Origin of the sequence: Streptomyces sp. NPDC127097, from assembly GCF_042724075.1 — a bacterium.
GTDB lineage: Bacteria > Actinomycetota > Actinomycetes > Streptomycetales > Streptomycetaceae > Streptomyces.
Map to the genome: position 1 here is coordinate 1 of NZ_JBHXFI010000062.1, position 43,651 is coordinate 43,651.

The window sequence follows — 43,651 nt, forward strand, 5'->3', positions numbered from 1 at the left end:
TCCCACGCACCCGCGTCGCCCGCGCCGAGGACGGGCCCCGGTGCGTCCCCTCCGACCCCCGCGGCAACCACAGACCCCGCAACGGCGCCAGCCACAACGGCGCCGCACCAAACAACGCACGGCGACCAAACAGGCGCGCCAGCCACCACGGCCCCGCACCAGACAACGGCACGGCCACCCAAACAGGGGCGCGGGGAACTGCGCGCCCAGCCACAACGGCACCCGCAGACAAAAACGCACGTCAACGGCCACTGTCAGTGGCCCCCCGCATCATGGCCCCATGCGCGCGGCCCGACTGATCAAGATGGTGTTGCTACTCCAGGCTCGGCCGTCGATGACGGCGGCCGAGCTCGCACGAGAGCTGGAGGTCTCGGAGCGCACGGTCGCCCGAGACGTCCTCTCGCTGTCCGAGGCGGGCGTGCCCGTCTACGCGGACCGCGGCCGGGCGGGCGGCTACCGCCTCATCGGCGGCTACCGCACCCGCCTCACCGGCCTCGGCCGCAGCGAGGCGGAGGCGCTCTTCCTGTCCGGAGTGCCGTCCGCCCTGCGCGAGATGGGGCTGGCGGACGCCGCGTCCGCGGCCCGGCTGAAGGTCTCCGCCGCCCTGCTGCCCGAGCTGCGGGACGCCGCGACGGGCGTCGCCCAGCGCTTCCATCTCGACGCCCCCGCCTGGTATCAGGAGCCCGAGACGCCCGCCCTGCTGCCCGAGATCGCCGACGCGGTCTGGGACGACCGCAGGATCACCGCCCGCTACCTCCGCAAGGACACCGAGGTGGAGCGGGAGTTGGAGCCGTACGGCCTCGTGCTGAAGGCGGGGGTCTGGTATCTGGCGGCGCGTACGGAGGGGGACTACCGCGTCTACCGGGTCGACAGGTTCACCGCCGTGGTGGCAGCCGCGGAACGCGACAGCGGCACCGGGGCCCGGGACGCCGGGACCGAGGCCGCCCGCGAACGGTTCACCCGCGACGCCGCCTTCGACCTCCCGGCGTTCTGGGCGGAGCGGGCGGCCCAGTTCGCCCGGTCGATCCTGCGGGAGGAGGTCGTGCTGCGGCTGTCCGCAAGCGGCATCCGCCAGCTCCCCTACGTCACCGAACGCACCGCGGCCCGCGAGGCGATCGCCCGGGCGCAGTCCGAGGGCGGCCCCGACGAACAGGGCCGGCTGACGGTCACCCTCGCCGTGGAGTCCGCCGACGTCGCCTACGCCCAGCTGCTGGCGCTGGGCCCGGAGGGCGAAATACTCGCGCCCCCCGAGCTCCGTGCCCGCTTCGCCACGGCCGCCCACCGGACCGCCGCACTGTACCCATGACCGCGCGCGGCCCAAAGGTGCGTGGGGAACTGCGCGCCCGGCCACGACGCGGCCGCGGCCGCAGCCGCATGACGGCACAAACGAAGCGGCGCGCCCCGTCGGGGGAACGGCCTAGCGATAGTCCGCCGCACTCCCGTCCTTGCCCCCGAAGACCACCTCCTCGAAGTACCCGAACGCGTCGGGCCGGGACCCGTCGGTGTCGGTGAAGTCGTACTCCTTCGCCAACTGGCCGCTGGAGAGCGACTGCCCGCTCCAGCGCGCCTTGTCCGGGTCGGCGGCCAGCGCCCGCAGCCCGCGGGCGATCAGGGCCGGCGACTCGGCGATGGCGAAGTGCGGTTCCTGGGCCACCGCGTCGCGCCAGGTCTCCTCCGTCACCCCGAAGTGGTCCAGCATCTCCTCGGACCGCAGAAAGCCGGGGGTGAGCGAGACCGCCGTGCCGCCGTGTTCCTTGAGTTCGGCGGCGAGGCCGAAGGCGATGCGGTGCGGGACGTTCTTGGTGAGGTCGAAGCAGAGGTTTTCGCGGTACCGGCGGTTGAAGGTCGCGGTGCCGTCGGTGACTTCGACGACCAGGCCGCCGGGCCGCCGGATCAGCAGCGGCAGCGCGTAATGGCTGGTGATGATGTGGGTGTCGATGCCGAGCCGGAACATCCGCAGCCCGTTCTCCAGATCGAGGTCCCACAGCCTGGTGTCGAACTCGATCAGCCGGTCGCCGCCCCAGAGGCTGTTGACCAGCACGTCCAGCCGGCCCTGTTCCCGGTCGATGCGCTCGGTCAGCGCCTTGACCTGGACAGGATCCAGGTGGTCGGTCGGTACGGCGATACCGGTGCCGCCCGCCGCGGTCACCAGCTCCGCGGTCTGCTCGATCGTCTCCGTGGGCCGGCCGACCTCGCTCGTCCGCTCCCGGGTGGTCCGCCCCGTCACATAGACCAGGGCGCCGGCCCGGCCCAGCTCCACCGCCATGGCCCGGCCCGCGCCCCGGGTCGCCCCGGCGACCAGCGCCACCCGTCCCGCCAGTTCCTTCTGTCCGGTCACGTACGCCACTCCTCGCTGTCAGGTGCCCTGTCGTTCCGCATGGCGACCCTGACAGCGATACCCGACACCTTCTGTCCGGATTCCGCGCGCACTGCCCGGCCATCCGTCCACCGGTTACGGATGCGGCGCCCGTACGCTCCCTCCGGCCCGCAGCCGCCCGGTGACCTCCGCCGGTGTGGCCGGCCCGGCCGGTGTGGCGAGGGTGTTCTCCTCGGCCGTGGCGCGGACCCCGCCGGTGGTGTCGAGTCCGCCGACCCCCGGGCTGCCGGCCGCGAGCAGGTACCACTTCCCGGACTTCGCCTGCCAGTGGAGGTCCGCCACCACCTGGGGCCCGAAGCGGCTACAGGCGGCGGTGTTCCCGGCCCGTCCGGCGATCCGCCCGGGGTCGGCCGGGCGCGCGGCGGGCGGCAGGAACCGCAGGGTCACGCTGCCGGGCCCGCGCCAGGTGTCGGCGCGGGTGCACACCCAGGCCGCGCTGCCGCCGTCCTCCGGAAGCTGCTGCCGGGCGAACTCCCAGGTGTTGACGGACCGTACGCCGGCGCCCCGCAGCGACCCGAGCGAGCAGGCCGTACGGGCCCAGTTCCGCAGCGCGGGCGCAGCGGTCGCCCCGGTCGGCACCCCGGCCGGGGCGCCGGCGGACGGCGGGGGCCCGGAGGAGAGGTGGGCGGGGACGAGATCGTCGAGGTCGGCGACGAGGAAGGCGGTGTCCGGGCCGGCCGCCACGATCCGTGTCGAGGGCCGCAGCTGGGCCACCGGCCAGCGCCCGCAGCCGGTGCCCGTCGCGGGCGGGAGCGGGATCCGGTCGGTGACGCCGTCGGGGGCGACATGCAGCCCGTGCGGCGGGGCGGCCGGGGCCAGCAGATCCCGGGTGGTGATCTCGGAGATCCACGGTGCGAGCAGATAGCGCATCCAGCCTTTGCCGCGCCCGATCACCAGCGCGGCAGCGGTCGTCAGATCCGCGGCGTCGACCCGGGCGAAGTGCAGGGTGGGCGTGGCGCCTTCGGGCTCGGCGTAGCGGACCAGGCGCTCCCCGTCGTACAGGACCACCACCATGACGTTGTCGATCAGGCCCGCGTACAGCAGCTGCGGCGGATGGCCGGGCGGCCGGGTGGAGGTGCCCGCGGCCGCCCTGATCCGGGTGTCGGGGGGCGGCGCCGCCCAGACCCGCAGCGCGCGTGCCAGCAGCTTGCGGTCGCCGGCCTGCCGGCCGCGGACGGGCCAGGCGGTGAAGTCGACCCGGGAGGTGTCCGCCCACTGCTCGTTGGGGGTGCGCAGCAGCCGGCCCGGGTCCAGCGCCTGCTGCGCGGGGGTCGGGGCCGGTCGGTCCGCCGTGTCGGGCCAGGCCCCGGCCACCGCCGCACCGATCGCGAGGACGGCCGCCACCGCGGCCACCACCCGCACCCGCTGCCGGCGGCGCAGCAGATCCGTCGGCCGGGTCTGCACCATGCACGGGTCGAACTCCCCCGAGCCCAGCAGGGCCGCCGCACCGGCCCCGGTCTCCAGGTCCAGCTGCGCGGCCGCCCGCTGCGCCGCGTCCGGTTCCCCGGCCCCGGCCCGCGCCAGCACCGCGCGTGCGGCGTCCTCGTCCAGCCCTTCCAGATGCCCCAGCCCGAGGGCGGCCCGGACCGCTGCCGGGACGGCGGACAGCGCCTGGTCCAGGGCGAGTTCATCGGCGCCGCCGGCCCGCGGGAACAGCCGCAGCCCCCAGACCAGGGGCAGCGCCGGCAGGACCCGGCCCGGCTGTCCCTCGTACGCCAGCGCCAGCCGCAGGGCCCGTTGGCGGACCAGGTCGTAACCGGACTCGGGGGCCGGGCCGCGCTGCGCCGGCAGCCCGCCGTCCGGGCGGCGCAGCCGGGTCCGGGGCAGCGCGCGCTGGACCAGACCGTGTGCGGTCAGGACCCGGCGGTGGCGGCCCATCGACGGGGGCAGTACGAGGTAGGTGAGGCGGACGAGCCGTGGATAGTGCTCGACGATGGCCGCCTCGGCCCGTTCGACATCGGCCCGGGTGCGTTCGTCCATGGGCATGGCCTGGAACAGCCCTTCGCGAAATGAGGGATATGCGGTCGTTGTCCGTTGCACGCCTTCCAACGAGTGATTCTTGGGACGGTCACAAGACGGATCACCGACCGGGGTGCGCGAGCCGCGGTCCGAACACCCCGTCACCCTTCCGGGCAGCGCGTCATCATTCCGGATAACGACCCCGTCGCATCCGGGGGACTCCGCATGCGACGGGCGCCGGCAGGGCAGATGCTGGAGCGGTGATGGACGAGACGGAGTTCTGGGAGCTGATCGACGCATCCCGCGAGGCCGCTGAGGGCGATCCCGAGGAGCAGGCCGACGCACTGGTCGAGCGGCTGCTCGCGCTCGACCCGGACGCCGTCGTGGACTTCGCCCGCCACTTCGAGGCCCGCTACAACCGGGCGTACTCCTGGGACCTGTGGGCCGCCGCCTCCGTGATGCTGGGCGGCGCCAGCGACGATGCCTTCGACTACTTCCGCTGCTGGCTGATCGGCCAGGGCCGGGAGGTCTTCGAGGGCGGGCTGCACGACCCGGACCAGCTCGCCGAGCTGGTGGACGACTTCGACGAGTCGGTGGACGGCGACGCCGAGGAGCTGGGCTACGCGGCCGACGAGGCGTACGAGCAGCTGACCGGCGGGGTGATGCCGGACCTGGAGCTGCCCCCGCCGCCCCGCGAACCGCTCGGCTCCTACCTCGACTTCGACGACGAGCGGACCATGGCGGAGCGCTTCCCCACCCTCTGGGACCGCTTCCGGCCCTAGGCACAGCGCGGGCAGAGGGGCGCGATCCGGCCCCGGGTGCCGCCACCGGCCCGCCACTGCGGGCAGTATGGCCCCATGCGGATCGCGATCACCGGCTCGACCGGACTCATCGGTACGGCGCTCGTACGGTCCCTGCGCACGGACGGCCATGACGTCGTCCGGCTCGTACGGCGGGCGCCCGCGGCCGCCGACGAGGTGCGCTGGGACCCCGGGCGCCAGGAGGTCGACACGGCCGGGCTGGCCGGCTGCGAGGCGGTGGTCCATCTGGCCGGCGCCGGGGTCGGCGACCACCGCTGGACGGCCGCCTACAAGCAGGAGATCCGGGACAGCCGGGTGCTGGGCACCCGCACGCTCGCCACGGCCCTCGCCGCCATGGACACCCCACCGCGGGTCCTCGTGTGCGGCAGCGCGATCGGCTACTACGGCGACACTGGTGACCGGCGCACGGACGAGAGCGCGCCGGCCGGCCACGGCTTCCTGCCGGAGGTCTGCGTGGCCTGGGAGGACGCCGCGAAACCGGCCCAGGACGCGGGTATCCGTACCGTCTTCGCGCGCACCGGTCTGGTCGTGGCGCACTCCGGCGGCGCCTGGGGCCGGCTGTTCCCGGTCTTCCGGCTGGGTCTGGGCGGGCGGCTCGGCGACGGCAGCCAGTACTGGAGCTTCATCTCCCTGGACGACCACATCGCGGCGCTCCGCCATCTCCTCGACACCGCGGACCTGGCCGGGCCGGTCAACCTCACGGCCCCGGAGCCGGTCACCAACCGCGAGGTCACCGCCGTGATGGGCAAGGTGCTGAACCGGCCCACGCTGTTCTCCGTCCCGGCGCCGGTGCTGCGGATCGCCCTCGGTGAGTTCGCCGACGATGTGCTGGGCAGCCAGCGGGTCGTCCCGCGGCGGCTGCTGGACTCCGGGTTCACGTTCCGCCATCCCCGCATCATGGAAGCGGTCCGGGCCGCCGCGTAGGGCCCGTGTTTCGGCCGGCCAGGTCCGCCCGGCGGGCCCGGCCGAGGGCGTTCCGGCGCGCCCCCGGCTGCCCCTGACACCCAGACAACAGCCTCCCTGATGCCACCTCACACCCACGACTCGGCATCTCTCGCAGCTGTACCGGGCATGACACTCGGTGCCGCCATTTGGGACCGACCTCGGGAGGGGCAAGTGCTGCGCACCGCATCGGCCGTGGACGTCGTCATCGTGGGAGCCGGCCCGGCCGGTCTCGCCGCCGCCCGCCATCTGACCGGCGTAGGAGTGTCGGTCACCGTCCTGGAGGCCGCGCCACGGATCGGCGGCCGGTCCGTCACCGACCATCTCGACGGCTTCCGGCTGGACCGCTGCGGCCGGCCGCTGGCCGTCTCCGCCGCCGAGCTGCGCCGTACGCCGGGGCTCGGCGAGCTGACCCTGCGCCCGTTCGCCCCCGGCCTGAGCCTCCACAACGGCCAGCGGACGCAGCGCATCAGCGCCCCCCGGACCGCGCGGGGCGCCCTTGCCGCGGCACGCGCCCTCTCCCGCGCCGACCGTCGTACGGAGCGCCGGACGGACCGCCAGGCGGGCCGCCAGACAGGCCGCCAGGTGGGCCGTCTCACCGACCGGCGGGCCGTCCAGGACACGGACCGCCGTACGGACCGGAGCACCGACCGCACCGCCGACACCTCCGTCACTCCCCCCGCCTCCGCCACCCACTCCCGGCCCGCCGACCGGCCGGTCCGCGACGTCCTGGCGGGCCGCCCCGCCTTCCCGCCGCGCACCCATGACGCGCTGCTGCGGCCCCTGCTGGGCGCGCTGCTGTGCGATCCGCAGCTGCGCGGCTCCAGCCGGGGTGCCGCGGCGGCGCTGCGCGCCTACGCGGAGGGCCGGTTGTGGCTGCCGGCCGGCGGCGCCGCGGCCGTCCCCGAACTGCTCGCCGCCGCGCTGCCACCCGGCACGGTCCGTACGTCCGTGCAGGTCACCGCCGTCTCCACCACCGGCGTCAGCACCGCGGAGCACGGTCATATCCCGTGCCGGGCGGTGCTGGTGGCGACCGGCGCGCGGGAGGCGGCCGAACTGCTGCCGGGACTGCGGGTGCCCGCCTTCCACCCGGTGACCGTCCTGCACCACTCCGCGGCGGTGGCCCCCGGGAGCCGGGGCGCGGCGGCCCGCGACACGACGCTGATCCTGCCGACCGACGGCCCGGTCGCGTACACCTACGCCGCCGGCGCGATCGACCCGTCCCGTACGCCGCCGGGCCGGTCCCTGATCACCACGGCCGTGCTCGGCGCCGCGGCGGCGCTGCCGCTGTCCCTTCTGGAGCGGACGATCCGCCCTCAGCTCGACCGGATCTACGGTGCGCACACCGAGGACCGGCAGCTGCTGACCGCCCATCACACCCCGTACGCGGTCCCCGCGATGCCCGCCCCGTACGACCCGGAGCGCACGGTGCGGGTGCTCGCCGGGCTCTATGTGTGCGGCGACCACCGCGACACCAGCACGCTCCAGGGCGCCCTGAACTCGGGACGGCGCGCGGCCCGCGCCGTCCTCCAGGACTTCGGCCTGCCCGGCCTCACGACGGAACCGGACACCTTGCCCACGGCGGCCTGACCCCGGGGGGCCGGGCCCGGGTCACCCCAGCGCCGCCACCCGCTCCTGGTACCCCCGGACCGCCGCCGCGTCCCGGTACGGCTCCAGGCGGCGCTCGAATTCCCGGACGTACTCATGGGCCCGTACGGACCGCATCTCGGAAGCCTGGAGCGCCGCCTCGGCACCCAGCGTGCACGCCTGCTCCAGCTCGCCCAGGCCCAGCCGGGCGGTCGCCAGCACCACCCGGCAGAAGAGCCGGCTGCGGGCGAAGCCGGCCGCCCGCAGCTGGAGGGAGCGTTCGGCGTGCTGGGAGGCCGCGCGGTACTGCTGGAGATCGCGGTGGCAGTGCGCCAGTTCGTCGGCGAGCTGTGCCTCGTCGAAGAAGCGCGCCCAGTACGGGGTGTCGTCGCCGGGGCGGACGGTCTCCAGCGCCCGCTCGGCACGGGCCAGCGCCGCGGTGCAGGCCCGGACCTCGCCCAGCACACCGTGGCCGCGGGCCTCCGCGGAGTGCAGCAGCGCCTGCACCGTGGGCGGTGCGCTGCTGCCGATGCCCTGCTGGGCGACGCGCGCCAGCTGGACGGCCTCCCTGCCGTGCCCCAGATAGACGGCCTGCCGGCTCATCGTCACCAGGACGTAGGACCCGTACGCCCGGTCGCCGGCGGCCTGGGCCAGCCGCAGGGCCTGGACGAAGTACCGCTGCGCCAGCCCGTGGGCCGCGATGTCGTACGAGGTCCAGCCCGCCAGCCGGGTCAGATCGGCGGCGGCGGCGAACAGCCGGCGGCCGGTGGCCTCGCTGTAGGTGCCGCGCAGCATCGGCTCGGCCTCGTGCTCCAGATAGCGCACCAGGGCCTGCCGGGCGTGGCCGCCGCCGTAGGCGTGGTCCAGCGCCCGGAACAGTTCGCCCACCGAGCGCAGCGCCGCGATGTCGCCGGAGGTGACCCGGGAGCCCTGGGTGCGGTCGACCCGGTCGTTGCGGCGCTGGCGCGGCACCACGGCGGGCCGGCCGCCCTGGGCGGGCACCCGGCCCGCGCCCTCGGGGGCACTCTCGCCGCGGGCGACCCGCTCGTCGGCCCGGCCGATCAGCCAGTCCCGGCTGGGCACCACGAGCCCGGCCGGGGTGAACGCGATCTTGCGGAGCTCGGCGTGGCTGCCGGAGTCCTTGCGCCACAGGCCGCTGACGATGTCCACCGCCTCGCTGGGGGTCGCGGCGAACTCCAGCCCGGCGTAGACCGGCGCACAGGCGTCCAGGCCGAGGTCCTGGGCGGACAGCCGGCGCCCCAGCCGGCGGGTGAACACCTCAGCGATCAGCGCCGGGGTGGTGCCTCTGGGCTGCTGGCCGCGCAGCCAGCGGGTCACCGACGTCTTGTCGTAACGGAGGTCGAGGCCGTGCTCGATGCCCAGCTGATCGACGCGTCTGGCCAGCCCGGCATTGGAGAATCCGGCCTCGGCGATGAGCGCGGCCAGCTGGCGGTTGGGCGTGTGGTGCGGGGGTCGTTCCGTCATCAGCTTTACCGGTCTCCTGCCTTCCGGGCCGCACTGCCGGGTTCGGCGGACCCTGTCCGGCATGCTCAGCGCCCTTGTGGAACGGCGTGAATGTAACGGCCTTCGGCGGCCCGATCCCGGCCTGTGACCCGCGTTCATCCGATCGTGTGAGCAGGGACGTACCGGCCGGGACCCCCGGCCGCCTGCGGAGACCGGAGCCGGCGGCCGTACAGTGGCATGGGCGCGAAGTGGCATCAACGTTGCAGCAAAGTGCAACGAAGGTTCGAAGAGGAGCTGCCGTGACTGCGATCTCTCGGGGGGAGACCCCCGCACCCGAGGGGCTGCGCTTTGTGCATCTGGGCTTCGGCGCCGACGCCGTGGAGTACGAATCCGCCTGGCAGGAGCAGCGCCGGGTGCACGCCGCCCGGTTCGCCGACGAGGTCCCCGACACCTGTCTGCTGCTGGAACACCAGGCCGTCTACACCGCGGGGCGCCGGACGTCCGACGACGAGCGGCCGCTGGACGGGACCCCGGTCGTCGACGTGGACCGCGGCGGGAAGATCACCTGGCACGGGCCCGGCCAGCTGGTGGGCTACCCCATCCAGAAGCTGCCGCGTCCGGTTGACGTCGTGGCCCATGTCCGCCGCCTCGAAGACGCGCTGATCCGGATCTGCGCCGAGTTCGGCGTCGAGGGCACCCGGGTCGAGGGCCGCAGCGGGGTGTGGGTGCTGGGCGACCCCGTCGAGGAGCGGGCGGCCCTGGGCGGGCTGAACCTCGACTTCGACCCGCGGGTCACGGACGAGCTGTTCGACCCGCGGCTGAACGGCCCGGAGTACGCGCCGTCCAACGCCGGCCAGCGCCGTGAGGACCGCAAGCTCGCCGCGATCGGCATCCGCGTGGCCAAGGGCGTCACGATGCACGGCTTCGCGCTGAACGTGAACCCGGACAACACCTCGTTCGACAAGATCGTTCCGTGCGGCATCCGGGACGCCGGCGTCGCCTCGCTGGCCAACGAGCTCGGCCGCGAGATCAGCATCGCCGAGGTGCTGCCCGTGGCCGAGAAGCATCTGCGGGACGTCCTCGAGGGCGCCGAACTGCTCCCCCGCGCGGTCTGAACGGCGGGACGCCGGTCATGCGCCCCGGAGACCGCAGGGAATGCACCCCCGCCATACGGGGTTGCACCGCGCGTAAAGACGTGCGAATCAACGGGCGTACCCTGGTGTACGCCGAAGAAACGAAGTCGTAGGGAGCCGGTCGTGTCCGCAGTCGCACCCGACGGACGCAAGATGTTGCGCCTGGAGGTCCGGAACAGCCAGACCCCCATCGAGCGCAAGCCCGAGTGGATCAAGACCCGGGCGAAGATGGGTCCCGAGTACAACCACCTCCAGGGCCTGGTCAAGAGCGAGGGGCTGCACACGGTCTGCCAGGAGGCGGGCTGTCCCAACATCTTCGAATGCTGGGAGGACCGCGAGGCGACCTTCCTCATCGGTGGTGACCAGTGCACCCGCCGCTGTGACTTCTGCCAGATCGACACCGGCAAGCCGCAGGAGCTGGACCGCGACGAGCCCCGCCGGGTCGCCGAGTCCGTGCAGACCATGGGCCTGAAGTACGCCACGATCACCGGCGTCGCGCGCGACGACCTGGAGGACGGCGGCGCCTGGCTCTACGCCGAGACGGTCCGGCAGATCCACGCCGCGATGCCCGACACCGGCGTCGAGCTGCTGATCCCCGACTTCAACGCGGTCCCCGAGCAGCTCGCCGAGGTCTTCTCCTCCCGCCCGGAGGTGCTGGCCCACAACGTCGAGACGGTCCCGCGGATCTTCAAGCGGATCCGCCCCGGCTTCCGCTACGAGCGCTCGCTGGAGGTCATCTCCAAGTCCCGCGAGGCCGGTCTGGTCACCAAGTCGAACCTCATCCTGGGCATGGGCGAGGAGCGCGAGGAGATCAGCCAGGCGCTTCAGGACCTGTACGACGCGGGCTGCGAGCTGATCACGATCACCCAGTACCTGCGGCCCTCGGTGCGCCACCACCCGATCGAGCGCTGGGTCAAGCCCGCCGAGTTCGTGGAGCTCCAGGAGGAGGCCGAGGAGATCGGCTACGCGGGTGTCATGTCCGGCCCGCTGGTCCGCTCCTCCTACCGCGCCGGCCGCCTCTACCAGCAGGCCATGGAGCGGCGCGAGGCCGAGGCGTCCAGTCGGGCGGTTTGACGCTCTCGGCGCGCCTTCTTGTGAAACGTGGCACATGCTGAGGACGCGGCCCGCACTCCCCCAGAACGGGGGGCGTGGGGGCCGCGTCAACGTTTCATTGGTGTTTGACCGGCAGGTCATCCGTTGGTAACACCTTTCGGTGACGATGGATGCACGCACCGCTCCCGCACCTACCCCTGCTTCTCCGAACAGATCAGAGGGAGTCACCCACCATGCAGGCCGCGCCGCTCCGCGCCACCACCGCCCCCGCCCCCGCCCTCCCGCTCCCCTCGGTCACCGGCGCCCTGCGTGCCGTCGAGGCCGTGCTGATGCGTGGCGGCCAGCGCACCGCCCGTCGTAACGCCTGGACGTCGGTCCTGGAGGACCGCCGCCGCGCCAAGGACCGCCACGAGGCCGAGTACGTACTGGAGGCCGCGGCGACCAGCCGTCCGCACGCCACGTAGACTGCGCTGTATGGCGAGGAAGGTAAACGCTGAGGGCGCTGTCGGCGCTGCCGGCGCTGAGAACACCGGGCGGCTGAAGCAGATCGCCCTGACCTACAAGATGACCCGTCGGGTCGACTCCAAGGTCGGTCTTGTCGTCGCTGGTGTAGGCATCGTCGTATTCGGCGTTCTCCTTGCCATCGGCTTCGCGATCGGCCACCCCATCTACGCGGGGATCCTGGGCTTCGTCCTGGCCTTCCTCGCGATGGCGATCGTCTTCGGCCGGCGCGCCGAGCGAGCTGCCTTCGGGCAGATGGAGGGCCAGCCGGGCGCGGCGGCCGCCGTGCTGGACAACGTCGGCCGCGGCTGGACGGTCACCCCCGCGGTGGCCATGAACCGCAGCCAGGACGTGGTCCACCGCGCCGTCGGCAAGGCCGGCATCGTGCTGGTCGGCGAGGGCAACCCGAACCGGCTCCGTGGCCTGCTGGCCGCCGAGAAGAAGCGGATGGCGCGCACCGTCGCCGACGCCCCCGTCCACGACATCATCGTGGGCGACGGCGAGGGCCAGGTGCCGCTGAAGAAGCTCCGTACGACGCTGCTGAAGCTGCCGCGCGTGCTCCCCGGCGCCCAGGTGACGGCCGTCAACGACCGGCTCAAGGCGCTGGGCGACCTGATGAGCAACATGCCGGTCCCGAAGGGCCCCATGCCGAAGGGCATGCGGATGCCCAAGGGCGGCGGCAAGATGCGCTGACCACCGTCAGCGACCGGCCGGGCGCACGGGCGACCTGTTGCGCCACCTGCCGGTCCCCACGGGGCCGCTGCCGGAGGGCGTGCGGATGCCCGAGGGCGACGGACCGACATCTGAACACGCGACGACGCCCCGGAGCCCTGAGCTCCGGGGCGTTTCGAATGTCGACTGGGGTGGGGGTGCCTGGGCCGCGGGCGGTCCGTCGTCAGTCGACCCGCGACTCGTCAGTCGACCCGCGACTCCCGGACCGTCACAGACGGGCTTGTTACGGCCGGACCCTCACAGACGGACCTGTACGGCACGTGTGAGGCGATCGTGCAGCCCCCGCCCGTCCCGGTCCCACACCACCGCCGGAATGACCACCACCAGCAGCACGGTGCGCAGCACGACCCGCGGCAGCGAGATCCGGCCACCGTCCTCGGAGATCACCCGCAGGCCCAGCAGCCGCTTGCCCGGCGTGAAGCCGACGGTGCCGACCGTCAGCACGCTGAGCACCGCGAAGACCACCAGCGCCCAGTTGCTCGCCGCCTGCGCCTTACCGCCGCTGAGCAGGCCGTACGCGATGAGCAGGCACAGCGCCCAGTCGATGAAGAGCGCGGCGAAGCGCCGCCCGGGGCGGGCGATCGAGCCCGGCCCCTCCTCCGGCAGCCCCAGCTGCTGCCCGCGGTATCCGAACTCGACACCCATGTCCTCGGCTGCCGCGCGGGGCCCGGAGATCCACGATCCGATTGCTCGCCTGTTGTCCACCCGACCACGGTACTGCGACCGCATACGTTCCCTTCGCGGAGGTCCGGCCAGGGCGCGGGGACCGCGGTCCGCACGGACCGGGCGCGACGGGCGGCCCGGAAGGGGGCAGGACGGCTCGGCGGGCCCCCGGCCGGGGTGGCGGCAGCGGCCGCCCGGAACATCCCTCTTTGGCGCACACTGGGAGGTAAGGGCGGCCGCCGCCGGTTAACCTCGGCGAAACAAATGGGTCATGCTTGGGAAATCCCGCCTGCCTATGGTCGGGCATCGCGCCACCGCACAGGGTCGCGTTCCGAGTAGCAATCCCGCGTCCGCCGACCGGTGACCGGGCTAGGAGGAGTTGGATGTTCCAGAACGGCGACGAGGCCAAGAAGTTCATCGCGGACGAAGACGTGAAGTTCGTCGACGTCAGGTTCTGCGACCTGCCCGGTGTGATGCAGCACTTCACGATCCCGGCGAAGGCGTTCGACCCGGCCGAGGAACTCGCCTTCGACGGCTCCTCGATCCGCGGCTTCCAGGCCATCCACGAGTCCGACATGGCGCTGCGCGCGGACCTGTCGACGGCCCGTGTGGACCCGTTCCGCCGCGACAAGACCGTCAACATCAACTTCTTCATCCACGACCCGATCACGGGCGAGCAGTACAGCCGTGACCCGCGCAACATCGCCAAGAAGGCCGAGGCGTACCTCGCCTCCACCGGCATCGCGGACACCGCGTTCTTCGGCCCCGAGGCCGAGTTCTACGTCTTCGACAACGTCCGTTTCGAGACGAAGTCGAACGAGTCCTTCTACCACATCGACTCCGAGGCCGGCGCCTGGAACACCGGCTCGGAGGAGAACAACCGCGGCTACAAGGTCCGGTACAAGGGCGGCTACTTCCCGGCCCCGCCGGTCGACCACTTCGCCGACCTGCGTGCCGAGATCTCCCTGGAGCTGGAGGCGGCCGGCCTGGAGGTCGAGCGTCAGCACCACGAGGTCGGCACGGCCGGCCAGGCGGAGATCAACTACAAGTTCAACACGCTGCTCGCCGCCGCCGACGACCTGATGCTCTTCAAGTACATCGTGAAGAACGTCGCCTGGCGCAACGGCAAGACCGCGACCTTCATGCCCAAGCCGATCTTCGGTGACAACGGCTCCGGCATGCACGTCCACCAGTCCCTGTGGCAGGGCGGCGCGCCCCTCTTCTACGACGAGCAGGGCTACGCGGGCCTCTCGGACACCGCCCGCTACTACATCGGCGGCATCCTCAAGCACGCCCCGTCGCTGCTGGCCTTCACCAACCCGACGGTGAACTCCTACCACCGCCTGGTCCCCGGCTTCGAGGCCCCGGTCAACCTGGTCTACTCCCAGCGCAACCGCTCCGCGGCCATGCGTATCCCGATCACGGGCTCGAACCCCAAGGCCAAGCGCGTCGAGTTCCGCGCCCCGGACCCGTCCTCGAACCCGTACCTCGCCTTCTCCGCCCTCCTCCTCGCGGGCCTGGACGGCGTCAAGAACAAGATCGAGCCGGCCGAGCCGATCGACAAGGACCTCTACGAGCTCGCTCCCGAGGAGCACGCGGGCGTCCCCCAGGTCCCGACCTCCCTCCCGGCCGTCCTCGACGCCCTCGAGGCCGACAACGAGTACCTCCAGCAGGGCGGCGTCTTCACCTCCGACCTGATCGAAACCTGGATCGACTACAAGCGCACCAACGAAATCGCCCCGATCCAGCTGCGTCCGCACCCGCATGAGTTTGAGCTTTACTACGACATCTAAGCCGCGGATTCCGTGCGAAGGCCGCCACCCCGCTCCCGGGGTGGCGGCCTTCGCCGTGCTTACTTCCCCTCGGCCCCAATAGCCGTGAGCCCCTTCTCCGTTGGGCCGTAGACCTGGTTGTTGTCGGCCCAGAAGGCTACGGGGGTGGTCCAGGAGGCGGTGCTGCCGGCGAATTCGTAGGTCCAGCGGGCTTTTCCGGTTTCGGGGTCGAGGGCCCAGAGTTGGGACTGGGCCCAGAGGTAGGTGGTGTGGGGGGTGGGCTGGAGGGCCAGGACTCCGGTGCGGAGCATGGGGAGGGAGCCTGCCCAGTGGATGGCGCCGGTTTTGGCGTCGAAGGCGTGGAGGATGACGTGGCCCTGGTAGTCGGGGCCGGCGGCGTAGACGGTGGAGCCGTCCGGGGAGGCCGCCATGGCGTGGATGGTCACGCGGTCGGGAGACTGCCATGCCTTCTGGCCGTTCGTCGCGTCGATGGCGTAGAGGCGGTCGGACAGGTAGAGGAAGAGGCCGCCGGCGGAGCAGTGGGGGCCGTCGTGCCAGGAGACGGTGAAGACGTCGCTCTCGTGGCCGGAGGTCTGGCCGCCTCCGGGGGCGGGCTGTTGCCACTGGATCCTGCCGCGGGCGCGGACGTCCAGTCCGGCGAGTTTCGGGGCGCTCCGGTCGGGGTTGCTGGTCATCCACAGCAGGCGGGTACCGGACGACGGGACCTTGAGCGTGGCCTGGCCCATGGTGGTGTTCTTGAAGGTGGTCTCCCAGCGGAGTTTTCCGGTCGCCGGGTCCACGGCCCAGATGAAGCCCTGCTGGGCGAAGAGCGCCGACCCCCTCGACGGGTCGGAGCCCAGCTTCGAGAGTTCGGAGCGCAGCTTCGCCATGTCGTCGGACAGGCGGCTCTTCGACATCGTGCCGGTGACGTAGACCGTGTCGTCGAGCATTCCCGGCACCCACGCGGTGGCCACGCCGGTCTGCGGGCTGCCGAGGGTCCAGGCGACCTTGCCGGTGTCGAGGTCCACGGCCCGCAGCACCGTGGCCGGTTCCGGCAGCCAGCGCGTGCGGCCCGGCATCTTCGTCTGTCCGATCGCGAACGCCATGCCGTGGCCGACGACGACGGGGCTGCCGCCCATGCCGGCGACGGCCGGCTGGGACGAGAGGTTGGACCGTGGTCCCCACCGGGGGCGGCCCGCGCGGTCGAAGGCCCAGAGGTGCTTGCCGCTGACCGCGACGACCGTCCCGTCCGCGCCCGTGACGTGGGTCAGGGGTTCGGTGAGGGGAGCCGTCCACCGCGGGGTGGCGACGCGGCGGGTGGCGAGCGGGCGGGCGGGGTTCTTGAGGGAGGGGGAGGTCGAGGTCTTGCCGCCGGTGCGGTCCCAGAGGGAAAGGGCGAGGGTGGTGCCGCCGCCGGCCAGTGCGACGGTTCCGCCCGCCAGGCCGAGGAGGAGCTTGCGGCGGCCGAGGAGGGGGGTGGGGGGCGGGGACCCGGGGGCGGAGGCCGGGGACCCAGGGGTGTAGGCCGGGGGTGCGTCCGGGAAGTCCGGCACCGGCCCGTACGGGGGTTCCGGGGTTCCCGGCGCGGGAGGCTGCCCGGCGAGTGGGGAGGCGGGGCTGGGCAGGAGTTGGGTGGCCGCTGTCGGCCCGGCGTCAGCTGCGCCAGCGGCATCGGGCGGGACGGGCGCAGGGGGCAGGAGTTGGGTGGCCGCTGCCGGCCCGGCGTCAGTGGCGTCAGGCGGGACGGGCGCCGGGGGCAGGAACTGGGTGGCCGCTGTCGGTCCGGCGTCCGCAGCCTCGGGGAGGGCGGGCATGCGTTGGGTGGGGCCCAGGGTGGGTGGCCGGGGTGGGGTCATGACCGCGGATGCCTCTTCGATCGCGGCGATCAGGGGCGGGGGGAGCCAGGCGCCCGGTGTTGCCAACTCCGCGTCGCGTTCGATGAGTTCGATGAGCTGACGTGGCGTCGGCCGGTCGGCGGCGTCCTTCGCGAGGCAGGCCGCGACCATCAGCCGGAGGCTGTCGGGGACCGTGGACAGGTCGGGCTCGTCGAACACCACCCGTTTCAGGACGTCCGGGACCCGGCCCTCGCCGAACGGGCTCGCCCCGGACGCGGCGAAGACGAGGGTGGCGCCGAGCGAGAACATATCGCTCGCCGAGGAGAGCGGTTCCCCGTTTCCCTGCTCGGGAGACATGTACGCGGGCGTGCCGAGGACCACGCCGGTGGTCGTCAGCGCCGTTCCCTCGGCGGCCCGCGCGATGCCGAAGTCGATGACGTACGGCCCGTCGAGGGCCAGCAGGACGTTCGCGGGTTTCAGGTCGCGGTGCGTGAGCCGGGCGGCGTGGATGTTCACCAGGGCCTCGGCCACGCCGGCCGTCAGGGCCCGCAGCGCGGCCTCCGGGAGCGGGCCGCCGATCTCCACCGCGCGGTGCAGGGAGATCCCGGGGACGAACGCCGTCGCCATCCACGGCACGGTGGCGTCCGGGTCCGCGTCGACCACCGCGGCGGTGAAGGCTCCGGACGCGGCTCGCGCCGCTGATACCTCGGCACGGAACCGGGCGCGGAAGCCGGTGTCGCCGGCGAGTTCGGGGCGGATCAGTTTCACCGCGACCGTGCGGCCGCCGGCCGACCGCCCGAGGTAGACCGAGCCCATGCCGCCCGATCCCAGGCGGCCCAGCAGCGTGTAGGGGCCGACCCGGGGCGGGTCCGAGGGGTCCAACGGCTCCATTTTCAGGCTCCGTTCGCGTGGAGAGCGGCGACCGTCGTGGCCGTCGGGTCCGAGAGGCAGAGTCGCCCGTCACCGGCTGTCCACGCCAGTTTCGTGGGATCGGTTCCCTTCATGCCGGTGTACTTCCAGCGGGGCTTGCCGTTCGCCGGGTCACACGCCCAGACGACGGCGTCGGCACCCATCCGGTACAGGTTTCCGTCGGCGCACAGGATGCGGGCGCCGAAGGCTCGGGAGTCCTTGGAGTCGGCGGGGAGCGGCGCCTTCCATCGCGTCCGGCCGGTGGCGCTGTCGAGGGCGCCCAGGGAGTAGCCGTGGTCCTTGTCCTGGTAGAGGGCGTAGAGGATCTTCCCGTCCTTGTCGGTGGCGATGCCGTCGCCCCGGAGGGACGCGGGGACGACGTCCGGCACCGTCCACAGGGCCTTCCCGGTCGCCGGGTCCAGTGCCGACATCCGGCTGCCGCCGTCGACGAGGACGAAGTGCCGCCCGGCGGCGGCGAGGGTGTGCGGCTCCACCTTCTTCGACCAGGCGGCCTCGCCCTTGGCGTCGAGCGCCCGTACCCGGGTGGTGCCGGCGAACAGGGCGTGGTCACCGCGCTGCGGCAGGGCCGAGAAGATGAGGTCCGCGTTCTCGCCGTATAACCAGGAGGTTTTGCGGGAGGCGAGGTCCAGCGCCCAGACGTGGTAGCCGGCGGGGTTCGGGCCGTGGTCCTTGCCGTCCCCCCAGCCGATCAGATACGCCGTGCCGTTCAGGATGCCGCAGAAGCGGAGCACGCCCCGGGTGTGCGGCCGGTCCAGCGTGGCGGTCCAGGCGGCCTTCCCGTTGGCCAGGTCGATCGCGAGTACGGCGCTCCGCATGGCCGTCGATTTCATCGACATCCCGGCCACGTACAGGTGGCCGTCGTCCACGGCGGCGATGACGTTCGGCAGCGATCCCTGGACCGAGAAGGCGATGCCGTGGTCGGCGCCGTTCACGGTCCACTTCGTATTGCCCTCGTCGTCGAGCCCCAGGACCCGCTCAAGAGACGGGCAGGCCACCACGCCGTGGGAGGAGAGCACCTGTGGGCAGGTCGCGGACTGTTTGTCCTTCCAGGCCAGGGTCGCTTCGGGGACGTCGTCGCCGGAGGGGCGGGGGCGGCCGCCCGGCTCGTCGTCGGCCTTGCCGGTACCGCTCAGGGCCAGCCCGAGCCAGGTGCCCGCCCCGGCCACCGCGAGGGTTCCGCCGGTCAGGCCGAGGAGCAGCTTGCGGCGGCTCGTCCAGGGGCGGTCCGCATCGGGAGTGTCGGGGCGGTCGGGGTGATCAGGGGTGTTGGCGGTGTCGGGGCGGTCCGCGCCGTAGTGGTCCGCGGCCGGGCCGAGCGGCTCCGGGCGGCCCGACGCCGGACCGCCGGCTTCCGGACCACCGGGCTCCGGACCGCCCGCCGGGCTGCCGACGGCGGGTGTGGCAGGGGTGAACGGCCGGGTCGGCGGGGGTTCGGGCAGCGTCGTCATGACGGCGCGGACGGCGATGATGTCGGCGGCGACCGCCTCCGGGAGCCAGCCGCCGGACGGGATGGGGTGGCCCTCCCGCTCGACGAACTCGGACAGCTGGCGCGGGGTCGGCCGGTCGTCGGGGTTCTTGGCCAGACAGGACGCGATGAGGTCCCGCAGCCCGGCCGGGACCGCGCCGAGACCGGGTTCGGTGTGCACGATGCGGAAGAGGACGCCGGCGGCCGCGCCCGCGCCGAACAGGCTGTCCCCGGCCGCGGCGAAGGCGATCGCCGAGCCCAGCGAGAACATGTCGCTGGCCGCGGTGAGCGCCTCCCCCACCGCCTGCTCCGGCGACATGTACGGGGCCGAGCCGATGATCGCGCCGGTGGAGGTCAGCGCGGTGCCGTCGACGGCCCGCGCGATGCCGAAGTCGATGACGCGCGGCCCGTCCAGCGCCAGCAGGACGTTCGCCGGTTTCAGGTCCCGGTGGATCAGCCCGGCGTCGTGCACGCTGGCCAGCGCCTCCGCCACCCCGGCGGTCAGCGCCCACAGCGCGCCCTCGGGCAACGGGCCCCGGGTGCTGACCGCCTGGTCCAGCGAGACGCCGACGACGAAGGCCGTCGCCATCCAGGGGATCCGGTCCCGCGTATCGGCGTCCACGACCGGCGCCGTGAAGGCCCCGGACACCAGGCGGGCCGCCTCGACCTCGCGCTGGAAGCGGTCCCGGAACGCGTCGTCCCGTGCCAGATCCGGCCTTACCACCTTCACCGCGACCGTGCGGCCCCGGGCCCGGCCGAGGTACACCGCCCCCATCCCGCCGGCACCCAGCCGGCCCAGGAGTGTGTAGGGCCCGATCTGCCGTGGGTCCGCGGCCTCGAGCTGCTTCATCGCATCCCCCTTCAATGAGCCCCCACAGGCTACTGCCGGAGCGGTGGCCGGCCACCCCGGTTCGGATCAACGGATCGGCCCAACCTGCCGTGGTGTGACGGCTGTTGGCGTCGGCGGCGGGTCGGAGCGGCGGCGCCTGGCCCCCGCCGACCGGGATTGACGGGCCGGCTCCGGGCGGCCCGGCCGCCCCGCCGCCACGCGCCGGGCGCGCCCTCCGGGCAGACTGGCGTTATGCCTGAATTGCCGGAAGTCGAGTCACTCGCCCAGTTCCTCGCCGGCCGTCTGGCCGGCCGGGCCGTCGGCCGGGTGTATCCCGTGGCCGTGCATGCGCTGAAGACCTATGACCCGCCGGTCACCGCGCTCGAAGGGGGTGCGTGCGAGGGGGTGACGCGGCGCGGGAAGTTCCTCGATCTCCGGGTCGGGGCGCTGCATCTGGTGCTGCACCTGGCCAGGGCGGGGTGGGTGCGGTGGAACGACACCCTGCCGGCGGTGCCGCCGCGGCCCGGGAAAGGACCGCTGGCGCTGCGGGTGCGGCTCGCCGACCCGGATGACGGGGCGGGGTTCGATGTGACGGAGGCGGGGAGCCAGAAGCACCTCGCGGTGTATGTCGTACGGGATCCGCAGGAGGTGCCCGGGGTGGCGCGGCTCGGGCCCGATCCGCTCGGCGAGGGCTTCACCCTGGCCGCCTTCCGTGCGCTGCTGGAGGGCGAGCGCCGGCAGATCAAGGGCGTGCTCCGGGATCAGAGCGTGCTGGCGGGGATCGGGAACGCCTACTCGGACGAAATTCTGCATACGGCCCGGATGTCGCCGTTCAAACTGGCCGCGACGCTCTCCGGTGAGGAGGTGGAGCGGCTGTACGCGGCGGTCGGGAGCACGCTCACGGAGGCGGTCGAGCGGTCCCGCGGGCTGGCCCTGAAGGACCTCAAGGCGGAGAAGAAGAGCGGGCTGCGGGTGCACGGGCGGAAGGGGGAGCCGTGCCCGGTCTGCGGGGACACGGTGCGTGAGGTGTCGTTCAGCGATTCGGCGCTCCAGTACTGCCCGACCTGCCAGACGGGCGGCAAGCCCCTGGCGGACCGGCGGCTGTCCCGGCTGCTGAAGTAGCGGGGACGGCCGCCGGCCCGCCCGGGACGGTCAGTCCGCGGACCGGCCGGACGCCAGCAGCTCCCGGAGCTCGGCCACCGCCTCGCGGAGCCGGTCGGCGAAGACCTGCATCGGGCCGGCCACCGCCAGAGGGGTGCTGAGGTAGAGGTGGAAGCGGTCCGGCAGCAGGACGTAGGCGACGCCGATACAGCGGCTGCTGGTGGAGCCGAAGCCGAAGTACTGGATGTTCTCGGACGGGGCGGAGCTGGTGCTCAGGTAGTCGTCCCGCATCGTCAGCCAGCCCGGCGTCCGGTAGAGGGCGGGCTGCCCGGTCACCCCGAGCTCCGCCCCGCGCCGCCGCTGGATCAGCTCCAGCTCCCACAGGTGCTGCTCGGGGGCCTGGCCGGCCTGGCACTCCTTGGCGCGCGCCACATGCTTCCCGGCGGCGGCATGGAACGCGGCCCGGCGGGTGTCCGGGGAGGCCGCCGGGTCCTCCATCGCGGCGACGAACGCCTGGATCTCCGGGGTGACGACGCGCATCGCCTCGGTCCGGCCGTGCCGCCACTGGCGGGTGGCGATCGACTCGTAGGTGGCGCCGAGGTGTCCCTTGGCCCGCTGGTGGGCCAGCTGGTAGGCGAGCTGCACGAAGGCGTCCGGCGAGGCGCCCAGCGCCTTGGCGGTGGTGCTGCCGAAGTCGTCGAAGGAGACGGTGCGGGTGGCGGTGTTCGCGCCGTACTCCGCGAAGGCGCCGGCGGCGGAGCGCACCTGCGCCCGGAGGGCGTCGTCCAGCTCGAAGAGGACCGGCCGCACGGACGGGAGTCCCTGGGAGCGGGCGCCGGACCGGCGGGAGTGTTCCTCGGCGGGGGCGCTGAGCAGGGCGTCGGTGAAGCTGAGGATGGTGGTCCCGTCCAGCTCGCAGTGCTCCACGTTGATGCCCGCCCGGCCGTCGGCGAAGACGATCAGGGACACGGCCTTGTCGAACCAGCGGTTGCCGCCGTCGCCGTAGAGCAGCTGGTCGCAGGCTTCCTGGACGTCCGCGGGGGCGTCGTCCTCCAGGCAGACACAGAACAGCGCGGTCTCGATGTCGCCCAGGGCGTCCGCGTTGCGGGGGTGGTGGGCGCGCAGGGACTCCCGGGCGGCGGCCCACTCGGCGCGCGCCATGGTGGTGAGGTGGCCGACGGAGGTGCCGGGCGCGGCCGGTTCGGCGCCGGCCTTCTGCACGGCGCGCAGGCCCGCTTCGAGGTCGTCCAGGCTGTGCGGGACGCCGTCCGCGCCGAGCACCTCCATCCGGAACAGGTTGCCGCGGTGGAAGACCACGATGTGCCGGGCCTGGGACGGGCCCGGCCAGGCGTCGGTGTAGGGGCTGCGGACGGTGTCCTGTTCCGCGCCGGGGATCCGGGTGGCGGAGAACAGGAACCGGTTCTGCACCATCGACTGGGGCACGCCCCGCTGCACCACCGGAGGGATGGCCTCCTGGTCGAGCCGGCGCTTGTAGTCGACGGCGCCGGCGATGAGCCCGGCCGCCCGCTCCACCTGGGACTGCGGCTGCCCGGGGCCGGGGGCGCGGAACAGGAAGAAGAAGTTGGCGTTGAGCGCGATCCGGTCCCGGCGGCCCAGATAGCGGTACGGCCAGAAGGTGTCGAGCCAGCTGTGCACGCCCTCCGTGGCGTCGTACTCCTCCAGTGCCGCCTGAAGCACCCGGCCGGGGCCGCCGGGACGGAGGAAGGCGGCCACCTCCGTCTCGGTCGCCGCCAGCTGGTCGGCGGTCAGCAGCGGCGCGCACCAGGCGAGGAACCTCTCGCAGCTCGCTTCCAGCGTGGGCAGCGGCACCCGCGGGAGGCTTTCCTCCTGGGCGAAGGTCGTCATGGCGGCCCTTTCCTGACGGTTATTCAATTCTGCTCTCTCGATTCGGGTCGTGGGGACCTGTGCTGTCACTCATCCATGGTCGCGCCGTCACCCGCCGTGCCCGTCACCCCATGGCGTGGGGTGCGGGGGAAGTACGCGTACGGCGCGGCGTCCGGGCCGTCCGCTAGTCCAGCAGCCGGTCGCCCCGGACGGCCCGGCCCTCGGCCTCGGTGTGGGCGGGCAGGACCCGGCCGAAGAGCTGCCGGGTGCGGGCCACGCTCCCGATGACGCCGGGCCGCTCGCTGTAGGCGAAGATCGCGGAGTGGCGCGCGGTCTCGCCGCGCACCGGACTCACCCGGTGGAGCGAGTAGCGGCCCCGGAACAGCTGGAGGTCGCCGGGGTGCAGCGCCAGGCGCCGGACCAGCCGCTCGCCCCGGCCGTCCAGGACGTCCCGGACGTCGTCGAAGCGCTCGTCGTGCGCGGACCGGATGTTCGGGCAGTACTCGAAGACGCCGCCGTCCTGCGGCTGCCGGGTGAGCATGCTGACGGTGAACTCGTTGGTGTCGAAGTGCCAGGGGTGCTCCATGCCCGGGGCGACGACATTGAGCACCAGCCCGGAGAGCGGGTCGGCCAGCTCGTGCAGCCGCGGCAGTCCGAAGCAGCGGGCCAGGAAGTCCTGGAAGACCGGGTCGGCGTAGAGCCGGCTGATCAGGGACTCCGCCGGCACCCGGTCCCGCGGGACGAAGGCGTTGCCCCGCTGGAAGGTCCGCCGGCCGGGGTGGCCGGCCGGCAGCTCGGCGTCCACGGCGATGTTGTAGACGTTGACCGTCTCGACGTCGTAGTGCGCCTGGGGGGCGATGGCGGCGCACTCCTGCTCCAGCGCCGTACGGAGCGCCGGGCGGACGAAGTCCGGCAGCACGGTGCAGCCGAGCGTCCGGAGTTCGTGCCGGGCCCGGGAGATCACGGCCCGTCCCCCGGCGCTGTCGGGTTCCGGCAGGGGGTACCGGGCGGTGTCGACCACCTGGTCGAGCGTGAGGGCTTGCGCAGTGCTCATTCGATCCTCTCCACATGTGGGCAGACCGTCGTGAGCCGGAGTCCGCCCACGGCCGCGCGGCCCCGCCGTGAACGCCCCCTCCGGGCCGTCCCCGCGGTCCGCGTGCCGTCGGGTCCGCGCCCCGGCTCTCCGGCAACTCCTCTTGCAGCAACTCCACCGAGGAGCAGCACAGTTGAAGCTCCCACAGCGCCGCCGGGTTGTCTGTGACACGTCGCACTGCGCGACCCGGCAACTGCGCGCCGTGCGGTGCGGGCCGGGCGCCCCGGCGTGCGGCGGAGTCGTCTGCGTCACGTTTTTTGCAACTTGTTGCATAACTCTTCGGGCTGGTCTACAACTACTGCCACGACCACCGCGCCTGGAGGCCCCCATGAGCCAGTACCCCCACCTGATGAGCCCCCTCGACCTCGGGTTCACCACCCTGCCCAACCGGGTGCTGATGGGGTCGATGCACATCGGGCTGGAGGAGGCCGAGAACGGCTTCGCGCGGATGGCCGCCTTCTACGCCGCCCGTGCGCGCGGTGGCGTCGGCCTGATGGTGACCGGCGGTATCGCCCCGAACGACGCGGGCCGGCCGTACGGGGGCGGGGCCAAGCTCACCACCGAGGAGGAGGCCGCGCAGCACCGGACCGTGACCGAGGCGGTGCACGCCGCGGGCGGGCGGATCGCGATGCAGATCCTGCACTTCGGGCGGTACGCGTACCACCCCGATCTGGTCGCGCCGAGCGCGCTCCAGGCACCCATCAGCCCCTTCGTGCCGAACGCGCTCACCGACGACGAGGTCGAGCAGACCATCGAGGACTATGTGCGGGCGGCGGAGCTCGCCAAGTCCGCCGGGTACGACGGCGTCGAGATCATGGGCTCCGAGGGCTATCTGATCAATGAGTTCATCGTCGGCGCGACCAACCAGCGCACGGACCGGTGGGGCGGCTCGTACGAGAACCGGATGCGCTTCCCGCTGGAGATCGTCCGCCGCACCCGGGAGCGGGTCGGCACCGACTTCATCCTGATCTACCGGCTCTCCATGCTGGACCTCGTCCCGGGCGGTTCCACGCTGGAGGAGGTGGTCACCCTCGCCAAGGAGATCGAGGCGGCGGGGGCCACGATCATCAACACCGGTATCGGCTGGCACGAGGCCCGGATCCCCACCATCGTGACCTCGGTGCCGCGCGGCGCCTACACCTGGGTGACGAAGCGGCTGATGGGCTCGGTGAGCATCCCGCTGGTGACCAGCAACCGCATCAACACCCCCGAGGTCGCCGAGGAGTTGCTCGCCGACGGACGCGCCGACATGGTGTCGCTGGCCCGGCCCTTCCTCGCCGACCCGGACTTCGTCGCCAAGGCGCGGGACGGCCGGGCCGAGGCGATCAACACCTGCATCGGGTGCAACCAGGCGTGCCTCGACCACACCTTCAGCGGGAAGATCACGTCCTGTCTGGTGAACCCGCGGGCCTGCCACGAGACCGAGCTGGTGCTCTCCCCCACCCGGCGGCGCAAGCGGCTCGCCGTGGTCGGCGCCGGACCGGCCGGACTCGCCTGCGCCGTCTCCGCGGCCGAGCGCGGCCATGCGGTCACCCTCTTCGACGCCGCGGCCGAGATCGGCGGGCAGCTGAACATCGCCAAGCGGATACCGGGCAAGGAGGAGTTCGACGAGACCCTGCGCTACTTCCGCCACCAGCTCGACGCCCACGGCGTGGACGTACGGCTGAACTCCCCGGTCACGGCCGCGGACCTCGGCGCGTACGACGAGGTCGTGGTCGCCACCGGCGTCACCCCGCGCACCCCGGAGATCGAGGGCATCGACCACCCGAGCGTCGTCAGCTACCTCGATGTGCTGCGGGACGGGGCGCCGGTCGGCGAACGCGTGGCGATCATCGGGGCGGGCGGCATCGGCTTCGATGTCGCGGAGTTCCTCACCGATGCCGGCGACGCGACGAGCCAGGACCCGGAGGTCTACTTCCGCGCCTGGGGCGTCGACACCGGCTACGGCGACCGGGGCGGGCTGCGCGCACCCGAGCGCCCCAAGGCCCCGCGGCAGGTGCATCTGCTCCAGCGCAAGACGTCGAAGGTCGGCGCCGGACTCGGCAAGACCACCGGCTGGATCCACCGTGCGGAGCTGCGGCACCGGGGCGTGACCAGCGTCGCCGGGGCGGCGTACGAGCGGATCGACGACGAGGGCCTGCACCTCACGGTCGACGGCACGGCCACCACGCTCCCGGTGGACACCATCGTGCTGTGCACCGGGCAGGAGCCGCGCCGGGACCTGTACGAGGAGCTGCGGGCCGAGGGGCGCTCGGTGCATCTCATCGGCGGTGCGGACGTCGCCGCGGAGCTGGACGCCAAGCGCGCCATCAAGCAGGGCACGGAGCTCGCGGCGGCCCTGTGAGCCGTGGCGGCGGCCGGGGCGCGGCGGGCTGCGCGGGCCCGCCGTCCCTGGCCGCCGCGACCTAGGATTCCCCCATGTCACTCCCGCACGCGATCCTCACCGCCCTGCTAGAGAAGCCGTCGTCGGGGCTGGCGCTGACCCGTAGGTTCGACCGGTCGATCGGCTACTTCTGGTCGGCCACCCATCAGCAGATCTATCGCGAGCTGGGCAAGCTGGAGCAGGCCGGGTTCATCCGGGCGCTGCCGAGCGAGCAGCCGTCGCGGGGGCAGAAGAAGGAGTTCGAGGTGCTGCCCGCGGGCCGGGCCGAGCTGACCCGCTGGGCCTCCGGCGAGCAGGAGTCCAAGCCCATCCGGGACGCGCTGCTGCTGCGGCTGCGGGCCTCGGCGGTGGTGGGCCGGGCCGGGCTGGACGAGGAGCTGCGGCGCCATCTGACGCTGCACCGGCGGCAGTTGGCGGAGTACCAGGAGATCGAGGACCGCGACTTCGGGGCGGCGGCGGACCCGGAGGACCGGTTGCGGCGGCTGGTGCTGCGGGCCGGGATCGGGCTGGAGACCTTCTGGGTGGAGTGGCTGGCGGAGGCGCTGGCCGAGGTGACGGACATGGACGCGGCGGCCGCTCCGGGGGACGGCGCGGGCGGGTGAGCCGCGCGCCGCGGACACGGCATGGGGCGGCCGCCCCGGGGGAAGTCCCGGGGCCGGCCGCCCTGTTGATGCGCCGGGGCCGTCAGCAGTTGTCGTAGAGGAGGGCGCGCACCAGACGGCAGGTCGTGTCGGACGGGGCGTGCACTCCTATTTCGGCCGCGGTGCTGCGGATCTTGCGGTTGTGGGCCTGCTCGGGGCGGTAGACGCCGGTGTCGAGCAGGGCGATGGCCAGCCGCATGGCCTTCAGGCGGCGGTTGTGCGATTCGTACCGCTCGCGCGGCCATCCGGCGGGCAGCGGCTTCTTGGGCAGTGGGTGGGCCGGGAGAGGCTTCGTCATGAGTGTGGCAGCGGCCATCGGCGACCTCCTGGAGCGTGGATGAACCCTCACTGACTGGTTCCCATTCTACTGGCCACCACTGACAAAAGCCCCTGGCCAGAGGGGATTTGACGGCACGGGAAGGGCTCCGCGGACGGCCCTGCGGGCGGCCCCGGGTCAGGCCGCGGCGGCCCGTGCGCGCAGCCGCGATTTGTCCGGCTTGCCGACGGGCGTGAGGGGGATGGCGTCGACGAGATGGACCGCGGCCGGGGCGTACAGGGCCCCCTGGTGCTCGGTGACGAAGGCCCGCAGGGCGGCGGGGTCCACACGGTGGCCCGGAGCCGGGACGACCGCGGCGTGCACCTCCTCGGTCTCGTCCGGCCCGCGCACCCCGTAGACCGCGCAGTGGGCGACCGCCGGGTGGGTGTGCAGCAGATCCTCGACCTCCGCCGGGTGGACATGGCCGCCGACGACGATGATCAGGTCCTTGACCCGGTCGACGAGGTAGAGCCGGCCGTCGTCGTCCAGGATGCCGACGTCGCCGGTGCGCAGCCAGCCGTCCCCGGGCAGCACCTGCGCGGTCAGCTCCGGCTGCTTCCAGTAGCCGGTCATCACTCCGGCGGAGCGTACGTGGACCTCGCCCCGCTCTCCCGCCGGCAGCTCCCGCCCGTCCGCGTCGCGGATGGCGAGTGACACGCCGGGCAGTGCGCGGCCGGCGGTGATCCGGCCGCCGGGCCCGGTGGCGCGGTGGTCCTCCGGCCGGGCCTCGGTGATCGTCATCGCCTCGGACATGCCGTACACCCCGTAGAGCACCGGCCCGAAGACCTCGGCGGCCCGCGCCAGCCGGGAGGGCGAGGCCGCGCAGCCGCCGTAGGTGATGCGGGTGAGGGAGCTGAGGTCGGTGGCGGGCAGCGCGGGGTCGTCGAGCAGGCGGTAGAGGAGCGGGGGCAGCAGCCAGAGGTGGGTGATGCGGTCGCGGGCGACGGCGGCGAGGACGGCCGCGGGGTCGAAGGCGCGGTGCAGGACGACGGTGCCGCCGGCCGCGAGGGTGGCATCGGTGAGGACGCCCGCGAGATGGGCGAGCGGGGTACAGGCGAGGAAGCGGGGCGGGTCGCCGGCGCCTTCCATGCGGTGGTGCCGGAGCATCCCGGCATACGGGGCGTGCGGCATCCGCACGCCCTTGGGGACGCCGGTCGTGCCGCCGGTGTGCCGGATGCACCAGTCGTCGTCGGGCCGGACGGCGCCGGCGGGCACCTCGGGCGTGGCGGGGAGGGCGGCGCAGGCGGCCAGCAGGTCGGGGCCCGGAGCCGCGGCCGCGGGCACCGGCCCCAGGGTCAGCACGTCGGGCGCGGGGCCGCGGGTGTACTGGAGCAGCGCGCGTGCGGTGTCGTGCAGGGCCGGGTCGACGAGGAGCAGGACGGTCTCCGCGCTCTCGGCGATCCGGGCCAGGGTCTCGGCGGCCATCCCGTCGTAGAGGAAGACCACGCGGGCGCCGAGGAGGTTGGCGGCGTAGCGGGCGGCGAGCACCTCGGGGCGGTTGCCGCTGAGGAGGCTGACGGTCCGTCCGTGGCCGATGCCCCGGCCGGCCAGCACCGCCGCCATGCGGTGCACGGTGTCGTACAGGGCACCGGCGGTGACCTCGTCGCCGTCGTCCGTGGTCAGGACGGGCCGGGGCCGGTCGCGGGCGAGGGCGGCGAGCAGCACCTCGGTATAGCTGGTGAAGCCGGTGGCGGGCGTCATGGCGTGGGGGCTCCCTGGGCCGGGCGGACAGCTGACGGCTCTGACGCTACGGACCGCCGCTGATGCCCTCCACGACCAATTCCGCCATGTGGTCATGCCTCCAGAGGCATCAGCGGGCTCAGCGTCTCCTCGGCCGCCGCCAGGATTTCGGTGACCCGGAGGCCGAAGTGGACATCGCAGGCGTTCGGCAGACCGGTCGCGGCGGCGGCGAGCAGGGCGTCGACGGCGCGGTGGTAGGCCGGTTCCGGGCCGTCCAGGCGACGCGGCAGGGTGGTGATCCCGGCGGTGCCGCGGAGGGTGATCTCGACGCCGGCGGCCGCCGCGGGGGCGGCCAGGCCGACCGTCGCCGTACTGGCCGCCCCGCTGCTGTGACGCATCGTCAGCAGCACCGTGTCGGCCGGCCCCCGGGTGGCGGTGACCGCCTCCGCGTCCCCGAGGACCGGCAGCAGCACCGACAGCGCGTGCGGTCCGACGTCCCACAGCCCGCCCTTCGCACGGCGCCAGGGCGAGGCGGCGTACGGGCTGGAGCTGTCCTCGGCGAAGACCGAGCCGAGCCAGTCGGCGTGCGCGGTGAACCAGCCGCCGGCCGCGGCCTGGGCGGCGATCCACTCCCCCTCCTGCTCCCCGAAGCGCGCGGTGAAGAAGACCACCGAGGCGACGCCCGCGCGGTCGGCGGCCGCGGCCAGTGCGCGGGCCTCGGGCACGGAGGTGGCGACCGGCTTGTCCAGGAGGAGGTGGCGGCCGGCCTCGGCGGCGCGGACCGCCAGCGGGGCCTGGACGGACGGCGGCAGCGCGATCGCGACGGCGTCGCAGGCCGCGAACAGCTCGTCGGGCTCGTCGTACGGGCGGGTGTGGTGGACCTGGGCCAGCGCCGCGGCGGCCTCCGGCCGGCGCCCCCAGATGCCGGTGAGCTCGACGCCGGGGTGCGCGGCCAGGGCGGGGGCGTGGACCCTCCGCGCCCAGGGGCCGGTGCCGAGGAGTCCGATACGCAGGGTCGTCATAGGGCCAGTCTCTCGCGGGGTGCGGGGCGGGACGCCGATTTCGCGGCCCGCGCCGTGGGGCCCGGGGCGGATCCGGTGCCCCGGGTCGGCCCGGGGCCCGAGGGGCTGCCGAGGTGACGTCCGCCCGAGGTCTCCGTCACATCGGAATAGCGAGAAGACAGGCACAGCAAGGCAGCAATCCCAGGCTTCCAGCGAAGAAAACCTTGGAAAAGCCTGGATGTCCGGCTAGGTAACCTGCGGTTCACAAACGAGCAACGGACGAGAAATGGCGCGTTGCGAGAGTGCTCCGGTACGCCCGCACCGTACCCGCACCGACCGTGAAGAGGACCCCGTGACCATCAAGGCCGAGTACATCTGGATCGACGGCACCCAGCCGACCGCCCAGCTCCGCTCCAAGACCAAGATCCTGACCGACGGGAGCAAGCTGCCGCGGTGGGGCTTCGACGGGTCCAGCACCAACCAGGCCGAGGGCCACGCGTCGGACCTCGTCCTGGAGCCGGTCTTCAGCTGCCCGGACCCGATCCGCGGCGGCGACCACCTGCTGGTGCTGTGCGAGGTGCTGCACACCGACCTCACCCCGCACCCCTCCAACACCCGTGCGCTGCTGCGCCCGGTCGCGGAGAAGTTCGCCGACCAGGAAGCCATCTTCGGCATCGAGCAGGAGTACACCTTCCTCAAGGGCGACCGTCCGCTCGGCTTCCCCGAGGGCGGCGGCTACCCGGCCCCCCAGGGCGACTATTACTGCGGGGTGGGCGCGGACGCGATCTTCGGCCGGGAGATCGTCGAGAAGCACCTCGACCTGTGCCTGGCGGCGGGGCTGGGCCTGTCCGGCATCAACGCCGAGGTCATGCCCGGCCAGTGGGAGTTCCAGGTGGGCGCGCTGCCCGCGCTGGAGGTCTCGGACCACATGTGGGTGGCGCGCTGGCTGCTGCACCGGGTCGCGGAGGAGTACGGCGTGACCGCCTCGCTGGAGGCCAAGCCGGCCAAGGGCGACTGGAACGGCGCGGGCGCCCACACCAACTTCTCCACCCGGGCGATGCGCGAGGGCTACGACGCGATCATCACCGCCTGTGAGGCGCTGGGCCAGGACGACAAGCCGCTGGAGCACGTCCGCCAGTACGGCACCGGCATCGAGGACCGTCTGACGGGTGCGCACGAGACCGCCCCGTGGGACGCGTACTCCTACGGCGCCTCGGACCGTGGTGCCTCGGTGCGCATCCCCTGGCAGGTCGAGGTCGAGAAGAAGGGCTACATCGAGGACCGGCGGCCGAACGCCAACGTCGACCCGTATGTGGTCACCCGGCTGATGGTGGACACCTGCTGCACCGAGCTGGCCCGGCGCGAGCAGGTCTGACGCCGCCGAGGGGCGGGTGAGCGGGGCCGGACCGGACGGGGTCCGGCCCCTGCGCATGTCCGGGGCGGCGGGGACCCGTTGCCGCCGGGCGCGACGGGTCCGGGCCGTTCGCCGGTGGCTGCTGGCACGCTGAGGGCATGCTGACGATCAACGCCGGGACCTGGCCGGGCCGGACCGGCCACCGCCGGCCCGAGATGCTGACCCGCCTCCGGCACACCGCCCTGCCCTGGGCCACACCGCTGTACGTCGGCGGCGTACAGCTCGGCGCCCACGCCATCGCGCGGCTGCCCGCCCGGCGGCGCACGGAGCTGCTGCGCGCGCACTCCACCAATGTCGCCAACCTGCGGGCCGGGCGGTGGCGGACGCTGGTCACCAGCGCGGCGTTCGTCGAACATCCGCTGCCGCTGCCGTACGGCGCCGCGCTGCTCGCCGCCCTCGGTACGGCCGAGGCGCGCTGGGGCACCGGGCGCGCGGCGGGGGTCTTCATGGCCGGACACATCGGGGCCAGCCTGCTGGTCTACGCGGGCCTGCGGGCGCGCGAGCACGTCCGTCCCGCCCACGGGCCCACGGGGGACACCCCGCCGGACGCCACCGCACAGGCCGTCGACGTCGGGGCCAGCTACGGCTTCAACGCCACGGTGGGCGCACTCGCCGCCACCGTCCCGCACCGCGGCATCCGGGCGGCGGCCACCGGCGGGCTGCTGGCGCTGGCGACCGCTCCGGTGCTGCGCCGGGGGCGCACGTTCACCGACGCCGGGCATCTGGCGGCCATGGCGCTCGGGGTGGCGATGGGGGCGGGGCTGCGACGCGCGACGGGCGGGCGCGGCGGCGGAGCGGGGACGAAGCAGGCGTAGGGGGCAGGGGCGTCGCGCGGCGGATTCCGGCCAGGGCTCTCCCCCGTCGCGCGGCCGCCAACTCCGTTGCGGACAAGCCGAGTCGGGGCCGGGGCGCCGCCGCCGGTCCCGGCGTCCGGGCGGGTCCGGCGCGGCGGAATCCCGCCACCGGGCGCTCCGCACCGGGGACAGAATCACCGACCGTCTGGTTCAATAGGGCCATGGCCAGCCTCACCGACACCGCGACAGGTCGCAGCGACCTCGAGCCTTTCTGGCCGTCCCGGCAGGCGCACGCCTTCGACCGTCTGTGTTGCCGCGCGCATTGAGCGCGGGCCCGCACACGCCTCTCCGACGCCGCTGACCGGCGTCCGCCGCCCTGCCCGCGCGCACGACGTCCCCGACGCCCCGCTGCGCGAAAGAGCTGACTCCTGATGACGAACGTCCGTACCCTGACCGCCGGTTCCGCGACCGCTCCGCTTCCCGCCGCCTCCGCGGCGCACGCCCACCGTCACCGGCTGCGCGCCGTGACGCCCGACGAGGCCCATCCGTCACCCGCCACCGCCCCGGCCGGCGGGGCTCCGCACCCCGGCGCCGTGTCGGTCGCCGAGCTGCTGGACTCCGGCGCGACCTGGCTGCCGGCACCCCAGCACAGCCTGCCCGCACTGCCCGGCCGCCCGCCGATGGTCGGCTATCTCGTCCTCGTACCGGCCGAACAGGCCGCCGCCACCGCCGCACCGCCGGCCGCCGCGCCCGAGGCGCCCGCGCCGACCGGTGACGCGATCGTGCGGATCGACCCCGAACGGCGCACCGCGCAGGTCCAGGGCCGCCCGCTGGACCTGACCTACCTCGAATTCGAGCTGCTGGCCCATCTGGTCGCGCATCCGCACCGGGTGCACACCCGCGACCAGCTGGTGACCACGGTGTGGGGCTACGGGCACGTCGGCGACGGCCGTACCGTCGATGTCCATGTCGCCCGGCTGCGCCGCAAGCTGGGCGCCGCGCACCGGTCGTCGATCGTGACGGTGCGGCGGGTCGGCTACAAGTACGTGCCGAGCGTCTGAGGCCGGGTCAGACACCCTCCTGCCGCTGCCGCAGGCCCGGCCGGGCGGGGATCCGCTCCCCCTCCCGGCCGGGTGCCGCACCCGCACGGGGACCGCACCGCCGCGGCTCCTCCCGGTCCTCCGGGCCGCCCCACCGGTGCCAACAGGCCACACAGACCGCCGCCACCAGCCCGCTGCCGGAGACCAGCAGCACGCCCTTGGCCGGGGAGTCGGTGAGCGCCGCACCGCCCAGCCCGCCGAGCGCCGCGCTGGACACCGCCCAGAGGCCCGCGCCGACGGCGTCCAGCGCCACGAAGCGGCGCAGCGGGAAGCGGACGCTCCCGGTGGTCAGGGCGGCGACCACCCGGCCACCGGGCAGGAAGCGGCCGGCGATGATGAGCAGCGCGGCGTGCCGTTCGACCCGGGCGCGGGCCCGCAGCTGCCGGGCCCGGCCCCGCTCACCGCGCAGCATGCGGGCGCTCGCGCGCGGGCCCGCGTACCGTCCCACGGCGTAGCCCAGACAGTCCCCCGCCAGCGCCCCGGCCGCCGCGACGCCCGCCAGCAGGGCGAGCAGCGCCGGGTCGGGGCCGATGAGCACGGCGACCAGGACGACCGTGGTCTCGCTCGGCATGAACGGCAGCAGCGCGTCCAGGCCGGACACCAGCAGGACGACCAGCCACAGCCAGGGCGAGCCCAGCATGCCCTGAAGGGACGCGGTGAGCTGGTCCAGCTGCTCAAACATGGGCCGGGGTGTCCCGCGGCGGGGCGTGCGGCACCGGAACGGCGGGCCGGAGCCGCCCGGCCGGCCGGGCCGCGCCGCCGCCCGTCGCCGCCGTCACCGGGCGCCCGCCCAGCGCGGCCCGGGCCGCCCGCGCCGCCAGCTCCCGCCGGTCCAGGCCCGCGTCGAGCGGCCACAGCACCGGATGCGCGGTGACACGTATGGTCAGGGCCCGGGCGGCGAGCACCCGGCGCAGCGAGCCCGCGAAGGTGTCCTCCCCGCAGAACGCGGCGACCGTGCTGGGCAGGCCCTGCTGGTGGTAGTCCAGCGTCACCGGACGGACCGGCGCGCCCGCGTCGATGGCGGCCTGGAAGGTGGCCCGGCGGAAGGTGCCCGCCTCGGCGGTGCACCAGGTGGTGGCCTGCGGGAAGACCGCCACCGACCGTCCGGCGGCGAGCAGTTCGGACACCTCTTGCACGGTGTGCGGCAGCCGGCGGGGGTGGGTGCGGTCGATGAAGTGGGTGCCGGCCCGGCGGGCCAGACCGCCGACGACCGGCCAGCCGCCGACCTCGCGCTTGGCGAGCAGGGTGACCGGTTCGACGGCGAGCAGGGCGAGGATGTCGAGCCAGGAGATGTGGTTGACGACGACGAGGGTGCCGGTGCCGCGCCCGGCGGTGAGCGAGGCCACGCCGTCGGTACGGATGTCCAGCGCGTCGAGCAGCCCGCGGGCGTGGGTCCGCAGCCGGCCCGGCTCGGCCATCCGCTCGCCGTCCGTCAGCGCCCGCCGCACGGTGCGGGCGAACGCGGCGCCGCGCCGGGCGATCCGGGTCGCCGGCACCCGCGGCAGGGCGTGCGCGGCGCAGTCCGGGGTGCAGTCGGAGTGCACGTCCCAGGGGCCGTTCACCGCTCCCCCAGGAAGTAGCGGCGGTAGCGCTCGCCCAGCCGCTCCATGTCCAGGACGACGAAGAAGTCGGCGACCTCGAACTCGGGGTCGTGGGCGGGCGCGCCGCAGATGACGGCACCGATGCGCAGATAGCCGCGGAGCAGCGGCGGCAGCTGGGCGAGGGCGGGGCGCTCGGGGACGGGGAGGGTGGTGTGCCAGGGGTGGTGCGGGGTGACCTGGAGCTCGGGCGGTGCGGCGTAGCGGGTGCGGCCCAGCTCCCAGGCGTGGGCCGCGGCGGTGCCGCCGTCGGCGAGCGGGACGGAGGCGCAGCCGGCGAGGTAACGGTGGCCGGAGAGCAGGGTGTAGCGGGCGAGGGCGGCCCACATCTGGGTCATGACCGCGCCGTTGCGGTGGTCGGGGTGCACACAGGAGCGGCCGGCCTCGATGAGCGAGGAGCGCAGCCCGGCCAGCGCGCCGAGGTCGAACTCGCCGTCGGAGTACAGCCGCGGGCTGCGGCCGGGCGGCAGCAGCCGGTAGGTGCCGACGACCTCGCCGGTGGCGTCGTGGGTGACGATGAGGTGGTCGGTGAGGTCGTCGACGGCGTCGATGTCATGGCCGGCCAGCGGGGAGTGCAGGGTCGCGCCCATCTCCTCGGCGAAGACCTGGTGGCGCAGGCGTTGGGCGGCCCGGATCTGTGCGCGGGTGTCGGCGATCTCCGCGGTGTAGCCGGGCTCGGCGGGGGCGGCCGCCGGTGCGGGGGCGGGAGCGGTGCGGGGGACGGCGGCGGACGCGGCCGGTGCCATGCTCATGAGAGCTCTCCTTGGGGAGGGGGGAGGCTGGTGAGTCGGCGGGCGGTGGGGACAGCGGGGCCGGTGGGGCCGTGCGGGACGGACGGTGCGCCGCTCCACGGTGGTGCCGGGTACACCCCGGCCGGGGACGTAACCCCATGACCTGGCCCTTCTCTACGCGGCAGACTGTTCCCGTGTCCGACGGCCGGGCGCGTGAAGCCCAGGGAGCGAACGGATGAGGGTCCGCAGAACACTGGTCGCCGCGGTCCGCGGCCTGGGGCTCGCGCCGGCCGTGGAGCTGGGGTCGGTCACGCTGTTCGTGCTGACCGTGGTGTCGCTGGCGCTGATCGTCGTGGGGGTGGGGGTGCTCACCACGCCGGTGGTGCTGTTCTGGGCCCGGCGGTACGCCCAGCTGCGCCGGGTGTGGGGGTACGACCTGGCCGGGGTGCGGATTCCCGCGGCCTACCGCCCGTTCCCCGCCGGTCTGGGCCACGGGCCGGTGAGCCAGGCGCGGCGGTGTGCGGTCCTGCTGCGGGATCCGGCGACCTGGCGGGAGCTGCTGTGGCTGCCGGTGGACGCGTCGGCGGGCCTGGCGCTGGTGCTGCTGCCGCCGTCGCTGGTCGGCTACGGCGTGGGGTTCGTGCTGCTGCCGGTCCTGGAGGGGCTGACGGGTATCGGGGGTTACCTCCTCGGCCTGGGCTCACTGCCCGCGGAGCATCCGTGGCTGCTGTTCACCCTGCCGGTGCTCGGCGCCGGTTTTCTGCTGCTCGCCCGGTACGCCAACCCTGCCCTGATCCGGGCGCATTTCCTGCTCGCCGCGGTGTTTCTGACGCCGCCCCGGGCCGAGCTGGCCGAGCGGGTGGCGCGGCTGACCGAGACCCGGCACGACGCGGTGGACGCCTCGGCCGCCGAACTGCGCCGGATCGAGCGGGATCTGCACGACGGCGCACAGGCGCGGCTGGTGGCCATGGGCATGAGCCTCGGCACCATCGAGGCCCTGGTGGAGAAGGATCCGGCGCGGGCCAAGGAGCTGCTCGCGCGGGCCCGGGAGTCCTCCGCCGAGGCGCTGACCGAGCTGCGTGACCTGGTGCGCGGCATCCATCCGCCGGTGCTGGCCGAACGCGGGCTGGGCGATGCCGTACGGGCCCTGGCGCTGCGGATGGAGATCCCCGTCGAGGTGGCGGTGGCGCTGCCGGGGCGGCTGGCGGCGCCGGTGGAGTCGGCGGCGTACTTCGCGGTCAGTGAGGTGCTGACGAACGCCGCGAAGCACTCGGGCGCCGACCGGATAGCCGTCGGCCTCCGCCATGCCGGCGGCCGTCTCCGGATCACGGTCTCGGACAACGGCCGGGGCTTCGCCACGACGGGCCCGCCGCCGGCCGGCGAAGGCACCGGGCTGCGCGGTATCGAACGCCGGCTCGGTACCTTCGACGGCACCCTCGCCGTCAGCTCTCCCGCAGGCGGCCCGACGCTGGTCACCATGGAGATTCCGTGCGCGTAGTGCTCGCCGAAGACCTCTTCCTGCTGCGGGACGGGCTGGTCCGGATGCTGGAGGCGTACGACTTCGAGGTCGTCGCGGCGGTGGAGAGCGGCCCCGAGCTGACGCGGGCGCTCGCCGACCAGCGGCCGGATGTCGCGGTGGTCGACGTACGGCTGCCGCCGTCGTTCACCGACGAGGGGTTGCAGTGCGCGCTGGCCGCCCGCAGGGACCGGCCGGGACTGCCGGTGCTGGTGCTCTCCCAGCACGTGGAGCAGCTCTACGCCCGGGAGTTGCTGGCGGACGGCAGTGGCGGGGTGGGGTATCTGCTCAAGGACCGGGTCTTCGACGCCGAGCAGTTCGTCGACGCGGTGCGCCGGGTGGCGGCGGGCGGTACGGCCATGGACCCGCAGGTCATCTCGCAGCTGCTGTCGCGGCGGGCCCGGGACCGGCCGATGGCGCGGCTGACCCCGCGCGAGGTCGAGGTGATGGAGCTGGTGGCGCAGGGCCGCTCCAATACGGCGATCGCGAGCCGGCTGGTCATCACGGAGCGGGCGGTCGCCAAGCACACCTCCAACATCTTCGGCAAGCTCCAGCTGCCGCCGTCGGACGACGACAACCGGCGGGTGCTGGCGGTGCTGGCCTACTTGGACCGCGGCTGACCGACCGTTAGCGTGCCCTCCGCACGGGACTGTTGTGAGCACCGAGCACTGGGGGCACACGTGAGCCGACCGTCACGACGCGCACTGTTGGGAACCGCCGGAGCGATCGGCGCCGGGGCGGCGTTGGGCGGGGCCGCCGCCCCCGCTGCCGCCTCCGCTGCCGCCTCCGCCGGGGCGCCGCCCACCCGGCGCCAGGAGGAAGCACCCGTGGACGACACCGCACCGGCACGGGCCGCGCTGAGGCGGCTGCTGCCCGGCCACGCCGACCAGTTCACGCTGGTGCCGCTCGCCCGGGACGGCGCCGGCGACCGCTTCCGGATCGAGGGCCGTACGGGCCGCATCACGGTCGCCGGAACCACTCCCGCAACGGCGCTGACCGGCGTCAACTGGTACCTCAAGTACACCTGCCGGGCCCATCTGTCGTGGGCCGGCGACCAGATGGCACTGCCCGGCCGGCTGCCCGCCCCGGACGGCCCCGTCGAGCGGGCGACCTCGCTGCCGCACCGGTTCGCCCTCAATGACACCCACGACGGCTACACCGCCCCGTACGCGGACTGGCCGCGCTGGGAGCGGCTGATCGACGCCCTGGCGCTGCGCGGGGTGAACGAGGTGCTGGTCACCCCGGGCACCGAGGCCGTCTACCACCGGCTGCTGACCGGCTTCGGCTACTCCGACGCCGAGGCCCGCGGCTGGCTCCCGGCCCCCTCGCACCAGCCGTGGTGGCTGCTCCAGAACATGAGCGGTTACGGCGGCCCCATCAGCCCGGAACTGCTCGCCAAGCGCGCGGAGTTGGGGCGCCGGATCACCACCCGGCTGCACGAGCTGGGCATGCATCCGGTCCTCCCCGGCTACTTCGGCACCGTCCCGGACGGTTTCGCCGCCCGCAACCCCGGCGCCGGGACCGTCCCCCAGGGCACCTGGGCGGGCCTCAAGCGCCCCGACTGGCTCGATCCGCGTACCGATGTCTTCGCCGCCGTCGCCGCCGCCTTCTACCGCCACCAGGAGCAACTCCTGGGCCCCGCCGACCACTTCAAGATGGATCTGCTGCACGAGGGCGGCGACCCCGGTGACGTGCCGGTGCCGGACGCCGCCCGCGCGGTCGAGAAGGCGCTGCGCACCGCCCGCCCCGGGGCGACATGGGTGATCCTGGGCTGGCAGGACAACCCGCGGCGCGATCTGCTGGACGCCGTCGACCACGACCGGATGCTGATCGTGGACGGCCTGAGCGACCTGGACACGGTCACCGACCGGGAGCGGGACTGGGGCGGGGTGCCGTACGCCTTCGGCTCCATCCCCAACTTCGGCGGCCGTACCACCCTCGGCGCCAAGACCCACATCTGGGCCGAGCGCTTCACCGCCTGGCGGGACAAGCCGGGCAGCCGGCTCGTCGGCACCGCGTACATGCCGGAGGCCGCCGAGCGCGACCCGGCCGCGTGCGAGCTGTTCGGCGAACTGGCCTGGCGGGAACGGCCGGTGGACCGCACCGCGTGGTTCGACGGCTATGCCGACCTCCGCTACGGCGCCCGCGACGCCCACGCCCGTGCCGCGTTCGCCGCGCTGCGCACCAGCACGTACGAGATCTCCAGCAAGGACGGCCGCCCGCACGACTCGGTCTTCGCCGCCCGTCCGAACCTCGCCGCCCGCTCCGGCACGGTCTACGCCACGCACACCCCCGCCTTCGACCCGGCGGCCTTCGACACCGCGTTCGCCGCGCTGCTCGCGGTCCGCCCCGCGCTGCGCGGCAGCGACGCCTACCGCCACGATCTGACGGACGCCGCCCGGCAGGCGCTGGCCAACCGGTCCTGGCAGCTGATCGGGCAGCTCCAGGACGCCTACCGGCGCAAGGACCGGGACACCTTCCGGGCGCTGTCCGAGCTCTGGCTCCGGCTGATGCGGCTCAGCGACGAGGTCACCGGCGCCCACCGGCAGTTCCTGCTGGGGCCGTGGCTGGCGGACGCCCGTGCCATGGCGACCGGCGCCGAGGAGGAGGCGCGGCTGGAACACAGCGCCCGGGCGCTGATCACCACCTGGGCGGACCGGCCCACCGCCGACGGCGGCTCGCTCGCCAACTACGCCAACCGCGACTGGCACGACCTGATCGGCGAGGTCCATCTCCCGCAGTGGCAGGCGTACTTGGACGAGCTGGCGGACGCCCTGGCGGCGGACCGCCCGCCGAAGACCTTCGACTGGTACGCCATGGAAGAGCCCTGGACCCGCGCCCGCACCCGCCATCCGCTGCGCCCGACGACCGACGCGTACCGCACCGCGCGGCGGGTCCACGACACCCTCGCCAAAGCCCCCTACCAGGGCACCGTCACGGTCACCGCCGACCCGGCCGCGCTGCCGCCCGGCGGCCGGGCCACGGTCACCGCGGCGCTGCGCAACGTCAACGGGCTGCGGGCGACCGGCCGGGTGGACTTCGCCCTGACCGGTGTCGACGCCACCGCCTCGGGCCCGGTGTCGCTGCCCTCGGTCCCGCCCGGCGGCACCGGCCGCGCCCACTGGCGGGTCACCACCCCGGCCGGCCCCCTGGAGGCCCCGCTGCACCCGCTCCCCTACGACCTCACCGTCGACTACGGCCCGCAGGGCGCACCGCGGGTCCGTACGCCGCGGCACGGCACGCTGTTCGTGGCCGGGCCGCTGGACCCGGGGCTGCGCACGGTCACCACCAATGCGGCGGTTTTCGGCCAGTTGGAGGACCGTTTCGCCATCCATGGCGGGGGCGCGGACCTGTGGAAGGCCACCGCCGAGTTCGGCGCGCTGTACCGGCCGGACGCCCTCGCCGCCGGCGGCTCGGTCACCGTCGAGGTGACCGCGCAGGACCCGACCGGCCCCTGGGCCCGCGCCGGCCTCATCGTCCGCAACCGCCTCACCGCCGCCGCCCCGGGCTCGCCGGACGCCCTCGGCTTCCTCAACCTGTCCGTGACGCCCGCCAACGGCGTGGTGCTGTCCTACGACGCCAACGGCGACGGCACCCTGGACACCTACCGGCGGCTCACCGGCCTCACCGCCCCCGTACTGCTCCGGCTGACCCGCGGCACGGACAGCGGCAACTCCGGCAGCTACACCGGCGCCTGCTCCACCGACGGCGGCTCGACCTGGCGCGACATCGCCACCGTCGCCGTCCCCGGCGCCGCCGCCCGGCAGGACACCGGGCTGCACCAGTCCGCCGCCAACTCGGCCTCCGGGGACGGCGGGACGGCCGTATTCCGCCGCTGGAAGCTCGCCTGAGTGCCGCGTACGCTGACCCGGGAACGCACCACGAGCGAGGGGATCACGGTATGAGTGCCGCAGCTGAGAAGGAGTGGCTCTACGCCCTCGACATCTCCGACGCCACCTGGCAGCGCGCCCCCGGCGACTCCGAGGAGGCCGTGGAGATCGCCTTCCTGGAGCGGGGCGCGGTGGCCATGCGCAACTCCACGGACCCCGATGTGGTCCTGCGCTACACCGAGGCGGAGTGGCGCGCCTTCGTCCTCGGCGCACGGGACGGCGAGTTCGACCTCCAGCCCTGAAGCCGCCGGTCCCGGCGGCCCGTCACCGGCCCTCCCGGCGCCCCTCGGGGTGCGGGGAGGGCCGGTGACCATCACAGGATTCACTCGTTTCACGGAACGTGAAGCAGCAGCAGAAACAGCAGCAGGCGACACCCCGGCGCCCGGACCGCACCTCCCCCGGCAGCCTTGAGGACTTCGGCGACGTCATCGACGTCGAGCAGGCCGAGGCGGCGCTGGTGGAGCACTACCCCCGGCTGGTCCGGCTGGCCTACCTCGTCCTGCCGTCCGGCCAGGGCCGCAGCCGGCGGGTGCTGGCCGCCCACGGTGTGGTGCAGCGGACCCTGCCGCGCCAGCGCAGCTCCACCCGCGGGGCCGGTCTGCCCGCCCCGCGCACCGGCGCGGACGCGGCGATCGACCCCGGCTACGCCTTCGTCCGGCTGCGGGTCCTGCGGGCCGCCCTGGCCGGCGGCCGTACCCGCCGGTGGCTGCCACTGCCGCCGCTGCTCCCCCAGGTGTGGGGCCTGCGGCTCTTCCCGCGCTCCGGGGGCGCCGACGAACTGGCGCTGGACCAGGCGCTGTCGGCGCTGTCCGGGCCGGGCCGGGCGGCGTTCGTGCTGCGCGACCTGGAGCGGCTGAGCGCACCGGAGACCCGCCGGGTACTGGAGGCGGCCGGGGTGGCGCACCCCCGGGAGGCGCTGGAGGAGGCGGAGCGGGCCACGACCCCGGCCGGCAGCCGGGACCGGTCGCTGCTGGAGTCGGCGGAGTTCGACCCCTGTGCGCTTCAGGCCAGGCCGACGGATCTGATCCGGCGGCGGCAGCACGGCCGGGCGGTGCTGGCGGCGGGCGCGGCCGTGCTGGTGTGCGGGGCGCTGCTGGGGCTGCCGGGCGAGGGCTGGGGCCCGGACGGCGCCGCCGCCCCGCCGTACGCGCAGAACGCCGCGGCCGAGGCGGCCCTGGACCCGGGCAAGCTGACGGTGTCCTCGGCGACCGCCTGGAAGAGCGCGGCCCGGCAGGACTTCGCGACCTGGCCCGCCCGCGGCGACCGGATCCACGACCGGGCGCTGCTGCGGCGGGCGCTGGCCGTATGGGCCAGGCCCGGGGCCGGAGTCCAGGTCTCGGCGACCCCCGGCACGCCGGCCGGTCCGGCGGCCGGTCCGGCCCAGCTGCTGTTCGCGGGGGTGGTGAACCATGCCGTGGTGGTGCTCTTCCACGACGGGCTGCGGGTGGTGCGCTATGCGGAGGCGGCGGACGGCGAGGGGCAGGGCGACGGCACCGGCGCGGCGCTGGACTTCGCGCGGACGGACGGCGCGGCGGCGGCTTCGGCGACCGCGCTGGTGGTCAGCCGCACCCAGGGCAATGTGCGCTTTCTGACCGCCCCTTGGGTGAAGTCGGCGCGGCTGGTCGATCTGGTCGCGCCGGAGGCGGTGGACCAGCCGGTGACGGTCGGCGCGGGCGGGGTGACCGATCCGGTGCCCACGGCGCAGCCCACCGGGCAGTGCACGAGCTGGCCGGCGCTGCGGACGGGCGGCCGGCTGCTGACCGATCTCGGTGAACTGGTCCCCGCGCGCCTGACGTACGGCAGCCCGCGCAAGCCGGGCGACGTGGCCTCCCCCAAGGCCCGGACGGCCTGGGCCCGCACGGCCTGCCAGCTGGCCGTGGCCCGCGGCCAGGGCGTCCGTACGGTCAACGCCTGGGAGTTCGCCCGGCAGCCGCTGCCCGGGGGAGCCGGCACCGCCGCCTGGCTGTGCACCCGCGCCGAAACCTGGCGCGGCCCGGGCAGCCGCACGATGGCACAGATCCAGACGCCGACGCCGGCCGGAAAGCCGTACACACCGGGCACGACCGTGGCACGCGCCGAGGGCGGCACCGCCTGCGGCCCCCGTGCCCCCCGGGCCCTGGCCGGGGTCCTGTGGAAGGCCGCCGACAAACGCTGGTGGCTGCTCGCCGCGGGCAGCACCCAGGTCACTTCGGTCAAGGCAACCGGCGGAGTCTCCGGCCAGACGACCGGCCGCCTGCTGGCGGTCCCGGCGAAGGCGGGCGACCGCGCGGAACTGACCGGCAGGCTGGCGACCGGCGGACGGATCGAGGCGCTCGGCTAGCGGACGTCCGGCCGGCGTCCCAGGGGCCGGACCCGCGCGGGGACCGGACCCGCCCAGGGACCGGACCGGCCTAGGGCCTGTCTTCAAAGTCCCGCCTGCCTCGCGACGCCTGGCACGCACTCCCCCACGCCTGAACGGCGCGGGGGGACCCCCATGCCGCGTTGT

General features: G+C 74.1%; 34 protein-coding genes. 20 read left to right on the top strand and 14 right to left on the bottom strand.

What is annotated here, in order from left to right:
* Positions 1-280 precede the first annotated feature (280 nt).
* On the top strand, positions 281-1,306 hold the full coding sequence (locus ACFWJW_RS31970; RefSeq protein WP_387247684.1) for a helix-turn-helix transcriptional regulator: 1,026 nt from the start codon (positions 281-283) through the stop codon (positions 1,304-1,306).
* A 111-nt stretch (positions 1,307-1,417) separates the two neighbouring features.
* On the opposite strand, the gene ACFWJW_RS31975 is transcribed toward ACFWJW_RS31970, so the two are convergent.
* Both ACFWJW_RS31975 and ACFWJW_RS31980 read right to left on the bottom strand, forming a co-directional pair.
* Positions 1,418-2,338, bottom strand: coding sequence for an SDR family oxidoreductase (locus ACFWJW_RS31975; RefSeq protein ID WP_387247685.1), 921 nt, complete (start codon positions 2,336-2,338; stop codon positions 1,418-1,420).
* 114 nt (positions 2,339-2,452) lie between these two features.
* Positions 2,453-4,357, bottom strand: a complete 1,905-nt coding sequence (locus ACFWJW_RS31980) for a hypothetical protein (protein WP_387247687.1) — start codon at positions 4,355-4,357, stop codon at positions 2,453-2,455.
* 242 nt (positions 4,358-4,599) lie between these two features.
* On the opposite strand from ACFWJW_RS31980, the gene ACFWJW_RS31985 reads away from it, so the two are divergent.
* From ACFWJW_RS31985 to ACFWJW_RS31995, 3 genes are all read left to right on the top strand, one after another.
* Complete coding sequence (locus tag ACFWJW_RS31985; protein WP_387247689.1) at positions 4,600-5,118, top strand: DUF4240 domain-containing protein; 519 nt, start codon at positions 4,600-4,602, stop codon at positions 5,116-5,118.
* A gap of 75 nt (positions 5,119-5,193) precedes the next feature.
* Entirely contained in the window at positions 5,194-6,081 is an 888-nt protein-coding gene (locus ACFWJW_RS31990; RefSeq protein ID WP_387247691.1) for a TIGR01777 family oxidoreductase, read from the top strand.
* Positions 6,082-6,273: 192 nt separating this feature from the next.
* Entirely contained in the window at positions 6,274-7,689 is a 1,416-nt protein-coding gene (locus ACFWJW_RS31995) for an FAD-dependent oxidoreductase (RefSeq protein ID WP_387247693.1), read from the top strand.
* A 21-nt stretch (positions 7,690-7,710) separates the two neighbouring features.
* On the opposite strand, the gene ACFWJW_RS32000 is transcribed toward ACFWJW_RS31995, so the two are convergent.
* A complete protein-coding gene (locus ACFWJW_RS32000; protein ID WP_387247695.1) occupies positions 7,711-9,171 on the bottom strand; it encodes a regulator in 1,461 nt (486 codons plus the stop codon).
* Between the two features lie 278 nt (positions 9,172-9,449).
* Between ACFWJW_RS32000 and lipB the strand changes: the two genes are divergently transcribed.
* The 4 genes from lipB (at position 9,450) to ACFWJW_RS32020 (ending at position 12,530) form a co-directional block, all read left to right on the top strand.
* Complete coding sequence (gene lipB / locus ACFWJW_RS32005; RefSeq protein ID WP_387247697.1) at positions 9,450-10,265, top strand: lipoyl(octanoyl) transferase LipB; 816 nt, start codon at positions 9,450-9,452, stop codon at positions 10,263-10,265.
* A 141-nt stretch (positions 10,266-10,406) separates the two neighbouring features.
* Positions 10,407-11,357 (top strand): lipoyl synthase, encoded by a 951-nt coding sequence (gene lipA / locus ACFWJW_RS32010; protein ID WP_387247699.1) that lies wholly within the window; start codon positions 10,407-10,409, stop codon positions 11,355-11,357.
* A 212-nt stretch (positions 11,358-11,569) separates the two neighbouring features.
* Positions 11,570-11,800, top strand: coding sequence for a hypothetical protein (locus ACFWJW_RS32015; protein ID WP_387247701.1), 231 nt, complete (start codon positions 11,570-11,572; stop codon positions 11,798-11,800).
* Between the two features lie 10 nt (positions 11,801-11,810).
* Complete coding sequence (locus ACFWJW_RS32020) at positions 11,811-12,530, top strand: DUF4191 domain-containing protein (protein WP_387247703.1); 720 nt, start codon at positions 11,811-11,813, stop codon at positions 12,528-12,530.
* Positions 12,531-12,806: 276 nt separating this feature from the next.
* On the opposite strand, the gene ACFWJW_RS32025 is transcribed toward ACFWJW_RS32020, so the two are convergent.
* On the bottom strand, positions 12,807-13,274 hold the full coding sequence (locus tag ACFWJW_RS32025; protein ID WP_362828600.1) for an RDD family protein: 468 nt from the start codon (positions 13,272-13,274) through the stop codon (positions 12,807-12,809).
* Positions 13,275-13,615: 341 nt separating this feature from the next.
* Between ACFWJW_RS32025 and glnA the strand changes: the two genes are divergently transcribed.
* Positions 13,616-15,025, top strand: coding sequence for a type I glutamate--ammonia ligase (gene glnA / locus ACFWJW_RS32030; protein ID WP_387247705.1), 1,410 nt, complete (start codon positions 13,616-13,618; stop codon positions 15,023-15,025).
* A 59-nt stretch (positions 15,026-15,084) separates the two neighbouring features.
* On the opposite strand, the gene ACFWJW_RS32035 is transcribed toward glnA, so the two are convergent.
* On the bottom strand, positions 15,085-17,730 hold the full coding sequence (locus ACFWJW_RS32035; protein WP_387247707.1) for a PQQ-binding-like beta-propeller repeat protein: 2,646 nt from the start codon (positions 17,728-17,730) through the stop codon (positions 15,085-15,087).
* A 2-nt stretch (positions 17,731-17,732) separates the two neighbouring features.
* Entirely contained in the window at positions 17,733-20,084 is a 2,352-nt protein-coding gene (locus tag ACFWJW_RS32040) for a PQQ-binding-like beta-propeller repeat protein (RefSeq protein ID WP_387247709.1), read from the bottom strand.
* 231 nt (positions 20,085-20,315) lie between these two features.
* Here ACFWJW_RS32040 and ACFWJW_RS32045 point away from each other — a divergent pair, with 231 nt between their 5' ends.
* On the top strand, positions 20,316-21,185 hold the full coding sequence (locus tag ACFWJW_RS32045) for an Fpg/Nei family DNA glycosylase (protein WP_387247711.1): 870 nt from the start codon (positions 20,316-20,318) through the stop codon (positions 21,183-21,185).
* A gap of 30 nt (positions 21,186-21,215) precedes the next feature.
* Here ACFWJW_RS32045 and ACFWJW_RS32050 read toward each other — a convergent pair whose 3' ends face one another.
* Positions 21,216-23,030 carry a choline/carnitine O-acyltransferase gene (locus ACFWJW_RS32050; RefSeq protein WP_387247713.1) on the bottom strand — a complete coding sequence of 605 codons (1,815 nt, stop codon included), beginning with the start codon at positions 23,028-23,030 and terminating at the stop codon, positions 21,216-21,218.
* A gap of 163 nt (positions 23,031-23,193) precedes the next feature.
* Positions 23,194-24,063: an arpA protein gene (locus tag ACFWJW_RS32055; RefSeq protein ID WP_387247715.1), complete on the bottom strand. Its 870-nt coding sequence runs from the start codon at positions 24,061-24,063 to the stop codon at positions 23,194-23,196.
* 367 nt (positions 24,064-24,430) lie between these two features.
* On the opposite strand from ACFWJW_RS32055, the gene ACFWJW_RS32060 reads away from it, so the two are divergent.
* Together ACFWJW_RS32060 and ACFWJW_RS32065 are read left to right on the top strand one after the other, a co-directional pair.
* Positions 24,431-26,446: an FAD-dependent oxidoreductase gene (locus ACFWJW_RS32060; RefSeq protein WP_387247716.1), complete on the top strand. Its 2,016-nt coding sequence runs from the start codon at positions 24,431-24,433 to the stop codon at positions 26,444-26,446.
* A 74-nt stretch (positions 26,447-26,520) separates the two neighbouring features.
* The gene (locus tag ACFWJW_RS32065) at positions 26,521-27,087 is read left to right on the top strand and encodes a PadR family transcriptional regulator (protein ID WP_387247718.1); all 567 of its coding nucleotides are present in this window, start codon (positions 26,521-26,523) and stop codon (positions 27,085-27,087) included.
* Positions 27,088-27,169: 82 nt separating this feature from the next.
* Here the strand turns inward: ACFWJW_RS32065 and ACFWJW_RS32070 are convergent, their stop codons facing one another.
* From ACFWJW_RS32070 to ACFWJW_RS32080, 3 genes are all read right to left on the bottom strand, one after another.
* A complete protein-coding gene (locus tag ACFWJW_RS32070) occupies positions 27,170-27,442 on the bottom strand; it encodes a hypothetical protein (protein ID WP_042154011.1) in 273 nt (90 codons plus the stop codon).
* Positions 27,443-27,580: 138 nt separating this feature from the next.
* Positions 27,581-29,143 carry an AMP-binding protein gene (locus ACFWJW_RS32075; RefSeq protein ID WP_387247720.1) on the bottom strand — a complete coding sequence of 521 codons (1,563 nt, stop codon included), beginning with the start codon at positions 29,141-29,143 and terminating at the stop codon, positions 27,581-27,583.
* Positions 29,144-29,235: 92 nt separating this feature from the next.
* Positions 29,236-30,144: a Gfo/Idh/MocA family protein gene (locus tag ACFWJW_RS32080; protein ID WP_387247722.1), complete on the bottom strand. Its 909-nt coding sequence runs from the start codon at positions 30,142-30,144 to the stop codon at positions 29,236-29,238.
* Between the two features lie 331 nt (positions 30,145-30,475).
* On the opposite strand from ACFWJW_RS32080, the gene glnII reads away from it, so the two are divergent.
* The 3 genes from glnII to ACFWJW_RS32095 all read left to right on the top strand — a co-directional run bounded on the left by glnII (position 30,476) and on the right by ACFWJW_RS32095 (position 33,392).
* The gene (gene glnII / locus ACFWJW_RS32085) at positions 30,476-31,498 is read left to right on the top strand and encodes a glutamine synthetase (RefSeq protein WP_387247724.1); all 1,023 of its coding nucleotides are present in this window, start codon (positions 30,476-30,478) and stop codon (positions 31,496-31,498) included.
* 137 nt (positions 31,499-31,635) lie between these two features.
* Positions 31,636-32,352: a rhomboid-like protein gene (locus tag ACFWJW_RS32090; RefSeq protein ID WP_387247726.1), complete on the top strand. Its 717-nt coding sequence runs from the start codon at positions 31,636-31,638 to the stop codon at positions 32,350-32,352.
* A gap of 410 nt (positions 32,353-32,762) precedes the next feature.
* Positions 32,763-33,392 (top strand): winged helix-turn-helix domain-containing protein, encoded by a 630-nt coding sequence (locus ACFWJW_RS32095; RefSeq protein WP_387247728.1) that lies wholly within the window; start codon positions 32,763-32,765, stop codon positions 33,390-33,392.
* Between the two features lie 7 nt (positions 33,393-33,399).
* On the opposite strand, the gene ACFWJW_RS32100 is transcribed toward ACFWJW_RS32095, so the two are convergent.
* From ACFWJW_RS32100 to ACFWJW_RS32110, 3 genes are read right to left on the bottom strand one after another with little or no spacing between them, the layout of a single operon-like run.
* Positions 33,400-34,113 carry a DedA family protein gene (locus tag ACFWJW_RS32100; RefSeq protein ID WP_387247730.1) on the bottom strand — a complete coding sequence of 238 codons (714 nt, stop codon included), beginning with the start codon at positions 34,111-34,113 and terminating at the stop codon, positions 33,400-33,402.
* Positions 34,106-34,993 (bottom strand): lysophospholipid acyltransferase family protein, encoded by an 888-nt coding sequence (locus ACFWJW_RS32105; protein ID WP_387247732.1) that lies wholly within the window; start codon positions 34,991-34,993, stop codon positions 34,106-34,108. Before ACFWJW_RS32105 ends, ACFWJW_RS32100 begins: the two co-directional genes overlap by 8 nt.
* Positions 34,990-35,781, bottom strand: a complete 792-nt coding sequence (locus ACFWJW_RS32110; protein ID WP_387247734.1) for a GNAT family N-acetyltransferase — start codon at positions 35,779-35,781, stop codon at positions 34,990-34,992. The genes ACFWJW_RS32105 and ACFWJW_RS32110 overlap by 4 nt, the downstream gene beginning before the upstream one ends.
* A 214-nt stretch (positions 35,782-35,995) precedes the next feature.
* On the opposite strand from ACFWJW_RS32110, the gene ACFWJW_RS32115 reads away from it, so the two are divergent.
* The 5 genes from ACFWJW_RS32115 (at position 35,996) to ACFWJW_RS32135 (ending at position 43,486) form a co-directional block, all read left to right on the top strand.
* Positions 35,996-37,258 (top strand): histidine kinase, encoded by a 1,263-nt coding sequence (locus tag ACFWJW_RS32115; protein ID WP_387247736.1) that lies wholly within the window; start codon positions 35,996-35,998, stop codon positions 37,256-37,258.
* Positions 37,249-37,896, top strand: coding sequence for a LuxR C-terminal-related transcriptional regulator (locus ACFWJW_RS32120; protein WP_387247738.1), 648 nt, complete (start codon positions 37,249-37,251; stop codon positions 37,894-37,896). Before ACFWJW_RS32115 ends, ACFWJW_RS32120 begins: the two co-directional genes overlap by 10 nt.
* A gap of 60 nt (positions 37,897-37,956) precedes the next feature.
* The gene (locus tag ACFWJW_RS32125) at positions 37,957-41,127 is read left to right on the top strand and encodes an alpha-N-acetylglucosaminidase TIM-barrel domain-containing protein (RefSeq protein WP_387247740.1); all 3,171 of its coding nucleotides are present in this window, start codon (positions 37,957-37,959) and stop codon (positions 41,125-41,127) included.
* Positions 41,128-41,177: 50 nt separating this feature from the next.
* Positions 41,178-41,408 carry a DUF397 domain-containing protein gene (locus tag ACFWJW_RS32130; RefSeq protein WP_042154028.1) on the top strand — a complete coding sequence of 77 codons (231 nt, stop codon included), beginning with the start codon at positions 41,178-41,180 and terminating at the stop codon, positions 41,406-41,408.
* Between the two features lie 98 nt (positions 41,409-41,506).
* Positions 41,507-43,486: a hypothetical protein gene (locus ACFWJW_RS32135; RefSeq protein WP_387247742.1), complete on the top strand. Its 1,980-nt coding sequence runs from the start codon at positions 41,507-41,509 to the stop codon at positions 43,484-43,486.
* Positions 43,487-43,651: the final 165 nt, after the last annotated feature.

Coding starts and splice junctions, on each gene's coding strand:
- ACFWJW_RS31970 (WP_387247684.1), top strand. CDS start 281: ATGCGCGCGGCCCGACTGATCAAGATGGTGTTGCTACTCCAGGCTCGG.
- ACFWJW_RS31980 (WP_387247687.1), bottom strand. CDS start 4,357: ATGGACGAACGCACCCGGGCCGATGTCGAACGGGCCGAGGCGGCCATC.
- ACFWJW_RS31985 (WP_387247689.1), top strand. CDS start 4,600: ATGGACGAGACGGAGTTCTGGGAGCTGATCGACGCATCCCGCGAGGCC.
- ACFWJW_RS31990 (WP_387247691.1), top strand. CDS start 5,194: ATGCGGATCGCGATCACCGGCTCGACCGGACTCATCGGTACGGCGCTC.
- ACFWJW_RS32000 (WP_387247695.1), bottom strand. CDS start 9,171: ATGACGGAACGACCCCCGCACCACACGCCCAACCGCCAGCTGGCCGCG.
- ACFWJW_RS32015 (WP_387247701.1), top strand. CDS start 11,570: ATGCAGGCCGCGCCGCTCCGCGCCACCACCGCCCCCGCCCCCGCCCTC.
- ACFWJW_RS32020 (WP_387247703.1), top strand. CDS start 11,811: ATGGCGAGGAAGGTAAACGCTGAGGGCGCTGTCGGCGCTGCCGGCGCT.
- glnA (WP_387247705.1), top strand. CDS start 13,616: ATGTTCCAGAACGGCGACGAGGCCAAGAAGTTCATCGCGGACGAAGAC.
- ACFWJW_RS32035 (WP_387247707.1), bottom strand. CDS start 17,730: ATGGAGCCGTTGGACCCCTCGGACCCGCCCCGGGTCGGCCCCTACACG.
- ACFWJW_RS32040 (WP_387247709.1), bottom strand. CDS start 20,084: ATGAAGCAGCTCGAGGCCGCGGACCCACGGCAGATCGGGCCCTACACA.
- ACFWJW_RS32045 (WP_387247711.1), top strand. CDS start 20,316: ATGCCTGAATTGCCGGAAGTCGAGTCACTCGCCCAGTTCCTCGCCGGC.
- ACFWJW_RS32050 (WP_387247713.1), bottom strand. CDS start 23,030: ATGACGACCTTCGCCCAGGAGGAAAGCCTCCCGCGGGTGCCGCTGCCC.
- ACFWJW_RS32055 (WP_387247715.1), bottom strand. CDS start 24,063: ATGAGCACTGCGCAAGCCCTCACGCTCGACCAGGTGGTCGACACCGCC.
- ACFWJW_RS32060 (WP_387247716.1), top strand. CDS start 24,431: ATGAGCCAGTACCCCCACCTGATGAGCCCCCTCGACCTCGGGTTCACC.
- ACFWJW_RS32065 (WP_387247718.1), top strand. CDS start 26,521: ATGTCACTCCCGCACGCGATCCTCACCGCCCTGCTAGAGAAGCCGTCG.
- ACFWJW_RS32070 (WP_042154011.1), bottom strand. CDS start 27,442: ATGGCCGCTGCCACACTCATGACGAAGCCTCTCCCGGCCCACCCACTG.
- ACFWJW_RS32075 (WP_387247720.1), bottom strand. CDS start 29,143: ATGACGCCCGCCACCGGCTTCACCAGCTATACCGAGGTGCTGCTCGCC.
- ACFWJW_RS32080 (WP_387247722.1), bottom strand. CDS start 30,144: ATGACGACCCTGCGTATCGGACTCCTCGGCACCGGCCCCTGGGCGCGG.
- ACFWJW_RS32090 (WP_387247726.1), top strand. CDS start 31,636: ATGCTGACGATCAACGCCGGGACCTGGCCGGGCCGGACCGGCCACCGC.
- ACFWJW_RS32095 (WP_387247728.1), top strand. CDS start 32,763: ATGACGAACGTCCGTACCCTGACCGCCGGTTCCGCGACCGCTCCGCTT.
- ACFWJW_RS32100 (WP_387247730.1), bottom strand. CDS start 34,113: ATGTTTGAGCAGCTGGACCAGCTCACCGCGTCCCTTCAGGGCATGCTG.
- ACFWJW_RS32110 (WP_387247734.1), bottom strand. CDS start 35,781: ATGAGCATGGCACCGGCCGCGTCCGCCGCCGTCCCCCGCACCGCTCCC.
- ACFWJW_RS32115 (WP_387247736.1), top strand. CDS start 35,996: ATGAGGGTCCGCAGAACACTGGTCGCCGCGGTCCGCGGCCTGGGGCTC.
- ACFWJW_RS32130 (WP_042154028.1), top strand. CDS start 41,178: ATGAGTGCCGCAGCTGAGAAGGAGTGGCTCTACGCCCTCGACATCTCC.